The sequence below is a fragment of the Lactococcus hircilactis genome (genome assembly GCF_009601015.1).
Lineage (GTDB): Bacteria > Bacillota > Bacilli > Lactobacillales > Streptococcaceae > Lactococcus > Lactococcus hircilactis.
On the sequence record NZ_WITJ01000009.1, the window covers coordinates 56688 to 114030 of the forward strand.

Annotated in this window: 60 protein-coding genes, 2 pseudogenes and 1 riboswitch (1 of these 63 running past the window's edge); of the genes and pseudogenes, 50 read left to right on the forward strand and 12 right to left on the reverse strand. The window is 38.2% G+C overall.

The features are described from left to right. Positions 1–104 precede the first annotated feature (104 nt). On the forward strand, positions 105–560 hold the full coding sequence (locus GHI93_RS07455) for a hypothetical protein (RefSeq protein WP_153496426.1): 456 nt from the start codon (positions 105–107) through the stop codon (positions 558–560). A 39-nt stretch (positions 561–599) separates the two neighbouring features. Here the strand turns inward: GHI93_RS07455 and GHI93_RS07460 are convergent, their stop codons facing one another. Next, positions 600–869: a chorismate mutase gene (locus GHI93_RS07460; protein ID WP_153496427.1), complete on the reverse strand. Its 270-nt coding sequence runs from the start codon at positions 867–869 to the stop codon at positions 600–602. A gap of 59 nt (positions 870–928) precedes the next feature. Between GHI93_RS07460 and GHI93_RS07465 the strand changes: the two genes are divergently transcribed. From GHI93_RS07465 to dnaX, 6 genes are all read left to right on the forward strand, one after another. Next, a complete protein-coding gene (locus GHI93_RS07465; protein ID WP_153496428.1) occupies positions 929–1399 on the forward strand; it encodes a GNAT family N-acetyltransferase in 471 nt (156 codons plus the stop codon). A 99-nt stretch (positions 1400–1498) separates the two neighbouring features. Further along, positions 1499–1831, forward strand: a complete 333-nt coding sequence (locus tag GHI93_RS07470; RefSeq protein WP_415579459.1) for a PadR family transcriptional regulator — start codon at positions 1499–1501, stop codon at positions 1829–1831. 23 nt (positions 1832–1854) lie between these two features. Beyond that, a complete protein-coding gene (locus tag GHI93_RS07475) occupies positions 1855–2406 on the forward strand; it encodes a hypothetical protein (protein WP_153496429.1) in 552 nt (183 codons plus the stop codon). Positions 2407–2517: 111 nt separating this feature from the next. Next, entirely contained in the window at positions 2518–3021 is a 504-nt protein-coding gene (locus GHI93_RS07480) for a GAF domain-containing protein (RefSeq protein WP_153496430.1), read from the forward strand. Positions 3022–3033: 12 nt separating this feature from the next. Beyond that, positions 3034–3711 (forward strand): phosphotransferase, encoded by a 678-nt coding sequence (locus GHI93_RS07485; protein ID WP_153496431.1) that lies wholly within the window; start codon positions 3034–3036, stop codon positions 3709–3711. A 44-nt stretch (positions 3712–3755) separates the two neighbouring features. Next, entirely contained in the window at positions 3756–5405 is a 1650-nt protein-coding gene (gene dnaX / locus GHI93_RS07490) for a DNA polymerase III subunit gamma/tau (RefSeq protein WP_153496432.1), read from the forward strand. 22 nt (positions 5406–5427) lie between these two features. On the opposite strand, the gene GHI93_RS07495 is transcribed toward dnaX, so the two are convergent. Continuing rightward, positions 5428–6885: an amino acid permease gene (locus GHI93_RS07495; protein ID WP_153496433.1), complete on the reverse strand. Its 1458-nt coding sequence runs from the start codon at positions 6883–6885 to the stop codon at positions 5428–5430. A gap of 84 nt (positions 6886–6969) precedes the next feature. Further along, positions 6970–7142: riboswitch (Lysine riboswitch) on the reverse strand. A gap of 213 nt (positions 7143–7355) precedes the next feature. Here GHI93_RS07495 and GHI93_RS07500 point away from each other — a divergent pair. From GHI93_RS07500 to GHI93_RS07520, 5 genes are all read left to right on the forward strand, one after another. Beyond that, complete coding sequence (locus GHI93_RS07500; RefSeq protein WP_153496434.1) at positions 7356–8189, forward strand: undecaprenyl-diphosphate phosphatase; 834 nt, start codon at positions 7356–7358, stop codon at positions 8187–8189. Positions 8190–8538: 349 nt separating this feature from the next. Continuing rightward, entirely contained in the window at positions 8539–8832 is a 294-nt protein-coding gene (gene rpsF, locus GHI93_RS07505) for a 30S ribosomal protein S6 (protein ID WP_153496435.1), read from the forward strand. Positions 8833–8858: 26 nt separating this feature from the next. Next, entirely contained in the window at positions 8859–9344 is a 486-nt protein-coding gene (locus tag GHI93_RS07510) for a single-stranded DNA-binding protein (RefSeq protein ID WP_153496436.1), read from the forward strand. Between the two features lie 41 nt (positions 9345–9385). After that, positions 9386–9631 carry a 30S ribosomal protein S18 gene (gene rpsR / locus GHI93_RS07515; RefSeq protein ID WP_147779804.1) on the forward strand — a complete coding sequence of 82 codons (246 nt, stop codon included), beginning with the start codon at positions 9386–9388 and terminating at the stop codon, positions 9629–9631. Between the two features lie 159 nt (positions 9632–9790). After that, entirely contained in the window at positions 9791–10567 is a 777-nt protein-coding gene (locus GHI93_RS07520) for a metallophosphoesterase (RefSeq protein ID WP_153496437.1), read from the forward strand. Positions 10568–10594: 27 nt separating this feature from the next. Here GHI93_RS07520 and GHI93_RS07525 read toward each other — a convergent pair whose 3' ends face one another. Both GHI93_RS07525 and GHI93_RS07530 read right to left on the reverse strand, forming a co-directional pair. Continuing rightward, positions 10595–10900 (reverse strand): DUF960 domain-containing protein, encoded by a 306-nt coding sequence (locus GHI93_RS07525; RefSeq protein ID WP_153496438.1) that lies wholly within the window; start codon positions 10898–10900, stop codon positions 10595–10597. 32 nt (positions 10901–10932) lie between these two features. Next, the gene (locus GHI93_RS07530) at positions 10933–11781 is read right to left on the reverse strand and encodes a MurR/RpiR family transcriptional regulator (RefSeq protein ID WP_153496439.1); all 849 of its coding nucleotides are present in this window, start codon (positions 11779–11781) and stop codon (positions 10933–10935) included. A 161-nt stretch (positions 11782–11942) separates the two neighbouring features. On the opposite strand from GHI93_RS07530, the gene gnd reads away from it, so the two are divergent. The 3 genes from gnd to GHI93_RS07545 all read left to right on the forward strand — a co-directional run bounded on the left by gnd (position 11943) and on the right by GHI93_RS07545 (position 15917). Further along, positions 11943–12851, forward strand: coding sequence for a phosphogluconate dehydrogenase (NAD(+)-dependent, decarboxylating) (gene gnd / locus GHI93_RS07535; RefSeq protein WP_153496440.1), 909 nt, complete (start codon positions 11943–11945; stop codon positions 12849–12851). Positions 12852–12876: 25 nt separating this feature from the next. Next, positions 12877–14388, forward strand: coding sequence for a gluconokinase (gene gntK, locus GHI93_RS07540; protein WP_153496441.1), 1512 nt, complete (start codon positions 12877–12879; stop codon positions 14386–14388). Between the two features lie 113 nt (positions 14389–14501). Next, on the forward strand, positions 14502–15917 hold the full coding sequence (locus GHI93_RS07545; RefSeq protein WP_153496442.1) for a gluconate:H+ symporter: 1416 nt from the start codon (positions 14502–14504) through the stop codon (positions 15915–15917). A gap of 42 nt (positions 15918–15959) precedes the next feature. Here the strand turns inward: GHI93_RS07545 and recX are convergent, their stop codons facing one another. Then, positions 15960–16760, reverse strand: a complete 801-nt coding sequence (recX, locus tag GHI93_RS07550) for a recombination regulator RecX (protein ID WP_153496443.1) — start codon at positions 16758–16760, stop codon at positions 15960–15962. A gap of 94 nt (positions 16761–16854) precedes the next feature. Here recX and rlmD point away from each other — a divergent pair, with 94 nt between their 5' ends. The 9 genes from rlmD to GHI93_RS07600 all read left to right on the forward strand — a co-directional run bounded on the left by rlmD (position 16855) and on the right by GHI93_RS07600 (position 26288). Continuing rightward, positions 16855–18333 (forward strand): 23S rRNA (uracil(1939)-C(5))-methyltransferase RlmD, encoded by a 1479-nt coding sequence (gene rlmD / locus GHI93_RS07555; RefSeq protein ID WP_153496444.1) that lies wholly within the window; start codon positions 16855–16857, stop codon positions 18331–18333. 7 nt (positions 18334–18340) lie between these two features. Further along, positions 18341–18817, forward strand: a complete 477-nt coding sequence (locus GHI93_RS07560) for an NUDIX hydrolase (RefSeq protein ID WP_153496445.1) — start codon at positions 18341–18343, stop codon at positions 18815–18817. Between the two features lie 73 nt (positions 18818–18890). Next, the gene (locus tag GHI93_RS07565; protein ID WP_153496446.1) at positions 18891–19394 is read left to right on the forward strand and encodes a GNAT family N-acetyltransferase; all 504 of its coding nucleotides are present in this window, start codon (positions 18891–18893) and stop codon (positions 19392–19394) included. Positions 19395–19621: 227 nt separating this feature from the next. Next, entirely contained in the window at positions 19622–19864 is a 243-nt protein-coding gene (locus GHI93_RS07570) for a DUF1912 family protein (protein ID WP_153496447.1), read from the forward strand. Positions 19865–19923: 59 nt separating this feature from the next. Further along, positions 19924–21426 carry an alpha-amylase gene (locus GHI93_RS07575; RefSeq protein ID WP_153496448.1) on the forward strand — a complete coding sequence of 501 codons (1503 nt, stop codon included), beginning with the start codon at positions 19924–19926 and terminating at the stop codon, positions 21424–21426. A gap of 301 nt (positions 21427–21727) precedes the next feature. Continuing rightward, on the forward strand, positions 21728–22327 hold the full coding sequence (locus GHI93_RS07580; RefSeq protein ID WP_246177063.1) for a GDSL-type esterase/lipase family protein: 600 nt from the start codon (positions 21728–21730) through the stop codon (positions 22325–22327). A 152-nt stretch (positions 22328–22479) separates the two neighbouring features. Further along, complete coding sequence (locus GHI93_RS07590; protein WP_153496450.1) at positions 22480–23271, forward strand: J domain-containing protein; 792 nt, start codon at positions 22480–22482, stop codon at positions 23269–23271. Further along, positions 23252–23647: an HIRAN domain-containing protein gene (locus GHI93_RS07595; RefSeq protein ID WP_153496451.1), complete on the forward strand. Its 396-nt coding sequence runs from the start codon at positions 23252–23254 to the stop codon at positions 23645–23647. The genes GHI93_RS07590 and GHI93_RS07595 overlap by 20 nt, the downstream gene beginning before the upstream one ends. A 13-nt stretch (positions 23648–23660) precedes the next feature. Then, positions 23661–26288: a valine--tRNA ligase gene (locus GHI93_RS07600; RefSeq protein WP_153496452.1), complete on the forward strand. Its 2628-nt coding sequence runs from the start codon at positions 23661–23663 to the stop codon at positions 26286–26288. A gap of 66 nt (positions 26289–26354) precedes the next feature. Here GHI93_RS07600 and GHI93_RS07605 read toward each other — a convergent pair whose 3' ends face one another. Then, positions 26355–26984 (reverse strand): nitroreductase family protein, encoded by a 630-nt coding sequence (locus GHI93_RS07605; RefSeq protein ID WP_153496453.1) that lies wholly within the window; start codon positions 26982–26984, stop codon positions 26355–26357. A 55-nt stretch (positions 26985–27039) separates the two neighbouring features. Here GHI93_RS07605 and GHI93_RS07610 point away from each other — a divergent pair, with 55 nt between their 5' ends. The 7 genes and pseudogenes from GHI93_RS07610 to GHI93_RS13180 all read left to right on the forward strand — a co-directional run. Further along, a complete protein-coding gene (locus GHI93_RS07610) occupies positions 27040–27351 on the forward strand; it encodes a winged helix-turn-helix transcriptional regulator (RefSeq protein WP_153496454.1) in 312 nt (103 codons plus the stop codon). A gap of 34 nt (positions 27352–27385) precedes the next feature. Continuing rightward, a pseudogene (locus GHI93_RS07615) lies at positions 27386–27636 on the forward strand (hypothetical protein); the annotation flags it as partial. Positions 27637–27852: 216 nt separating this feature from the next. Beyond that, entirely contained in the window at positions 27853–29457 is a 1605-nt protein-coding gene (locus GHI93_RS07620) for a hypothetical protein (RefSeq protein WP_153496455.1), read from the forward strand. After that, positions 29457–32420: an ATP-binding protein gene (locus GHI93_RS07625; RefSeq protein ID WP_153496456.1), complete on the forward strand. Its 2964-nt coding sequence runs from the start codon at positions 29457–29459 to the stop codon at positions 32418–32420. Before GHI93_RS07620 ends, GHI93_RS07625 begins: the two co-directional genes overlap by 1 nt. Further along, on the forward strand, positions 32420–33262 hold the full coding sequence (locus GHI93_RS07630) for an HNH endonuclease (protein WP_153496457.1): 843 nt from the start codon (positions 32420–32422) through the stop codon (positions 33260–33262). The genes GHI93_RS07625 and GHI93_RS07630 overlap by 1 nt, the downstream gene beginning before the upstream one ends. A 1-nt stretch (position 33263) precedes the next feature. After that, positions 33264–33638: a hypothetical protein gene (locus GHI93_RS07635; protein ID WP_153496458.1), complete on the forward strand. Its 375-nt coding sequence runs from the start codon at positions 33264–33266 to the stop codon at positions 33636–33638. Positions 33639–33696: 58 nt separating this feature from the next. Next, a pseudogene (locus GHI93_RS13180) lies at positions 33697–33816 on the forward strand (hypothetical protein); the annotation flags it as partial. Between the two features lie 380 nt (positions 33817–34196). Here GHI93_RS13180 and GHI93_RS07645 read toward each other — a convergent pair. Together GHI93_RS07645 and GHI93_RS07650 are read right to left on the reverse strand one after the other, a co-directional pair. Beyond that, the gene (locus tag GHI93_RS07645) at positions 34197–34505 is read right to left on the reverse strand and encodes a DUF1129 domain-containing protein (protein WP_153496459.1); all 309 of its coding nucleotides are present in this window, start codon (positions 34503–34505) and stop codon (positions 34197–34199) included. Between the two features lie 68 nt (positions 34506–34573). Further along, entirely contained in the window at positions 34574–35161 is a 588-nt protein-coding gene (locus tag GHI93_RS07650; RefSeq protein WP_153496460.1) for a DUF1129 domain-containing protein, read from the reverse strand. Between the two features lie 418 nt (positions 35162–35579). Here GHI93_RS07650 and GHI93_RS07655 point away from each other — a divergent pair, with 418 nt between their 5' ends. From GHI93_RS07655 to GHI93_RS07665, 3 genes are all read left to right on the forward strand, one after another. Then, on the forward strand, positions 35580–36632 hold the full coding sequence (locus tag GHI93_RS07655) for an acyltransferase family protein (protein WP_153496461.1): 1053 nt from the start codon (positions 35580–35582) through the stop codon (positions 36630–36632). Between the two features lie 240 nt (positions 36633–36872). Further along, positions 36873–37175 (forward strand): ArsR/SmtB family transcription factor, encoded by a 303-nt coding sequence (locus tag GHI93_RS07660; protein WP_153496462.1) that lies wholly within the window; start codon positions 36873–36875, stop codon positions 37173–37175. A 73-nt stretch (positions 37176–37248) separates the two neighbouring features. Next, positions 37249–38409, forward strand: coding sequence for an MFS transporter (locus tag GHI93_RS07665; RefSeq protein ID WP_153496463.1), 1161 nt, complete (start codon positions 37249–37251; stop codon positions 38407–38409). Between the two features lie 32 nt (positions 38410–38441). On the opposite strand, the gene GHI93_RS07670 is transcribed toward GHI93_RS07665, so the two are convergent. Then, positions 38442–39080, reverse strand: a complete 639-nt coding sequence (locus tag GHI93_RS07670) for an NADPH-dependent F420 reductase (RefSeq protein ID WP_170272417.1) — start codon at positions 39078–39080, stop codon at positions 38442–38444. Between the two features lie 103 nt (positions 39081–39183). Between GHI93_RS07670 and GHI93_RS07675 the strand changes: the two genes are divergently transcribed. The 4 genes from GHI93_RS07675 (at position 39184) to GHI93_RS07690 (ending at position 42492) form a co-directional block, all read left to right on the forward strand. Next, complete coding sequence (locus GHI93_RS07675; protein WP_153496465.1) at positions 39184–39726, forward strand: TetR/AcrR family transcriptional regulator; 543 nt, start codon at positions 39184–39186, stop codon at positions 39724–39726. A 100-nt stretch (positions 39727–39826) separates the two neighbouring features. Further along, the gene (locus GHI93_RS07680) at positions 39827–40447 is read left to right on the forward strand and encodes an NAD(P)H-dependent oxidoreductase (RefSeq protein WP_425481760.1); all 621 of its coding nucleotides are present in this window, start codon (positions 39827–39829) and stop codon (positions 40445–40447) included. Continuing rightward, positions 40447–40920 carry a winged helix-turn-helix transcriptional regulator gene (locus GHI93_RS07685; protein ID WP_153496466.1) on the forward strand — a complete coding sequence of 158 codons (474 nt, stop codon included), beginning with the start codon at positions 40447–40449 and terminating at the stop codon, positions 40918–40920. Before GHI93_RS07680 ends, GHI93_RS07685 begins: the two co-directional genes overlap by 1 nt. Before the next feature lie 225 nt (positions 40921–41145). After that, the gene (locus GHI93_RS07690; RefSeq protein WP_153496467.1) at positions 41146–42492 is read left to right on the forward strand and encodes a glucose-6-phosphate isomerase; all 1347 of its coding nucleotides are present in this window, start codon (positions 41146–41148) and stop codon (positions 42490–42492) included. Between the two features lie 121 nt (positions 42493–42613). Here GHI93_RS07690 and GHI93_RS07695 read toward each other — a convergent pair whose 3' ends face one another. The 3 genes from GHI93_RS07695 to GHI93_RS07705 all read right to left on the reverse strand — a co-directional run bounded on the left by GHI93_RS07695 (position 42614) and on the right by GHI93_RS07705 (position 44980). Next, positions 42614–43060, reverse strand: a complete 447-nt coding sequence (locus tag GHI93_RS07695; protein WP_153496468.1) for an OsmC family protein — start codon at positions 43058–43060, stop codon at positions 42614–42616. Positions 43061–43381: 321 nt separating this feature from the next. Continuing rightward, positions 43382–44476, reverse strand: coding sequence for an anti sigma factor C-terminal domain-containing protein (locus tag GHI93_RS07700; protein ID WP_153496469.1), 1095 nt, complete (start codon positions 44474–44476; stop codon positions 43382–43384). A 24-nt stretch (positions 44477–44500) separates the two neighbouring features. Then, positions 44501–44980, reverse strand: coding sequence for an RNA polymerase sigma factor (locus tag GHI93_RS07705; protein WP_343030341.1), 480 nt, complete (start codon positions 44978–44980; stop codon positions 44501–44503). Between the two features lie 157 nt (positions 44981–45137). Between GHI93_RS07705 and GHI93_RS07710 the strand changes: the two genes are divergently transcribed. From GHI93_RS07710 to GHI93_RS07765, 12 genes are all read left to right on the forward strand, one after another. Then, positions 45138–46385, forward strand: coding sequence for an MDR family MFS transporter (locus tag GHI93_RS07710; protein ID WP_153496470.1), 1248 nt, complete (start codon positions 45138–45140; stop codon positions 46383–46385). 37 nt (positions 46386–46422) lie between these two features. Then, positions 46423–47643, forward strand: a complete 1221-nt coding sequence (locus tag GHI93_RS07715) for an MDR family MFS transporter (protein WP_153496471.1) — start codon at positions 46423–46425, stop codon at positions 47641–47643. A gap of 170 nt (positions 47644–47813) precedes the next feature. After that, positions 47814–48353 carry a 16S rRNA (guanine(966)-N(2))-methyltransferase RsmD gene (gene rsmD / locus GHI93_RS07720; RefSeq protein ID WP_170272418.1) on the forward strand — a complete coding sequence of 180 codons (540 nt, stop codon included), beginning with the start codon at positions 47814–47816 and terminating at the stop codon, positions 48351–48353. Positions 48354–48399: 46 nt separating this feature from the next. Continuing rightward, the gene (coaD, locus tag GHI93_RS07725; protein WP_153496473.1) at positions 48400–48918 is read left to right on the forward strand and encodes a pantetheine-phosphate adenylyltransferase; all 519 of its coding nucleotides are present in this window, start codon (positions 48400–48402) and stop codon (positions 48916–48918) included. Beyond that, complete coding sequence (locus tag GHI93_RS07730) at positions 48915–49958, forward strand: SepM family pheromone-processing serine protease (protein WP_153496474.1); 1044 nt, start codon at positions 48915–48917, stop codon at positions 49956–49958. The genes coaD and GHI93_RS07730 overlap by 4 nt, the downstream gene beginning before the upstream one ends. A gap of 116 nt (positions 49959–50074) precedes the next feature. Continuing rightward, positions 50075–50932 (forward strand): Rgg/GadR/MutR family transcriptional regulator, encoded by an 858-nt coding sequence (locus GHI93_RS07735; RefSeq protein WP_153496475.1) that lies wholly within the window; start codon positions 50075–50077, stop codon positions 50930–50932. A 128-nt stretch (positions 50933–51060) separates the two neighbouring features. Continuing rightward, positions 51061–52365 carry a radical SAM/SPASM domain-containing protein gene (locus GHI93_RS07740; protein ID WP_153496476.1) on the forward strand — a complete coding sequence of 435 codons (1305 nt, stop codon included), beginning with the start codon at positions 51061–51063 and terminating at the stop codon, positions 52363–52365. Beyond that, positions 52358–53329, forward strand: coding sequence for an ABC transporter transmembrane domain-containing protein (locus GHI93_RS07745; RefSeq protein ID WP_153496477.1), 972 nt, complete (start codon positions 52358–52360; stop codon positions 53327–53329). Before GHI93_RS07740 ends, GHI93_RS07745 begins: the two co-directional genes overlap by 8 nt. Positions 53330–53394: 65 nt before the next feature. Next, positions 53395–53970 (forward strand): ATP-binding cassette domain-containing protein, encoded by a 576-nt coding sequence (locus tag GHI93_RS07750; protein WP_343030344.1) that lies wholly within the window; start codon positions 53395–53397, stop codon positions 53968–53970. 807 nt (positions 53971–54777) lie between these two features. Continuing rightward, on the forward strand, positions 54778–55629 hold the full coding sequence (locus GHI93_RS07755; RefSeq protein ID WP_153496479.1) for an ABC transporter ATP-binding protein: 852 nt from the start codon (positions 54778–54780) through the stop codon (positions 55627–55629). 1 nt (position 55630) lies between these two features. Beyond that, positions 55631–56353, forward strand: a complete 723-nt coding sequence (locus GHI93_RS07760; protein WP_153496480.1) for an ABC transporter permease — start codon at positions 55631–55633, stop codon at positions 56351–56353. 48 nt (positions 56354–56401) lie between these two features. Further along, positions 56402–57343, forward strand: partial view of an MFS transporter gene (locus tag GHI93_RS07765; protein WP_153496481.1) — the 5' portion only. Its footprint extends 354 nt past the window's final position; the window shows 942 of its 1296 coding nt (coding positions 1–942); it begins with the start codon at positions 56402–56404; its stop codon lies off the right edge, out of view.

Consider the following 57343-nt stretch of genomic DNA (forward strand, 5'->3'; position numbering starts at 1 on the left):
GCACTGAAAAGTGTTTTTTTGTTTTTTGAGACAGTTTTTTTGAATTTTTGAGGGTTATTCGTTAAAATGAGAGAAAGAATGATTTTAGAAAGCGGATACGAAAAATGAGTGAGAAAGAACGTTTGAAAAATTCACTTTTGAATTTGGAATATGGGAAAGTGGCAGTTCTTGCCATGGTGGAACGCGGTGTTTATGCTGATTCTGAGGATCGTTTTGATTTTAAGGAAGAAGAATGTGCTTGGAAAATTCAAGCTAAAGTCGTGACAGATTTGGCTATGGAAGTGAAAAAGGCAGATGAAGACGTGTTGATTATTGGCCGTAAAGAGGAAGAAAAAGCGTTAGGACAGGCGGATTTTGAGTCTTTTATTGCGCAATTGAAGGGAGAAAAACACTTGGTTTTTATTGAGTGCCTTTCACTTGGAACGACTGAAATTAAAGGAATTCTGAATCAATTACTTGAAAAAAAGAAATTTGCGACGACGAAACTTGTGCTTTTGGATTTGCCGACGATTGAATATATGACTTTGCGGGATGCTTTTCATGACGTGATCGCATTTTAATCAAAAAAACGTGTACCGATTTTTCGGGAAACACGTTTTTTATTTTTTTAAAAAGTCATTTTGGAATTGGCGAGAGTGTGCCATGAGATCTTTGTAGGTGCTGACAATCGTTTGAGTATAGGTTTTATTTTTGACACGGTCAGCAACTTTGTCAAGGACGACTTGTTCGCGTGCTGGATCAAAAACAATGGCGTGGTGTTCTTTTTTGAATTCTGCTATTTTTAAAACAAGCGCCATCCGTTGTTCCAAAAGGGCTGTCAGTGCTTGGTCGGTTTCGTCGATTTGAGTTCTAATTTCTTCTAAGTTCATGGTTTTAATTATATCAGAATTAGTGAGAAAAGTGTATAATATTCTTGAAAGGAAATGCAATGAAAATTAGAAAAGCTCAAGAAAAAGACATTCCCCAACTTTTGTCATTACTGACAGAAATTGCGCGCTATCATTATGAGAGAAGACCAGATGTTTTTTTGGGGTCTGGCATAAAATATACAGCAGAATTACTCAAGGAAATGATTGTCAGTGCTGACAGCCCGATCTTTGTTGCGGTAAATGAAAAAGATGAGGTGTTGGGATATGCCATGGTTCAGATTAAAATACGCACGGATCACCCTGTTCTCGCACCGTATCGCATCCTTTATTTGGATGATTTGTGCGTGGATGAAAAAGCGAGAAAATTAGGAATCGGAAGCCAGCTGATGGCGTTTCTAAAAACGTTTGCAGTGTCTGAGCGGTGTAGTCGAATCGAATTGAATGTTTGGGAATTTCCAGATTCTGCTTTGCACTTTTATGAAGAAAATGGCTTCCAAACCCAACGGCGGGAACTGGAATTTTGGTTATGAAAACTTGAATCATTCAAGTTTTTTAGTATTTGACAATATTAAGTAGTGGTGGTATACTAAAAAGTGTAAGTTATAATAGAGAAAGTTAGGAAAATAAATGTGACAGAGATCAACCCACAATTATTGAAGGGAACACTTGATGGCGCATTGTTACTTGTCATCGGTCAAGGTGAAACATACGGGTATGAAATCACTGAAAAACTCGAAAAAATGGGATTTTTATCCATCGCGGCAGGGACGATTTATCCGATTTTACAAAAATTAGAACGCACAGCACTGATTTCTGGTGAAATGCGTGCATCAAGTGAAGGACCAAAGCGAAAATACTTCACGCTCACAACACAAGGAGAAGCGAAGGTGAACGTTTTTTTAAAGGATTGGGACGCACTTTCTAGTGCGATGACGCACCTCATCTCAGAAACGAGAGCATAAGCATAAGAGAGAAAGGGGAGAAAATGCTTACAAAACAGCAACGAAAAGATCGACAAGATGCACTGGATCGACTGAATGAAGAGAATTTGCGTTATTTTAACACATTTGTCATATCAGGTGATGATGTTCAGCTCAAAAAAGAGGACGCATACGATGAAATGATTGAAAATTTGATTTCAGATTTGTTACACGCGCAAGCGAATGAGGTGTCAGCGGCTACGTATTTTGGATTGCCCGAAGATCAACTGAAAATGAGTTGGGAAAAAGAGTTGCCTAAAGGAAATCGCAAAGATCTTTTAAAAAATAATTGGTTTTATTTTATGCTTCTTTTTTTAGCTGCTTTTTTTATCTTTTGGCTTATTCTTAGAACCAATCATTTTCTTGTGCACTTGCCTTTTGTGCTTGTGGGATCTGTGATTTATGCACTCTTAACCATGTTGGTTCCTTTAGCTGTGGCGCGTGTTTTTCCAAATCAAAATAAGAAAAATCAAAGTCGAATTAGCACAGGAATTTGTATTTTATTGATATTGTTGTGTTTTGAATTCATGAACTTATTTAATTTAATGCGTTTGTAGAGGAGTGATGCGAGGCATAAAAAACGTTTAAAAAATGGTATAATGAAGTCATTATCGTTTGGGATTTTTATTTTGAGAAATCTTAAATTTTCATGAGAAAAGTGAGAAAATATGGATAAAAATGAAAAAATTGAAGCTTATGAACTGCTTAATTTGCAGTTGAAGGGGCTGCTTAGTGCACAGAATTATACGATTTCTAATCTTTCAAATGCGGTGGCACTTCTCTGGGCGACATTGCCTCATCAAGTTTTTACTGGATTTTACTTATTTAATGGGAAAAAGCTGATTCTTGGTCCGTTTCAGGGTTCGGTTTCTTGTGTTGAGATTGCGCTTGGTAAAGGGGTTTGCGGAGAAGTCGCAAAAACGAGTATTCCAATGATTGTTGAAAATGTAAAAAATCACAAGAATTACATCTCTTGTGATAGTAAGGCGATGTCTGAGCTTGTCCTCCCACTACTCAAAGACGGAAAAATCGTTGGGGTACTTGATTTGGATAGCTCTGATATTGGATATTATGATGCGATTGATCAAAGCTATTTAACTGAGTTTGCACAGATTTTATGTGAAATGACGGATTTTGAATTTTTCAAGGTCGAAGCAAAAAACGAAGGATAGGTGGAGAAAAAAATGACTCAAAAATTGAATGAATGGCTTGAAAATCGATTTAAAAATGCAAGTGGAAAAGCGGTTAATCCTGGAAATATGAAGGATGCAAAGCGTTTTGCTCAGGAACTTGGAAGTTTTGTTTTTGCGCTCCAAAAGCAAAAAACAGCTCTTGGAGTAGAACCAAGCTTTGCTAATGATTTTATCGGGAGTGACTTGACGCTGTTTGAAGCAGAGCTTGATGCACTTTTGCTCAAAAATGAAAAACTTGTTCCAGCTGAATTTTTGCATCATCAAATTGATCTCGCGCTAAAAAAACCGTGGACAGGAGATAAGGTCTGGGTGCTTGGTGATTTTTTCCCTAAAAACGTGCTTGTCAGTGCTGACGGAGTGCTTTCAAATGTTGTCAGTACTGACAAAAATGCACTTGGCGATCCAGCATGGAATTTGGCGATTGCGTGGTTGATTTTTGATGATAAAGCACGAAAAATTTTCTTTTCAGCAGCAGGTGCTGATGCAGCGACGATTGATCGTGCTCGTATTTTAGCACTCCGCAATGGATTGACGCTTTATTTTTCAGAAGATATTGATGAATTGATTCAATCGCGCGACAGTTTAACGGAAATTTTAAAAGATTATCATTTTTCAGGAGGGATTGACGGGTATGATGTCGGTGGGATTTCTGAACCTGAATTCATTTAAAAAACGAATTATTGCTAAAAATAGAGGACAGATGGAACAAAAAGATGAGTTACCAAGCATTATATAGAAAATATCGCTCTCAGCGTTTTGATGAGATGGTCGGTCAAGAAGTGGTCGCAACGACCTTAAAAAATGCGATTGTGAATCATCAGATTTCGCATGCGTACTTGTTTAGTGGGCCTCGTGGGACAGGAAAAACTTCCGCTGCAAAAATTTTTGCAAAAGCGATTAATTGTCCCAATCAGGTGGATGGAGAACCGTGCAATCACTGCTTTATTTGCGATGCCATCACGAAAGGAGTGCTTGAAGATGTGATCGAACTTGACGCTGCGAGTAATAATGGAGTGGATGAAATTCGTGAAATTCGCGACAAATCTACCTACGCAGCAACGCAAGCGACGTATAAAGTTTATATTATAGATGAAGTCCACATGTTATCAACAGGTGCTTTTAATGCACTGCTCAAAACACTTGAAGAACCAACTGAAAATGTGGTCTTTGTCTTAGCAACGACGGAGCTTCAAAAAATTCCTGCAACAATTATTTCACGCCTGCAACGATTTGCTTTTAAAGCAATCACAACAGCGGACATCAAAAATCATTTGGCGACAATTTTGACGCAAGAAGCTATCGCATTTGAAGCGTCAGCACTGGATGTGATTGCAAAATCAGCTGAAGGTGGCATGCGCGATGCGCTCTCACTTTTGGATCAGGCCCTGTCGTTTTCTCAAGGAGAATTAAAAGAAAAAGACGCACTTTTAGTGACAGGATCTATTGCGAGTGCTGCCTTGACGACTTACGTCAAGGCTTTAGCTGAAAATGATGAATCGTCAGCACTGACAGCACTTGATCAGCTCTTTCTTGAAGGCAAAAATATGCTTCGCTTTACTGAAGACTTATTATCCTATTTTCGTGACATGCTCCTTAAGGCTGATGAAAACGAGCGCACGCAAATTTTTAGTTGGATTAATATTGCGATTGATGCACTGAAAAACATCAGATCATCAACGCAAACAAAAATTGCAGCGGATGTGATGACCATGCGTTTGGCAGAAGTTCCAAAAGGGGACAATTCATCAGAAAAAAGTGAAGATTATCAAGCGTTGAGCGCAGCATTTTCGGATTTGAATAAAAAATATTTAGCACTCAGCCAAGAGATGACACAGCTAAAAAAAGAAATCACACAAGCTCCCGCTTTGTCAGCACTGACAGAGGCGACACAGCAGCCTAAAGTGAGCCAACCGTCATTTTCCGTTAACCGCGAATTGATTTATAAAGCGTTGAGTGAAGCAACACGAGAAGAACTCAGTGCAGCGAGTGCAGCTTGGCCAGAACTTGTTGAGAGCATCACTGTTCCAGCAGAACGTGCCTTACTCAATAACACCAAACCAGCAGCCGCAGGACAACATTATTTAGTCGTGACTTTCCCGCATGTCAATCTTGCAAAACGCGTCATGGAAAATGAAGCATTACAGCTTACATGTGGAAATTTACTTAGCTCGATTGCAGGATTTTCACCAGAAATCATCGCACTTGCAGAATCGGATTGGCTCGAAATTAGAAAGGCTTATGCCGCAGAATATAAAGCAAAAAAGCAACAAGAAACTCAATTGACACCGGCCAAAACAGCCCCTGATGTCCTTTTACAGGCTAAGGCGCTATTTGGAGATAAAGTCGTTGAAGTGACAGATTAAAAAAAATCGCTTGAGCGATTTTTTATTTGAAATCACGATCCAAATTGACCTCTTCAAGCGCAATGAGTTTGCTGTGCTTGGTCCATTTGTACCCTAAATAAAGAATTAAGAATAGCGGGAGTGCGAGATAAGTCGTAATCACAGATTGCCAATTCATAGAAATCGTTGTGATTTGCCCGACCACGATAATGATAGACAAAATCAATGCCAATACAGGACCGATTGGGAACCATTTCGCGTGATATCCGAGTTCTGAGAGCGTGTGACCTTGTTTTATAAAAGCACGACGGAAACGATAATGACAAATTGCAATGCCAATCCAAGCTAAAAATCCAGATAATCCAGAAGCAGCGACGAGATAGATGTACATTTCATGACCAAAAATAGACGTGACAAAAGTTAAAAGTCCAATTGAAAGTGTCACCAGTACGGCAAAGATGGGAATGCCATTTTTTGCGTTGGTTTTAGCAAAAATTTTTGGAGCATGTCCTTCTTTGGCCATCCCAAAGAGCATCCGGGACGCAGCGTAAAGCCAAGAATTTGCTGCAGAAATCACAGATGTCAAGATGACTGCATTCATCACTGCCGCCGCCGCTGCAAAACCAGCATGCTCAAAAACTAAAGTAAATGGAGAAACGGTAATATCACTATCGTTGGCAGAACGAAGTAAATTAGGATCTTTATAATAAATCAAAGCACCTATGATGAAAATAGAAACAAAATAGAACAGCAGAATTCGCCAAAATGTCGTTTTGATTGCTGCAGGAACGGCTTTTTCAGGATTTTCAGATTCACCAGCAGCAATGCCTACGATTTCTGTGCCTTGAAAAGAGAATCCTGCTACCATAAAGACAGCCACCATTCCACCAAAACCACCAACAAAACCAGAATGCCCTCCAGCAGTGAGATTATGGACAACATTGATCTCATGGAAGTTGAATGTTAATGCACCAATGATAGAAAAAATACCAATGACAATAAATCCAATCACAGCAACGACTTTAACGATGGCCATCCAAAATTCAGCTTCACCATAAGCGCGCGCAGAAGTAAGATTAACCAATAAAATCAAGATTAAAACAGCCGCAGACCACACCCAAGAAGGGAAATGCGGGAACCAAAATTGCATGACCACACCTACTGTTGCTGCTTCAACAGCCACAGTGATGGCAGAATTAAACCAATAATTCCACCCCATCGCAAAGCCAAAAGCTTTATCGACATAACGATCCGCAAATGAAGCAAACGATCCTGAAATCGGAAGATAAGAAGCCATCTCACCTAACGAAGTCATTAAAAAGAAGACCATTAATCCAATCGCTGCATAAGCAACAAGTGCCCCAAGTGGACCAGCTTGTGAAATTGTAGCTCCAGAAGCGACGAACAAACCTGTCCCAATCGTTCCGCCAAGTGCAATCATTTCCAAGTGCCGTTTTTTCAAGCCTCGATTGACTTGAGTATTTTCATTTTTGTTTTCCATAAGGAAAACCCTCCATCTCTTTTTTCACACAAAAAAAGTAATCTACCGAGAGATTACTATACGTACGAAAAATTTCTTCTTCAAAATACGAATAGCACTCCGCGAATACTCGCGACAGTCCAACAGGTTTTTCCTATTGGCCCAAAATTAATGGTCAAGCAAGTCATTAATTTTTCGGCAACCGCTCCGGCTTACGATTCATCGCAGTGCTTTTTGCTCAGCGTAAGTTCATATTGGTTGCAACCTCTATCGATGTGTTCCTTATATCATAAAACTTTTTTATGTGATTGTCAAGTGAATATTTATACACGAAAACTTTTTTTATTGTCAGTACTGACAGGATTTTTTTATGGTATAATATGTAAGAATAAAATCTGTCAGTGACGAGATTTTGACACATCACTAAAAAACGAGTGCAATTCTTTTTTGTGCTCACAATCTAAACTGAAAGTGATAAAAGAGGAGAAAAAATGGACTTTATTCGTGCGATTATTTTAGGCATTATCGAAGGAGTTACAGAGTGGCTACCGATTTCATCGACAGGGCATTTGATTATTGCAGAAGAATTTATTAAGTTAAATCAATCCGCAGCCTTTAAAGAAATGTTTGATGTGGTGATCCAACTTGGGGCAATTTTGTCTGTCCTTGTTCTGTATTTTCACAAGTTAAATCCTTTTGAAAAAAGAAAAAGTGAGCGTGAAGTGAAATACACCTGGCGCTTGTGGCTCAAGATTATCATTGCCTGCATCCCTGCGGCACTCATCGGATTTGCGCTTGATAATTGGCTCAATGCACATTTTTACAACTTTGTTTTTGTTGCAATTATGTTGATTATTTACGGGATTGCATTTATTTATGTTGAAAAAAATTGGGTGCCACAGCATGAGTTTTCAGTCGTTGATATTGATAAACTTCCCTATCGGACGGCATTTTTGATTGGTGCATTTCAAGTCCTTTCATTATTACCAGGAACGTCAAGATCTGGGTCAACCATTATTGGAGGGTTGTTACTTGGGGTGAGTCGAGAAGTGGCCGCAGAATTTACCTTCTTTTTAGGAATTCCGATCATGTTTGGGGCTTCCCTTTTGAAAATATACAAATATTTTGGTCATCATAGTATCACATTCACCCAACTCGGAGTGTTACTCGTTGCTTGTTTGGTCGCTTTTGGAGTATCCATGCTTGCAATCCGGTGGTTGATGGGATATGTGAAAAAACATGATTTTACTTTCTTTGGAAAATATCGTATTGTTCTGGGGGTCATTTTATTGATCTATGCTGGCATTCGCGCAATAATTCATTAAAAAAGAAAAGCACATCATTTGATGTGCGTCATAAAAGTTAAATGTTTGAATGAGATCGCAAGAGCTCATTTTTTTATTTTCTTAAGTGTTGGTGTCTTTTGTCACATCTGAAAATGTGTCTTGTTGGAGTTGCTCAAGTGAAATGACGTTTTTCATAGTGAATCCTCCAAAAGATTTCATATTTAAACATTAATATAGCATAAAAATTAATTTTCTACAATAAGAGCGAAAAAATCAAGCAGGTCTTGCAAATGCAAGTCGATTTTGTTATAATTAATAGCTGTGGTAAAAAACCACAACTTACGTAGGCTCCAACCTACGTCATTAGTCCAAAAGGAGGAAAATTTCAATGACTAAATACGAAATTCTTTACATTATTCGTCCAAACATTGATGAAGAAGCTAAAAACGCTGTTGTTGCTCGTTTCGACGAAATCTTGACAAGCAATGGTGCCGTTAACGTTGAGTCTAAAGACTGGGAAAAACGCAAACTTGCTTACGAAATCAAAGATTTCCGCGAAGGTTTGTATCACATCGTAACTTTTGAAGCAGAAACAAGCTCAGAAGCAACGAGCGAATTTGACCGTCTTGCTAAAATCAACGACGATATTCTTCGTCACATGATTGTTAAAGTAGAAGCATAATGCTTGCTTACTGATTGGAGGATTATATGATTAATAATGTTGTTTTGGTGGGTCGCCTTGTGCGTGATCCTGAACTTCGATACACGCCTTCAAACGTTGCTGTTGCAACATTTACAGTGGCTGTCAATCGTCGGTTTAAAAATGCAAATGGCGAACGCGAAGCAGATTTCATTAACTGTGTCATTTGGCGTCAATCTGCTGAGAATTTGGCAAATTGGGCTAAAAAAGGGGCATTGATTGGTGTGACTGGATCGATTCAAGTGCGAAATTATGAGAACAAAGAAGGTCAACGTGTTTATGTGACTGAAGTGTTAGCGGATAATTTTCAAATGCTTGAAAGTCGTCAAGTGCGTGAGGGTGGAAATGCAGGTGCTTATAGTGCGCCACAACAAAATCGCCCAGCAAGCAGCCCAAATCATTCAGCAGAATCAACTCCAAATTTCTCTCGGGATGCCGATCCTTTTGCAGGTGGTTCACCCATGGAAATTTCGGATGATGATCTTCCATTCTAATTTAAAAATTAGAAAAAAGAATAATATAAGGAGAAAAAACTATGGCTTTCCAAAAACGTAATAATTTCAAACGTCGTAAAAAAGTGGACTTCATTGCAGCAAATAAAATTGAAGTTGTCGATTACAAAGACGTTGAAACTTTGAAACACTTCATTTCTGAAAGTGGTAAAATCTTGCCACGTCGTGTGACAGGAACCTCAGCTAAAAACCAACGTAAAGTGGTTACAGCAATCAAACGCGCACGCGTAATGGCTTTGCTTCCATTTGTTGCATCAAGTGAAAACTAAGACTTTAAAAAGCATTGATTTCAATGCTTTTTTTGTCGAAAAAAATGCTGTCAGTACTGACAAAAACGATTAGGACTCAAGAAGAGGTTAAGAATCATTTTCTTGCTTGAGTGGGTATATTTAAAGTTATTTCAAAGCATTTTATGATAAAATAGAGCAATGACATGGATGATAATTATTTTAATTGCACTTTTCATTTTGGGCTACGGAATTTTTCTTGAGCCTCATTTGATGCGCGTGCGCACAGTGAATTATCCGCATCAACAGGGCATCAAAATTGCTCATTTTGCAGACACTCACTTTACGTGGCATACTTCTGCCAAACGATTTAAAAAATTCGCAAAAAATATGGATGAAGAAAAGCCGGATCTGATCTTGTTTACAGGGGATTTATTTGACAAGGTAAGCTGGGCTAGAGAAAATAAAAGTGCAACACAAGCGGTCATCAAGACTCTGTCAGCACTGACAGCGCCATTAGGGAAATATGCCGTTTTTGGAAATCATGATTTTGAAGAAAATCAATCGCATTTTGTTCGAGAAATTCTTGAGAAATCAGGCTTCACGATTCTTAATAATCGCTCAGTACTGACAGAAAAAATTTCGATTTCTGGCATTGATGACATGCGTGAGGGCGTACCTGATTTTGCCATTTGTCCAGATCATGCGGCGTTTTCTGTGCTGATGATTCACGAACCTGATGCGCTTTTACAATTGGATCAAATGAAGCAATTTGATTTGATTGTAGCTGGTCACAGTCACGGAGGACAGGTCCGACTTGGAAAGCTCCGTTTGCACAATAAAGGTTCAAAATATTTTGATAGTGGAAAATATAAAATCAACGAAAAAACCGTTTTGTATGTCAATAACGGAATCGGACTCACATTTTTACCCCTTAGAATTGGCGTCGTCCCAGAAATTGTCTATTATGAGCTCTAAAAAATTCTGTCAGTACTGACAGAATTTTTATTCATGATCTGTGATGATTGTTTCGCGTCCCGATTGATCAATTGCATGAAAAATAGTGGGCCATTCATGATCAAAGGGATAATCAAAATCGACTGTAATCGTTGTTGGACTTTCTTTTTGACTGAAACGGATGGAGAGAAAACCACTGGAATTGATCAACTGAAAATCAATCTTTGGTCCCATTGTAATCACACCTTTAAGCTGGTAATCAATAATAAACCAAAACGCATCAATCACTTCTCCTGGGATAGAAGCTACGGTTTTAAAACTTGCATAACGGCCTTGCGCCTGAGTAAATGCCATAATTTTTCCTTTCTTTTTCGATGATCAATCAATCAAAGCCGCGATGCTTTAATCGTCTCACGAATATCTTTGATGGTGGATTCTGTTTTATCTTGCTGTTTCATGCCATACATCATGAAAATAGCATCCAGTAAACTGATTTGAGAGACCGTGGATGCGACAGCTTCGGGGCGAAAAGAAATTTCCTCTGAAACAGAAACTAACGCTACATCCGCCTGATTGGCGAGCGGAGAATTCGCAAAAGAAGTAATCGCAATGACAGGGACGTGATGCTTTTTCAAAATTTCAACGAGCCGTAACGTATCTTTATTTCTCCCTGTGTGAGAGATGACAAAAGCACAATCTTTTTTTGATAATTTAGTCGCTAACATCTGCTGATAATGAAAATCTTGATGATACACGGTTTTGAGTGGCATTCGGATGAATTTATGAAAAGCAAGACTCGCAATTGTATTGGAGCCGCCCAAACCAAAGAATCCAATCGTCTGTGCTTTCAACAATACTGTCATCGTCTTTTTCAAATCAGCCTCAGAAATAAGATGAAGTGTGGCATCAAGCGATGAGATATTACTATTAAAACTTTTACTGAGAATTTCTTTGTAGCTATCTTTGATTGAAAGTTCACTAAAAAAATCATCACTTTGCTTTTGATCCGTGTCTGTCGCATGAATGGCAAGTTTTAACTCTTGAAACGAATCAAATCCAATTTTTTTAGCATATCTTGAAATCGTAGCAGTGGAAACGCTTGTCGCTAAAGCAAAATCTTGGATGGATAATCGCGCTGCAGTGTCAATATTTTCGATAAGAAAATCTGATATTTTTTGATCTGCCTTACTCAGACCATCGTAATAGCTGTTTATTCTTGAGACTAAAGATGTCATAGATGAATGCTCCTTTAATTAATATTATTATATCACACAAAAGAAAGGGAGAAGTGCTCTTTAGAATTAAGTAAAATATTTACATCATTTTATTTGACAAATGAAAATAATTTACGTATAATGAATCTAAAGTAATAAAAAGAAAGAAGAGGACAAAAATAATGAAATTTGCAATGATCGGTCTAGGAAAAATGGGATTAAATCTTGTAAAAAATGCCATAGATCATGAGATTGAAGTAGTAGCATACGACGTAAATCAAGCAGCAGTCAATGAAGCGAAGCGTTATTCAGAGCGTGTAGCGGGTGCTGCGTCAATTGATGAGATGTTAGATCAACTCCCCACGCCGAAAATTGTTTGGGTGATGGTTCCAGCTGGAGCAGCTACCAATGCAACAATTCAACTTCTCGCTCAAAAATTACATCCTGGAGATATTTTGTTAGATGGTGGGAATTCCAACTATAAAGACAACTTAGAGCAAAATCGCGACTTGACAGAAAAAGGGATCAAATTCTTTGATGTAGGGACTTCTGGAGGAATGGCTGGCGCACGTTTTGGTGGAAATTTTATGATTGGAGGAGATGATCAAGATGCGTGGCAACAAATTGAGCCTCTCTTTGAAGCGCTCGCTGAGCCACAAGGGTATCTCTATACGGGTAGACTTGGCAGTGGACATTACCTAAAAATGATCCATAATGGGATCGAATATGGGATGATGCAGGCGATTGCTGAAGGATTTGAGATTCTTGAAGCTTCAGATTTTGAGTATGATTATGAAGCAGTCGCAAAACTCTGGAATCATGGTTCAGTGATTCGGAGTTGGTTGATGGAGTTGGCCCAAGAACAGTTTGCTAAAGATCCAAAACTAGACAGCATTAAAGGGCAAGTTCAAGCTTCTGGAGAAGGAAAATGGACCGTAGAGGAAAGTTTAAATCTCGCTGTTCCAGCGCCCGTGATTGCACTGTCACTAATGATGCGCAATCGAAGCTTACAAGAAGATACGATGACTGGAAAAGTGGTCGCCGCACTTCGTAATGGCTTTGGTGGGCATTCACTCACTCAAAATAAATGAAGAACGACAAAACTAAGGAGAAACGATGCAATATCTTATTGGTGTTGATTTAGGAACAACGGCTACAAAAGCAGTGTTATTTAAAACAAACGGTGAAATTGTCGCACGCAGTAGTCAGGACTACCCTCTTTATCGGGATTTATCTGGAATGGCAGAAGAGCGTTTTGAAGACATCTTTGAGGCAGTCCTTTCGACAATACGAAAAGTGTCCATTCATTTGAATGAAAATGATGACTTATTGGCCGTGTCGTTTAGCACACAAATGCACGCATTGATTGCTTATGATAAGGACTGGTCAGCATTGACACGTGTGATCACATGGGCAGATACACGTGCGGTTGCCTATACTGAGCAGCTCAAAGCGGGCACAAAAGGATTTGAAATTTATCAAAAAACTGGAACCCCGATTCATCCAATGGCACCACTTTCCAAGTTACTTTGGCTCAAAAATGAGCGAAAAAGCATTTATGATACGGCAGCGCATTATTTAGAGTTAAAAGGTGCGATTTTCCATAAGTTGTTTGGTGTAAACAAAATAGATCTCTCAAGTGCGACTGGAACGGGATTGTTTAATATTTTTGATTTAGAATGGGAAAAATCAGCGTTGGATTTGACAGGACTCTCGCGTGATCAATTGCCCCAAATGGTGGATCCGTATGAGATAGAATGTGGGATGTCACACGAGTTTGCAATGAAAATGGGAATTCCGAAAGAAACAAAATTTGTTTGGGGTGCAGCAGATGGTCCGCTTTCAAATCTTGGGGTAAATGCGATAGAAAAAGGTGTTGCGGCGATTACGATTGGGACATCAGGAGCGATCCGGGTTGTGACGGATCAACCAAAAACGGATAGCAAGGCACGAACGTTTACTTATGCGCTGGACCGAACACACTGGGTTGTAGGGGGACCAGTTAATTCAGGAGGGGACGTTTATCGGTGGTTACGAGATCAGGTTTTTGATGGGAAATCAAGTTTTGATGAGCTTACTGAATTAGCGAAAACCATCAATGCTGGCAGTGATGGACTCCTTTTTCATCCTTATCTTGGTGGAGAGCGTGCTCCATTATGGGATGCAAACGCACGTGGTTCATTTTTTGGATTGAATTATCGGCACACGCGCGCACACATGACGCGCAGCACACTTGAAGGAATCATTTTAAATCTCTATATGGTGGCGCTCAGTCTGATCGAAGTGACGGGTGAGTTAACCCAGATTCAAGCGACGGGCGGATTTACAAGCTCAGAACTTTGGATCCAGATATTAGCAGATATTTTTGAATCCCCAATTGCAGTACCAGATCGTCGGGAAGCAGGATGTTTGGGGGCTATTGTAATGGCTGAAAAAGCACTTGGCTTAGTGGATGATTTGTCTGCGGTATCTAAAATGGGAGGGACAGCGCGGACTTATCAACCAAATGAAGAAAATTTTCCGATTTATCGTGCTTTATCCCCTATTTTTATCCGACTCTCACGAAACCTGACGGATGAATATCGTCAAATTTCTGATTTTCAACGGCAATTTGATCCAAACAAATAAATGAAATCCCACTGTGATGGGATTAAGTTTATCCGAGAATTGTAAGCGCATTATTAAAGTTATAACTATTTTTTAGAAGAATAGACGATTTTATAAAATTGGAGGAAGTTTGAATGCTTGATTTACTTGTACTTTTATTAGGAGTTTTAATTCTCCTTGTAATGATTATTAAATTTAAAATAAATACCTTTATTTCACTGATTGTGGTAGCGGTACTTGTTGGACTTGGCCTTAGAATGCCATTGGGACAAATTCCTGTCTCCATCCAAAATGGAATTGGTGGATCATTGGGTGAACTTGCAATTGTTTTTGGATTTGGTGCAATGTTAGGACGTTTAATTGCAGATGCGGGTGGTGCGTATCGTATTGCAAAAACATTGATTAATAGTTTTGGGAAAAAACGAATTCAATGGGCGATTATGTTGGCAAGTTTTATTATTGGGATTGCACTTTTCTTTGAAGTGGGCATGGTTTTATTGATTCCTATTGTTTTTGCAGTAGCTTTAGAAGCCTCTGTTCCGTTGATTTATCTCGGCATTCCTATGGCTGCTGGACTTTCTGTCACACATGGCTTTTTGCCACCACATCCTGCACCAATTGCCATTTCAGGTGCGCTTGGTGCAAATCCAGGAACTGTGTTGATGTTTGGGATTATTGCAGCAATTCCGACTGTGATTGTTGCAGGACCTATTTTTACAAAAATTGCGCGAAAATGGGTGCCAGAAGCCTTTGTCGTTAAGACAAAATTATCTGCTTTTGGTGAGATTAAACAATGGGAACTTAAAGATACTCCTTCATTTGGAATTTCAATCTTAACTGCATTGATGCCTGTGATTTTAATGGCCATCAGCACGATTTACTCGATTGTCTTTAATAATGGAAAACCATTTGCTGCAGCAACAACAAGTATCCTAAAAGCTGGAAAAGTAGTCACAACGACAACATATCCAACAAGTGTGATTGAAAATATCATGATGTTTCTTGGAAATCCAGTCTCAGCAATGGTAATTTCTCTTTTGTTTGCCTTGTGGACGATGGGATGGAAACAACATAAAAAAACAGCAGAAATGATGACGACGGTAGTGGATTCTGTAAAATCAATCGCCATGTTGTTGCTTGTCATTGGCGGTGGAGCAGCACTTAAACAAATTTTAATTGATGGTGGAATTTCAAGTCAGATTTCTGAAATGTTTAAAGGATCGAATTTATCTCCTTTGATCTTAGCGTGGATCATTACAGTTATTTTGCGTGTGGCACTTGGAAGTGCGACTGTAGCTGCTTTAACAGCGGCAGGTTTGGTTCAACCGATGATGGCAAATATGTCACCAAATATGGCTGCACTGATGGTTCTTGCAATTGGCGCAGGATCAATTGCTGCGAGCCATGTTAATGATGCTGGATTTTGGATGTTCAAAGAATATTTTGATTTAGATGTGAAACAAACCTTAAAGACGTGGACTGTTCTTGAAACCATTATTGCAGTTGTTGGACTTGGGATGGTCATGCTCTTAAGTATATTTGTTCATTAATGCAATCAAAACTGTTTTGTCAGTACTGACAGAACAGTTTTTTTAAAACCGATAATCACGCAGTGCGCTTGAAATTGATTGATAATCAAATCCTTTTCTTGCGAGTGCCTGAGTTACACGGTTTTTCAAATCATATCCGTCATAATTTCTGGCATATTTTTGATAGGCTTTATCAAGTGCAGCATTGAGCAATTCGCGTTCGTTTTCTTCATCACTTGACAGCTCAAGTGAATCCATCGAAATTTGGGCAATCGCGTAAGAAAAACCTTTACTCATCATCTGTTGTAACACTTTTTGTTGGAGCTGATGGCGTGTGAATTGCCCTGCTTTGGCACGTACCCATTTTTGAGCGAGCTTTGTTGCTACTTCGATTTGAATGGCTTCATCGAAAAATTCATTGAGTACCTCATCAATCATCTCTCTTGGAATTCCTTTTTCCATCAACTTTTGCTTGATTTGAAAGGGGCCAAAAGATCCCATCGTCACTTTTGCGTGAACGAATTGCTCTGCATAAGCGTAATCATTGAGCAGTCCATTTTCTGTCAGTGCTGACAGCACGGCATCAATCTGGTTTTCGTCAATTTCATGCGCCAATAAATAGCGTCGCGTCTCTTTTTTCGTGCGTGCTTTGAAAGAAATGTAATAAATGGCAAGCGCTTTTCCCTGTGCAAACGAATCATAAGCTGTCAGTGCTGACAACTCTTCTGAGGTCAAAATTTTATCTTTAGTGAGGAAAAAATGAACAATGGTGTCCTCACAAACATAGATTTTATCCAGATCTGCACCATCTAAACTGATTTTGTAAAGCCGTTTTAATTTTTTTATTTCTGTTATTTTTATCATCTCTTTATTATACGAAAAAAATTGACTTTTGTAACGAAAAATTTTTTATAAAATAAACGCCCAAAATCTGTTATATTATGGTAAAATAAGCAATATGATAACTCTTAAAATTGGACAAAAAATCTCACTCAAAATCGAGCGTATGGGGATCAATGGCGAAGGAATTGGTACGATTTCAGGTCGTCTGATTTTCGTTCCTTACGCATTACCAGGCGAAGAAATCGTCGCTGAAATTACCGAAAACGCGAGAAATTTTTCACGTGCTCAGCTTGTGAAAATTAATAAAAAATCAAGGTTTCGCGTGAAACCTGAGGATCCTGTTTATGCTGATCTGTCAAGCTCTCACATCATGCACTTGGCTTATCCACAGCAGTTGGCGTTCAAAAAGGATTTGCTCCTTCAGGCGCTTGAAAAATACAAACCTGCAGGATTTAGAAATTATGAATTGCGTGAGACGATAGGAATGGAAAATCCGCTTCATTATCGGAACAAATTACAATACCAAATTCGCAGATTGAATTCTGGAGATGTGATTGCAGGACTTTATCGTGAAAATTCACACCATTTAGTTAATCTCGAAAACTGTGTCGTTCAAGAAGAAATGACGCAAGACATTGCGAATTTTGTTTGTCGTTTGATTGAAAAATACAAATTGCCAGTAGATGATGAGCGAAAAACACGAGGGATTAGAACAGTGATGGTTCGCCGCAGTCAAAAAACTGGCGAAGTTCAGATGATCCTTGTAAGTAGCGCACGCATTACGCTTGATGGACAAATTTGGCCTGCACCCTACGCAGATCAAGAACTCACAAAGCGTGAAAAAATGGGCTTTGTCAAACTGGATAAATTTCTGTCAGAGCTGACAGAAAAATTCACAGACATTGTCACCATCGCAGCCAATTATCACCCTAAAAAAACCAGTGAAATCTACGGAGACCGCACTCAAATTCTCTTTAATGAAAAGGAAACCATCACAGAAGGAGTGCTGGATTATGAGTTTGAACTTTCTCCTCGTGCATTTTATCAACTCAATCCCACACAAGCTAATGTTTTATATGCTGAAGCAATCAAAGCCCTGCATCCAAAGAAAACAGACACTGTGATTGATGCGTACTGTGGTGTTGGAACTATTGGTTTTGCACTTGCAAATAAAGTAAAATCAGTCCACGGCATGGATACAACACCAGAAGCCATTGTTGACGCACGCGCCAATGCGAAACGACTGGGATTCAAAAACTGTCACTACGAGACAGGACGTGCAGAAAAAATTATTCCAAATTGGTACAAAACAGGACAAAGACCAACAGCACTACTTGTTGATCCCCCACGCACAGGGCTTGATTCGGAGCTGCTTGAAACCATCGCCCACTATCAACCCGAAAAAATGGTTTACGTCTCATGTAATGTCTCAACGCTTGCCAAAGATCTCATCGTTCTTTCACAATTTTATCATGTGGATTATATTCAATCTGTTGATATGTTCCCACACACCGCGCGCACAGAAGCTGTCGTTAAGTTGACAAAACGAGAAAAACCAATGCGTTTAGAGCGGAAATTTAACACACGTAAATAAGAAAATCATGAGAGAATATATTGACATCATCCGAGAAAAAATCGGGCACGATTTGTTGATTGTGACAGGCTCAAACGTCATCATTCAAGACGACAAAGGAAACTACCTGCTCCAGCAACGAAAAAATGGGAATTGGGGATTACTCGGAGGATTAAATGAGGTGGGCGAATCCTTAGAAGAAACAGCCATTCGAGAAGTATATGAAGAATCTGGACTCCACATTACCCAACTCCAGCAAATCCACACTTTTTCAGGGAAAAATTTTATCTTCAAATTAGAAAATCAAGATCAAATTCAAGCCGTTTCCACCCTTTTTTTGGCAGAAAAAAGTTCTGGACAAACCAATTTAAAGAGTGATGAAACCCTTGATTTGAAGTATTTTTCTTACGCATCCCTTCCTAAAAATATCGAAGCAGAATACATGAATTATCTTTCCTATTTTGAAAAAAATAAAAATAATTTTCAAAATCATCGGATTAAATAAAACAAATAAAAAATGAGGAGCTTACGCTCCTTTTTGTGATAAAATAAAAGAGCATCAAAGGACGGAGGGAAAAATGACTTATCTGAGAAAAGCAAAAAAATCAGATCTTCCTGCCATAATGGAAATTATTACGCAAGCAAAACGCTTTCTAGCTGCCTCAGGAAGTGATCAGTGGCAAGGGGATTATCCAGCACTCAAAAATATCGAAGCAGATCTATTAAATCAAGTCGGCTATGTTCTTGTCAGTGCTGACAAAATCGCAGGCTACAGCGCTGTGATCACTGGAGAAGAGCCCAATTACACCAAAATTACTGACGGAAGATGGTCGAATACGAGCAAAGATTATGTCACCATTCACCGCATTGCGCTGTCTCAACAGTTTCGAGGACAAGCACTCACAAAAGTACTATTTTCGAATATTTACAGTCTGATGTACGAAAAAGGGTATTCGGACTTTAGAGTGGACACCCATGAAATGAACCAGATCATGCAGCACGTTTTTGAGAGGGAAGGTTTTGTTTATCGCGGTCAAGTGATTGTTGAAGGAGCGCGCAAAGCTTATCAAAAAGAACTATGACACTAGCACAATAGTAAGATTTTTGTGAGCAAAGAGCGCAGCTTTTTCATCAACACCAGTTGTAAAAATGCAAAAATCTGTCGGACAGCAGATGAAAAATCAGAAATTTTAAAGACATTTTCCTGTCTGGCACACGAATAAAACACACTGGAAACATCCAGATGGATGAGCCCCCTGGTCATCTCATCAAACCCAAACGGAAATAAACCACATAAAGTGAGGAAAAAATGACATACGAACAAGAATTTCTTAAAGATTTCTCAGAATGGATTGAACAACAAATCCAAATCTCAACCTTAGCAATGACATCCGCTGAGCGCTTAAAAAACGAAGATCCAGCAGCAAAAGATGCCGCAATTCGATATGAAAGTCGCCTAGAAGCGTATGATTTTATTAAAGGAAAATTTGAAAATTATAAAAATGGCAAATCTTTTCATGAAATGCCAGATTTTGGAACAATTAATTACTAATCTATTTTTCATCTTTCGCTCATTTTCAAAAATAAAACAGCACAAAAGGAGCACAGCTTATGAAAACAATCCTCCAAGCTTTCGAGTGGTATTTACCAGCAAACGGTTCTCACTGGAGAACCCTCACGCAACTCACCCCTGAATTAAAAAAATTGGGATTTACTGGACTTTGGCTTCCTCCTGCTTCAAAAGGCGCCGCGGGAATAAATGATGTTGGATATGGCATTTACGATTTATTTGACCTTGGCGAATTCGATCAAAAAGGGACAGTCTCGACAAAATATGGGACAAAAGAAGACTATTTGAGCGTAATCAAAACCCTTCATGCTTATGGCATTGAAGCATATGCAGATATCGTTTTTGATCACATGATGGGCGCAGACGAGACAGAAGTTATCGAAGCAGATGTTAAAGCGTGGGATGACCGACTTTACGAGCTTGTGGATGATAAAACTGTTGAAGTTTGGACAAAATTTACGTTTCCAGGACGAAAAAAACACTACGATGACTACATCTGGACATGGAATAATTTTAATGGTGTCGATTATGATGAACGCACCAAAAGTCATGAAATTTTAGAGTTCAAAGGGCATCAGTGGGATACACACGTCGATTCAGAACATCACAATTACGATTATTTGATGGGCGATGATCTTGATTTTGACGTTCCAGAAACAGTCCAACAGCTTGAAAAATGGGGCAAGTGGTTTGTTGAAACGACAGCTATTGATGGTTTTCGATTAGATGCCGTCAAACACATTGATTTTGAGTATTTTTCAGGTTGGCTTTTGCAGCGCAAAAAACAGATGGGTAAAACTCCCTTTGTAGTCGGTGAATATTGGTCAAATGAATTACAAAAATTAGAATATTATCTTGAAAAATCAGGGGATGCAATGCAACTTTTTGATGTTCCTCTGCATTTCAACCTCTATCAAGCTTCCTCAAGCGATGGTGCATTTGATATGCGTGAAATCTATGCCCATACGCTAGTTTCGACACATCCAGATCTTGCGGTTACATTTGTGGATAATCATGACACTCAAGAAGGACAAGCCCTACAATCTTGGATCCAACCTTGGTTTAAAGAGCAAGCTTATAGCTTGATTTTACTGCGGATGAAAGGAACCCCGACCGTTTTTTGGGGAGATTTATGTGGTGTTTTAGACCGTCAGGTAAATCCTGTAGGAGAAAATCTCCAAAAACTCCTGATTTTACGTCATCATGCTGAATTTTTGAGCGAATATGATTATTTTGATCATCCTGATCTGATTGGTTGGAGCAGCACACTTAATTTTGAGGACCAAAGAATTGGTTTAGCAACACTATTAACCAACGGATCAGGTGGATCAAAATACATGATCATTGACCCCTCACAAGCAAAGAAAACATACGTTGATCTCTTTGGACGGCACACCCTTCCTGTCCAGTTGGATGAAAACGGAGGCGCAACATTTTATGTGAATGATGGCGCGTGTAGCGTATGGATCAGCCAAGAATATGCAGAAAAAATAAACCAGCGCAGTACCGCTGTTTCATTGCGTTTACCTATTTTGGATAAATGAACATCAAACTAAAGATTTGAGCTTGTTTTTTCCCATCAAATCTGATAAAATAAGGATAAATTGGAGGAGTAATCAAACACATCCCTTAGAGAAAAGTCGGTCGCTGCAAGACTTTGAGATAACTTTGATGAAGGTAGCCAAAAATCAGTAAACAACAATAAAAAAGAATCTCAATGGTTTGAGCTTCAATAAAAGTTAAAAATAAAGGTGGTACCGTGCATCTGCACCCTTTCAAGGGAGATTGTACGGTATTTTTTTGTAGGAAATGCGCGTGACATTTGGGATGTGAAAAGGAGAAAAAATGACTGAAAAAGAACAGCAATACCGTCATCCGACCATGAAGATCACCATTTTTGGAGACTCCATCACCAATGGTTTTGGCATGCACCCCAGAAACAAGATCCTAAAAGAACGGATAGAAGAAAAACGCCCAACCCTTGACGTCAAACTCCACGGCATCAACGGCGACGACACCTACGGCGCACTCTACCGCATCAAGTACGTCGCGGCTGAAAATGCCGACCTAAACTTCGTTTTTTTCGGTGCAAATGACGCTTCGCCCTACCATCTCATCCGACCAGATGAATTTAAAACCAATCTTCTCAAAATCGCCACACAGCTTGGAAAAGACAAAACCATTCTTCTCACACCACCCTACTACAATGAACTCGAGCCCACACATTACAGCAAACTCTCAGAAGTCGAACTTTTCAGAAAAGCCGTGCTTGAACTCGGACAAACGCAGAAAATTCCAGTACTTGATATTTTTCAGGCAATGACCGAAACAGAAAATCCAAACGAACTTTTGAGACCTGATGGTTTGCATTTTACTGAAAAGGGTTATGAGGTTTTGAGTGATGAAATTATAAAAATTATTGAAAAGAGCGTCAATAATGGTTAGAAACATTTTTATTACAAATGACAATCGGGATAATATTTCAATATATGAAAAAGAACCTGTTTATGTCGTAAACTTTGAATGCCAAATGTCGAAAACTGATGAGCGGGAGAATATGACCTTGTTGATTGAGAATTTTTTGGAAAGAGAAAAAAATGGTAAATATTGAAAAAGTATTTTCAGAACTAGAACGGTTAAGAGAAAGCTATCAACAACTTATTTTTGAACATGACAATATCCGATTTCACGTCAATAAACGCTTGTTCTCAGTCTATATGTTGAAAATTGGTTATTTAGAATATCAAGTTTTTGATTTAGACATCTCAATTCGACGTGCTAGGCGCGAAATACAGTTGATTCAAATCGATTTGAACCAGCAAAAAATCCCCAATTTATCGGAGATCGCCAAGAAAATTGCGATTGAGTTAAAAGATTTTTATGAAAAATTAGCGAAGGAAGCAGAAAAAATCGAAGCTGCCAAGACGTTTGAAGCAGCACCCAAATTGTCAGGAGAAGAGTCCAAAAGTCTGAAAATACTCTATCGTGTACTCGTCAAACAGCTTCATCCCGATTTACATCCCGATGCAACGCCTGCCGAAATTGTCCTTTATCAAAAAGTTGTAGAAGCCTATGAGATGGGAAATTCAAGGTTGTTACAAGAACTTGCTTTGCAAGTTGAGATTGGGGATGTTAAAGAAATACAAGATCCAGAAAAAGAAATAAGACGTTTGAAAGCATTAATCCAGCAAGTAGAAAAAGAACTTGAAGTTTTAAAAAGTAGTTTTCCCTATAATATGAAAGATTTCCTCTCAGATGAAGAAAAATTGCAAATTAAACAAGAAGAGTTAAGAAATCAAATTCAACAATTTGAAGAAATTGTGGCGAAATACGAGCTGAAAATTAAAAATATGCTAGGAGACACAAACAATGGATTTAATGAAAACTGATGATTATGACTTGGCAAATATACTTCATGCAAAACCCGGAGAAATTGACATTCACAAACCTTTTGAGCAAGAAATATTTCTTTTTGAAACGCATATTGCTGGAACGAGCTATATTAAAAAAATTGATGAACTCAAAGAACAACTGGAAATAGACAAGAAACTCACGTTTTTCCGAGAGCCAGAGAATCAATTCGATAAAAAAGCTATTAAAATTGTGCTACCAGATGGTACAAAGATTGGCTATGTTCCTAAAAATGATAATGTTGTTTTTTCAAGATTGATGGACGCTGGAAAGCTTTTGTTTGGCAAGATTGAAGAAGTTGATGAGTTAGGAACTTGGCTCAAAATAAAAATCAATATTTTTTTACAAGAATGACGAAGGAGAACAAATGACAACAGAACTAACCCCAAAATACAACCCAACCCAAACGGAACAAGGCCGCTACGCCAAATGGCTCGAACAAGGTGTTTTCAAGCCGTCAGGTGACAAAAAAGCGCACCCTTACAGCATCGTCATTCCGCCACCAAACGTGACAGGCAAGCTCCACCTCGGACATGCTTGGGACACGACGCTGCAGGACATTATCATTCGTCAGAAGCGGATGCAGGGCTTTGACACGCTTTGGCTGCCTGGCATGGACCATGCGGGGATTGCGACGCAGGCGAAAGTGGCAGCACGATTGGCTGAACAAGGCATTTTGCCACAAGACCTTGGACGTGAGAAATTCCTCGAAAAAGCTTGGGAGTGGAAGGACGAGTACGCCGAGACGATTCACCAGCAGTGGGCGAAGATGGGTATTTCGGTCGATTATGACCGTGAGCGTTTTACGCTGGACGAGGGGCTGAATAAGGCGGTGCGCACCGTTTTCGTGAAGCTTTATGAAAAAGGCTGGATTTATCAGGGCGAGAAAATCATCAACTGGGACCCTAAGGCGATGACGGCGCTCAGCGACATTGAGGTCATTCACAAGGACGTGGAGGGCGCCTTTTACCATGTCAACTATGCCTCTGCTGACGGCGAGATTGTGCTGGAGGTGGCAACGACGCGGCCTGAGACTTTCTTTGGCGATACGGCGGTGGCGGTCAATCCGCTAGATGCGCGTTATGCGAAGTACATCGGAAAAACCGTTGTGCTGCCGATTTTGGGCAAGGAAATTCCGATTATTGGCGATGAGCATGCGGATATGGAAAAAGGTACGGGTGTCGTGAAAATCACGCCGGCGCATGACCCGAATGACTTTTTGGTCGGGCAACGGCATAATCTGCCCATGCCAAGTGTGATGAATCCTGATGGTACGATGAATGCACTATGTGGCACGGATTATGACGGATTAGACCGTTTTGAAGCACGTAAAAAAGTTGTGGCGGAGTTTGAAAAACTTGGCATTTTGGTAAAAGTGGAGCCAATTCATCACGAAGTGGGACACTCTGAGCGGACGGGTGTGATTGTTGAACCACGTCTTTCTAAGCAGTGGTTTGTCAAGATGTCAGGTCTTGCGAAAAATGCGATTGCGCATCAACGAAAAGAGGATGGAACAGATGATGCGGTCACTTTCTATCCACCACGTTTTGGTGATGCTTATCTGCAATGGATGGAAAATGTCCACGATTGGGTTATTTCCCGTCAGCTTTGGTGGGGACATCAAATTCCTGCTTGGTATCGTGGCGAAGAGGTCTATGTTGGTATGGAGCAGCCTCGCGGCGAAGGTTGGACACAAGAGGAAGATGTTCTTGATACCTGGTTTAGCTCGGCTTTGTGGCCTTTCAGCACGATGGGCTGGCCTGATGAAAATGCGGAAGATTTCAAACGTTACTATCCAACTTCTACGCTTGTAACAGGTTATGACATCATTCCATTTTGGGTGGCACGCATGATTTTCCAAGGATTAGAATTTACTGGAAAATCACCGTTTGAGCGCGCACTCATTCACGGCTTAATTCGAGATGAAGAAGGGCGTAAGATGTCGAAATCGCTCGGTAACGGGATTGATCCGATGGACGTGATTGAGAAATACGGGACGGATGCGCTGCGTTGGTTCCTGTCAAATGGTTCTGCACCTGGTCAGGACGTGCGTTTCAGCTATGACAAGATGGATGCCGCTTGGAATTTCATTAACAAGATTTGGAATGTCAGCCGCTATATCCTCATGAATAGTGAAGGGGTGTCAAGCGACATTGACTATGCAAAGACTAATGTCACCGACCGCTGGATTTTGACACGGCTGAATGACACGATTGTGCGCGTGACCGAGCAAATGGACAAGTTCGAGTTCGGTGTCGCGGGGCATATTCTCTACAATTTCATCTGGGACGAGTTTGCCAACTGGTATTTGGAACTGACGAAAGAAGTCATGTTTGGCGACGATGAGGATGAGAAAAATGTGACGCGTTCCGTCTTGCTCTATGTTTTGGACAATGTGCTGCGCCTCCTCCACCCTATCATGCCCTTCTTTACTGAAGAAATTTTCGAGAAGCTACCGAATACGACAGGCTCGATTGTCGTGGCGGACTATCCGACCGTACATCCAGAATTTGACGATGAAAAGGCGAACGAGGGTGTGCAACTTTTGATTGACATTATCACGAGCGTGCGCAATGCTCGTAGCGAAGTGAATACACCGCTGTCTAAAAAGATTCCGGTTTTCATCAAGAGCGAGAACACTGAGTTTTTGAACTCTGTCAAAAATTACATCACTCGTTTTACCAATCCGTCAGAGCTGACGATCGCACAAGACGTGAGCTTGACGGAAGAAGCGATGTCAGCCGTCATCACGGGGGCTGAAATTTATTTGCCACTCGCTGGACTGATTAACATTGACGAGGAAATCGAGCGTTTGACGAAAGAACTTGCCAAATGGCAAAAAGAGCTTGATTTGGTCAATCGTAAGCTCGGTAATGAGAAGTTTGTGGCGAATGCCAAGCCTGAAGTTGTGCAAAAAGAAAAGGATAAGCTGGCGGATTATCAGGAGAAGTTTGATACTGTGAAAGCTCGTATTGCAGAATTGAAAAATGCTTAAAAACGAATGAAAAAGCTTTTGACAAACCTGTCAGAAGTTTTTTACAGAATTTTAGTAAATTCATTTTCAGATGATTTTCACGATTTCATCAAGTGGACGGCGAGATTTCTCATGTTTCGCTTCATTGAGGCGGTAGCCAAACGCAACAGCAACGGCCAGTTTCTCTTTTGCTGGGTCAAGCACGCCTGCTTTTGACAAAATTTTAGTAACTTTTTTATAGAAAAATCCCTCCATGGGGCAGCAGTCAATATCTAAAAGTCCAGCTGCAAGCAAAATTTGTCCGAGCGGAATAGCGGCTTGACGTTCTAACCAAGCTTCATAGCTTATGTCAAGCAGTGCAGTGTATAGCAATTTAAATGATCCAGAAAAAGTTAAATAATCAGAAACACTATAACCGTGGATATCACGCATGATGTGCCTGTTGTGCGCCTTGTCGGTAGTCATTGTGAAAATAATGAATTTATCAGCACCCTCCAGCTGTTTTACCATACCTGGCGCGGCTTTTGAAATTTTTTTACGGAGTTCTGGATTGTCAATTTGTAAGATGTTCCAAGGTTCAAGTCCGTTAGAAGTTGGTGCATTTTGTGCGACTTTGAGTAATGTTTGCCAATCATCATCAGAAATTTGGCGTGATTTGTCAAAAGTAACGGTGCGGCGTGCATGCTTGATTTTTTTTAGAAGTTCTTTGTTGTTCATGCTATAATGATAACAAAGATTTTCACGGCTGAAAAGAAGGGAAATAAAAGTAACTATGAGCGAAATTTTTTATGATTGTCCCGCAAAGGCAATGATAACGCTGTTCAAAGGCAAATTTTCTTTAGATATTTTAACACAGATATTCAACGGTACGACGCATTATAATCAACTTTTGCGCACGATTCCTGAAATCAATTCACGGATTTTAGCAAAAAGATTGCGTGATTTTGAGGAAATTGGTATTTTGAAACGCACGATTTTGGTTGCAGAACCGCCGATGAGCATTCGCTATGATTTGACGGAAAAAGGCAGAGCACTCAACGAAGTTGTGCAGTCCATGGTGAATTGGATGAAAACTTACGAATGATGAAAACATGACACTTGATGGGTAAATCAGGTTCGCCGTCATCACAGGCACTGAGATTTATCTGCCGCTTGCTGACTCATCAATATTTACGAGGAAATTTAGTGCTTGACGAAAGAGCTTGTAAAATGTGAAAAAGAAGTGGCGCTTGTCAATGAAAAACTGTCAAATGAGCGCTTTGTGCAAAATGCGCAGCCAGAAGTGGTTGAGAAAGAACGCGCAAAACTTGCCGCTTACCAGGAAAAATTGAATGCGACGCAAAAACGGATTGCGGAGCTTTCAGCATAGTAAAAACTGAACTGACAGCTTTGTTAGTTCAGTTTTTTGTTTATTGACAGGTTTATCATCGGATTATTTTAGTCGGTCAAACATTTATATTTATTATTATTTGGAATATAATTTTGCTATAATTAAAATTAAGAGAAAAAGAAAGTTCAAAGGATGGCGTTGTGTATTGGACTATAGAACATGCTCCTTGTCGTCCAATTGAGATAGGTTCTTTGCATGGTTCATGCTGAATTAAAATATAATCCTTATTTACAAAAGACAGAAATTCGTTTTAATGGGAAAGTTCCTAAAATCAACTCCGAAGTTGAAAAATTTCAAACGAAAAAATTACAGACATGGCTTGATAACTTGCCAGAAATCTTTGCTTCCGAGCTAAATGGCTATGATTTTGATCTGGATTTTTCTGGTAACGAAGCGGATTTCATTCAACTCAATGAAGTATTTTCAGGAAAAACAGTGAAATTAAAGCATAAAAATACTCTGGAATCGACTGCTGAAAAGCTGTCCGAGCTGGATGAATTATATCACTGGCTAAAAACTCAACCCAATGACTATTTTTTATTTGACAAATCTATCGAAAATCCTCAACCTGAAATTTCTGTCAAATTCATTGCGGAAGAAGCAGACCAATTCCTGCCAAATTTGGTGGAATTAGACGTTGAACAACTAACAAATGCATCAAAATTAATAGAAATTGATCTAGAAGATACGCCTATTGTGCTTGCGCTGATGAGCAGCAAAGAATTTATTCGTCAAAACTTACAAGTGCTTCAAAAGTTTATAGATAATCATCAAATTTCGCAAGCTCAGCTTTTTTTCTGGAATAATACAGAGCAAAATCAGACAAGAGAGCTGCAAGATTTGGGAATTCGGAACCCTCAAATTATTAACAGTTTTTCAAACAAAACCTTCCAGTGCTTTCTGGATGTTTTCCCAAAGACCAATTTCTTGGTCAGGCAACTGGAGGAATTTCGTCAGAAATATGATAAGAGCTTATTGACTTTGTCAGAAAATGAGGTTGAATTTGATAAAACGAATGCGACAGTTTTAGCAGATATTAAGCTGCTATCTGAGCAAATCGAGAAACTTAAAATTGCTAAAGAAGCCATCATTCAACACAACAATTTGCTTCCAGATTTTGATAGTCTGTTAGAAAATTTCAATCGTCAAATTGCAAGCTGGCAGAGACGCAAAACTCAAATTAAGAGTGATGAAGAAGCTCAAAAAAAATCAGAAGATTTTGAAACGCTCCTCTATGAATCTTTTTGGACGTTTGAAAATGATTTAAATATAGAAATGACAGATCAGCTTGATAAATTTGCCCTTGAATTGCAAGAACGCTATAAAGAAAGTCAATACCCAATTGTATTTTTGGTCGAAACATCACAAACTCATGTTAAAACGAAGAATAATTTTCCTGATTTGAAATCTGATCTTCTCAAGCTCAAAAAAGAATCATATGTTGAGCCACAGTCAGAAATGTTTACAGATTTTAAAAATAAACTTTTTAAACAGCCAAAAGCTCCTATGGAAATGATCAAGAAGGTAAATTACCCTCTGGAAAATTGGCGCAATAAAGCCAAAGAATGCTATGAACCATTACTTAATGATTTAAAAAAACAAGCTTCTCAGGCTCTTTATAAATCTGTGAATCAGCTTGTAGAAACATATGTTGACTTCTTAACAGGACAGATTAGTCAGCAAGAAGCAAAAAAATCTGAAAAAATTTCCTTACTTACAAGCGATCAGCAAAAGCTACAAGCAGACAAAGACTGGTTTAGCACGCTAGACGATAAATTGACAGAAATCGAGAATAACTAATGTCAGATGAAAACCTTCTGCAGCCAAAAGAAGCATCAGAATTCCAAATCCTTTCTGATGCCGAAAAATATCAAAATCTTCTCCAAATTATAGACGAGAATATTCGTCATGATTATCTCACACGACTTTCAGAGATGGAAATTGTTCCTCTTTCAGAAGAACTTCAAACTCTTGAGGACGATATCATCGAAAATATTCGTCTCTACAAGATTACGGAGATGGTCTATCAAAAGGGCGAGCCCGTAACGGATAAGTTTACAACGATTTTTAACACCTTATCAACCTATAAAAGTAGTGTTTTTATACTTTTAGACTCCAATGGTGAAAAGACAGATTTCTATCTCGGGGTTCGCTCTAATGGGGATAAACGCTCAATAGTTACGCTGGGAAATACGCTGAAAAGTACGCTTATTGGTCATTTTCCTGGAGCTAAAATCAAAGGTGAGAATCGTAAGAGTGTAATGAAACTTTCTCAAAGTATTCAAAATCGGCATAACGTTGCTTCTGTAAGTGTTGTAGGAAACAGCAAACTTGCTCAGCAAACCAACGAAAACTTCGTCCAAGGACTTGAAAAACTTGCTCTGGCCATGCAAGGCAAAACTTACACTGGTGTTATTATTGCCCAGAATACGCAAGAAGTAATTCCGCAAATGCGTCAAGAGTTCCAAAATCTTTATACAAACCTTAGCTCTCTCCAAAAAGTCCAAATCACAGACAACACTTCGGTTTCTGAGTCGAAACAACAATCCTTCACTGAAATGAACGGGAAGCAAAAAGCAGCGATGATTTCTAGCGCTGTTTTATCTCTTGCCGGTGGAATTGGTGGTGCCTTTCTTGGGGCAAGTGGAGGAGTATCCAAACTATTTGCTTCAGGAAGTCAAGCTGGACTTGGTGCGATGCTTGGCGGACAAGTGTTCGGTCAACTCGGCGGATTTCTAAATTCCCTTGCTCCTAATAGCACTAAAACGACCACCGACTCTAAATCCCAAACGACCACTACTGAAAATAAAGCAGTTACCGATATGCTCCAACTCATTGACAGTAATCTAAAGCGGATTAATGAGTTTGATAGTTATGGTATGTGGAATGTTGCAGGCTATTTTATCTCTGACGATATGTCTGCCGCTGAAATCGCTGCGAGTAATTATCGTTCCCTTATGAATGGTGAAAATTCAGGTCGTGATGTCTCCGCAATTAATTCATGGCGAAGCGATACCACAAATTTCCAAAATCTTACGACTTATCTTGCGCATTTTAATCATCCTGGCTTTATCTATGGTGGAAATATAGTAACAACGGCATCTACTGCAGTGAGTGGAAAAGAACTTGGATTACACCTTGGACTACCACGCAAAGCTGTTCCTGGACTTCCGGTGATTGAGCACGCTGAGTTTGGCAAAGAAGTTTATATTTATGACCTGAATCGAACTCAGGAAGAAAACATTGCGCCAGAAAATCGACTTACTTTGGGAAAGATTTTTGACTTAGGTCAAACTACTGATAAGGTTGTTGAATTACATAACCAAAGTCTTACGATGCATACGTTTATCACGGGTTCAACAGGATCTGGTAAGTCAAATACAGTTTATCAGATGGTTAATGAACTTCATCAGGATAATATTCCTTTTCTCATCATAGAGCCTGCTAAAGGCGAATATAAAGATGTTTTTGGTCATTTTTCAGATGTCCATGTTTTTTCTACCAATCCTAAAATCTCAGAGCTTATTCGTATTAATCCATTCAAATTCCCAGAGAACGTTCACGTCTTAGAACATATTGACGGTCTTGTTGAGATTTTTTCAGCCTGTTGGCCGATGTATGATGCCATGCCTGCTTTTTTTAAAAATGCTATGACTAATGCCTATCAGACAGTAGGTTGGGATTTAGGCACCTCAACTTTTGAAGGAGAGATACCAGAATATCCTGATTTTTCGCTTTTGGAAGAAGAACTGGAAATGTTGGTTCAACAATCAGCTTATTCTGATGAGGTAAAGGGAAATTATACAGGTGCCCTTATTACGCGAGTTCATTCTCTCGCGACAGGACTCAACAAATATATTTTTACTACTGAACAAACGCCATATGAAATGCTTTTTGATGAAAATTGTATTCTTGATTTAAGTCATGTAAAATCAGGAGAAGCAAAAGCGCTTATTATGGGGCTCATGGTCTATCAACTCAATGAGTATCGCAGCTCTCAAAAAAAGAACGCTAATACGTATTTAAGACATGTTACTGTTCTCGAAGAGGCACATAATCTTTTGAAAAATCAAAGTGGTGGAGAATCCTCAGCGCTTCAAAGTAAATCCATCGAAATGATTACTAACACAATAGCTGAAATCCGAACATTTGGAGAAGGGGTTATCATAGTGGATCAATCTCCATCGTCAGTTGATGTCGCAGCAATTAAAAATACCAATACGAAAATCGTGCTTCGTACTCCAGAGTCCAATGATCGAGACGCTGTCGGTCGATCTATGGGACTTACAGAAAATCAGGTTAATGAAATCGCAAAACTTCCAAGTGGTGTCGCTGTTGTTTATCAAAATGACTGGATGAGTCCTGTGCTCACACGGATTAATAAAGCAGATATTGTTGAGAAAGTTTATCAATACGAGCAAACAAAACCAATCAAGACAATCAAAGATGCGCGTGAAGATATTCTTGCTGTTCTTCTCATGCCATGGGTAAAAGGGAATAAAATCTCAAAAAGTTCATTTGATGAAGCTATTGAAAGCCTTGAAATTTCACGTCGAACAAAACTTGATTTGCGAGAAGTCTTTGCAATTTATGAAGCGCACCAAGGCAAGCTCATCTGGCGAGGATACAAAATCCCAGCACTTCAAGAATTGATTCGGGGAATCATTGGGATTGAAAACTTTGACAATATTAATGAAAAACCTTTCTCAGAAGAAATACGTCAAGCAATAGAAATGGTACTAAATTTGGAGGTAGTAGATTAATGAATATTGAAAGCACTAAGAAATCTGTTGAAGAAGGTATCAAGAACGTTGGAGAAGGATTTCATAAAGGCGCTGACGAGATAGGAAAGACAGCAACTAATATCTCAAAAAATAAGACTTTTGGCGATGTTGCAGAGTTTGGTGCAAGCCTAGTGCCAGGAGTCTCTGAATATAAAGATATTAAGGCAGCTAAATGGGGAATGCTTGCTGTAGATACTGCAATTGATACAAGTATGTTTATCCCTGGTGTTGGTATTGGTTCAAAAGTCGCTGAAAAAGGCATTGAAAAAGCTGGGGAAAAGGTTGGTGAAAAAGGGTTAGAGAAAGGGATTGAAAAAGCTACTACTAAATCTGTAATCTCTGAAACAGAAAAAATTACTGAAAAATTTGGAGGACGAGAGCTAAATTTGCCAAAAGATGGGATTAATGGTGCTTTTGAGAAAAATAGAGGGAATAGTAAATTTTTAGTCAATGAAAAAACAATTCCTAAAGTGTTTAATCTTGAAAATAAAACATGGGGAGAAATTCTAAAGCCGTACGGTGTAGATGGTATTATTTATAGAAATGGATTTCCTGATTTCTCCAAATTTAGTCAATTTACGACCGAAATCAAAAATTTTTCGATAGATAGGTCAAAAAACTTTGTTCAGGCAGATAAGTTTTTAGCAGGATTAAAAGGATGGACTAAATCTGAGGCAACGGAATATAGAAAAGCAAATAATCTGGTTTGGCATGAGCATGAAGACATGAAAACTATGGAGCTTTTACCTCGTGAAATTCATAATAATATGCCACATACTGGTGGTGTTTCGCTAATGAAACAAGAAATGTTAGGAGAATAAAATGGATACAATATTTGGCAAAATGAAATTTGATTATGGATGGGAATCACCGTATGACTTTGAGCTTTTTGGGAAGAAATATAAAATTCTTTTGCGTGCTGAGGCAGATAATGAAACTGATGGGATTTCAGATAAGCAAGAGCAATCATTTGAAATATATCAGACCAAGAAGGCTACTTATTCAAAATTAACTCAAATATTGTTAGAAACAAGTATTGATGATTTTGAAGCAGCTAATTATAAACCGACAACTTTATTATTTCAACAAAATGGAGAATTCACAATATTATTGGATGATAGGCAAAACGAAGATGATGGAATTGCAGTAGTATTATTTCCGAATGCTTATGTAACTACTCAAGATTATTATTTATAAAAAGCAACTAAAAAAACTTTACTATTAGATTTGAGAGTGACTTTCTAAAGTAAATGAAAATGAACGCTTTGTTGCCAACGCGAAGCCAGAAGTCGTTGAGAAAGAACGCGCAAAACTTGCCGCTTACCAGGAAAAATTGAATCCGATGCAAAAACGGATTGAAGAATTGAAAAAATAATGGAAAAAGCAGGTTAAAGACTTGTGAGATACGATAGTAGCAGTTATCGTGATGATCGGAATTTGAATTTAAATTGCCAACGTGGAGGTCGTCTGTCTTGTCCATAAATAAAAGGATTCTGCCAAATTTGGTAGAATCTTTATATTTTTCTGTAACTTTGAGGACCTTTCAGCGTGGATAGAAGTTCCGTCAAAATTGACGGTGGACATTTAGCGCTGCAAAAGGATTATGATGACAGCGATAAGTATCATAAATGCTGTCCTTAGGCCATAAGATAAACGCTTGCAAAATTTTTCGGGCTTGTCAATGAACTGCCGTTGAATTAAAATATTTAGCGCAGCATTGATGAGAACAGACGCGACCAGCGCCAGTAAAAATAGCTAAAAAGAGGGCCAGTTGCCCCCAAATGCGGAGATGAGCGCACCAGCTATCAGAAAGATGACAAAATTTGCTAGGGCTTCGCCAAGAATCAGCGGAAGAGGATTGGCATTTGGCAGCTCCCGAACCATCTGCCAGGCGAGTTCTTCAGCGGATAAACCAAAATATTCCCGTGCGGAAATCCCGTGTTTCTGTGCGTCGGCAATGTCAGATAGAATGTCAAGCCCACTTTCGTTCTTGCCCAAGTTGTGTGCTTGTTCTTGACTCGCAATGATAAAATCCGTCAAAAATTTCTGATTTTCACGCGTCAAAAATTGGCTTGTTATCCGTGGCTTCTGCCAAATCAGCTTTAAATTTTTTAAACATAAGATTCCTCCTTTTAGAAATGAATGACCCAGATCTGCTGTGTCAACCAGAAAATCAGGACATAGCCTGCAATAACAAGGCTAAATGGAATAATAAAACGAAGCCAGCCCCAGAAAAAAGACTTATGGATAAATTTTAGTATCCAGCGGTTGGCAGACAAAGTTTTTAGAAGCCATCCAATGAGAAATGCCGTATAGATACTGCTGAGGAGTAGCGCTGCGATGGAGAGTTCGACATGGTGTGGCGGAAATATCAAATCAGACAAAATCGACACGGAGCTTGCTGACAGGAGATAAATTCCCCAGCCAATAAGAATGAATTTCATGATTCGGCTTCCCTTTTCGATAGGGGTTTCAGCGACAATTTCATTTGCTAGCGTCTCAATGTCTCGTCCCAAATAACTTTCTGCGGATTTTCCAACCTTTTGTGCGTCAAGCAAGTCTTGCAGGATTGAAAGCAAGGTCTCTTCATAGATTTCCTCTCGGCGAAAGAGGGATTTCGTTCGCACGAGGATCAGTAAATCTTCATAGAAAGTTTTGTTTTCAGGTGTCAGCTGATCGCGCAGTTGATTATTCTCTTGAATGAGTTGTGATGGTTTCATAAAATCGTCTCCTTTATTAGAGCTGACAGCGATTCTGTCAAATTTTCCCAGTTCGGCAAAAGTCTTGCAGTTTCTTTTAGCAACTGTGCATTGACTTTCTTTCTTGCTATTTTATAATATCAATTAGTTGATAAAGCTATTATATATTATCTACTAGCGTTTGTCAACGGAAAATGACTTTACATAATATTCCAAATGCAATGAGTGATTCGCTCTCTTTTTGCCTTGCTAAGCTGAGTACATAAGAAATTGAATGCGACGCAGAAACGGATTGAAGAATTGAAAAAATAAAAAATGAATCATTTTACGAACGCTATACTGTACGTGTAGCGTTTTCTTTTGACTTCGTCAAAAGAAAAAAACTATAAAGATAGCTGTTCTGATAAGCTATCAATTTAGAGATTAAAGAGGTATCAGCATGATGGAGAAAAATAATTCTCTCAATTTATTTCGATTGTTATTTGCGACGTTTGTCATTATCATTCATTTTGGAATTTACAATTACAACTATGGCAATTTGTTTCCAAAACCGCTCGTTATTTTTATTGGATTAGCGGTTCCGATGTTCTTTGTTGTCTCTGGGTATCTTATCACCCCGAGTGCCTTAAAGTACAACCTTAAAGGCTACCTTGCACGCCGATTTGGGAGAATCTACCCTGCTTATTTCTTTGCGCTAATTGCTGTCCCTGTTATTTTTGCGCCGATAACCTATTTACTCCAACATAAAGGAAGTTTAAGCGGCTATCTTGCACAAACGCCAAGTCCATTGCATTATTTTATTTTTGGCTTGCCATTGGATGTTTTGAGTCCGCGGATCGGCACGATGAAGGATATTTTACTCCCTGAGGGCTGGAATGGTTCTATTTGGACCATAATTTTTGAGTTTGGCTGTTATCTCGCGATTTTTGCTGTTATTGCGCTATTTCGACGGACTCGTCTCAAAGAAATAAATTATAAATGGGCGATTTTATTGCTTTGGGGAGTTGTGTTATTGCTTTCTATAATCTTCCCCACACAAGATAAACCAGCCAGTTTTGTTTCATATTTGGTGACCTATAGCTTTTATTTAGCTGGCATTTGGCTGGGCGGAGCGCTCTATTACTTCTTTCAAGATAAATTTTCACTCACTTGGGTCAATGCACTCCTTTCTTTTGTGGTTTGTGCGCTAGCTATTCCACTCTTTCCACATCATTTTGGGATTCAATTAACCAGTCCATTTTTAACTTATGTTCTTATTTTTCTTTCAAAAAAAATCCCTTCTCCCAAGTGGATCAAGGAAAATGACTTGTCATACGGTGTTTATCTTTATGCGTGGCCGACTGGTGTGGTGGTGTCAATGATTTTTAGAAGTTCCTTACATTTAGATAATATTCTCCTTTATTTTATGACGACACTTCTTGTAAGTCTGATATTCGCTTGGGTTTCATGGGCTGTGATAGAAAAGCGCGTTTTGACGATGGTCAGGCGATAATTTCTGAGTACAAAGCTTTTGATAAAACAAATTTTTAGCGCTGTCAGTACTGACAGCGCAGGTTTTGTTGCTCTACCATGACACAAAAATGTTGTCAGTACTGACAAAGTGACACTATTGACTAGAAAATTGTGATGTAAAAACGGATGGAAGAAATAAGGATGTGAAATAATATTTTTGACGGAAGATTTCGTAAAACTTTTTTCTTGACATTTTTCTATCCTGTGATAAAATAGTTTCATGACTATCGAACAACAAAATCAAGATGACGATATTCGCATCAAAATGTTTAAAGCATTGGCTGACCCAACTCGAATGGATATGATAAGGATGGTACGGGACAAATCCGATGAAAATGGGGAACTTCCCTGCTCTGTAGTGTTTGAAACCCTCCCTTTTAGTAAATCGACCGTATCTTTTCACTTTAAAACCTTGCGTGAGGCAGGGTTGACGTTTACCCGAAAAGAGGCACGACAAACCTATTTCCGTCTCAACCGTGTGGCGTTTGATCGGTATCTCCCAGGTTTGTTGGACACGTTTTAAGGGATTAAAAAATTTTAGATTTATGGTTCGATAATTCACGTACTAACGAACTATTAATGGAAAGTGTTTTTTTATGAAAAAGTACTCAATTCTTTTTTTTCTCATCATGTTTCTAATTGGCACGGATAGTTTTTTGATTAGTCCGCTTTTGCCCATTCTCGCACGAAATTTCAATGTTAGCGCAGCGAATTCGGCATGGATGACGGCTACTTATGCGATTGGTTTTGCGCTCTTTGCATTGGTGGCTGGACCTTTGTCGGACAGTCGTGATCGTAAAAACGTGATGCTCGTTGGGTTGATAGGTTTTGGACTCGCAACTTTGCTTTGTGGATTAGCATCGAATTTCACACTCATGCTGATTTTTCGCTTTTTAGCGGGGGTTTCGGCAAGCTTCATCACGCCGCAAGTTTGGGCATCTGTGCCACGTGTCACAAGGGATAATTCCTCGCGCATGAAGTTGATGGGCGTTGTCATGGCGGGCTTAGCTGGTGCGCAAGTACTTGGTGTTCCAATTGGGAGTTTTCTTGCACTGCACAGTTGGCACATGCCCTTTTTTGTGGTCGCCGCAAGCACTTTGCTCCTCATTTTTGCACTTTGGCGGCTTTTGCCAGGACTTCCTCCTGTTTTAGGAAGTGAAAAACAAAAAGTAAGTAAGATATACGCAAAACTCCTCAAAAACCGCTCTGGAATGGGATTTGTTACAGGATTTGGTGTGATTTTTGTCGGAAGTATTGCTGTTATGAGCTTTCTTGGTACTTGGTTCAATCAGGACTTTCATCTTGATCTTGCGCAAGTTGGGACAGCACTGTTGTTTGTTGGGTTAGGACAATTTTTAGGTGGATTGTTCGGCAGTCATATCACGCAACATTTTGGAAATCAGCGGTGGCTTCGCATTGCGTTTATCAGTTGGGCGTTGCTCTACCTTATTTTGCCATTCATGCCAAATTTGCCACTTGCTGTAGTTGTTTTGGCTCTTATTTTTGGAATTAACGGCATGACCATTCCTGTTTTAGTATTGACCAATCAAAACACAGCGCCTGAAGTCAGAGGGACGATGTCTGCGTTGTCCAACTTTTCGATGTACACGGGACAAGCCGTTGGTGGCGCATTTGCAGGGGTATTCTACAGTCATTTTCCGGGTTATTTTGGTATTTCTTATTTTGCGCTCGTGATTTTTTTAAGTGCAGCACTGATTTATTGGAGGTCTGGATTTTGGAAAGTTTACAAGAGTTGAGAATAAAAAATTGATGCTATGACATCAATTTTTTATTCGCTTTCTTTGACCTGTAACTCCCAACTCCCATCGTTAGCTTTGACAAGAACTTGTGTTAGCGTTTTGTCGTTGGGGACGGTGAAATGCTGAGCGGAGAGGACAGCGCCGAATTCCATGGTTTCATTACCAAGCGCTAAGGTGCCGATATCATAGGGATAATAACCCATCGCACTGAAAATGGCTTTGACCGTACTTTTTGCGTCATCATCATCTCCCGCAAAGGCGAGAAATCGTCTGGCACCTGTCGTGTTGCCGTCAAGATATCGCGCGTAGAGCGTATTGAAGGCTTTGACGATTTTTGTGTCGGGAAAGTGGCTTTGAAGGAGGAGTGAGCCACGATTTTCAGGCAGATCACCCTTTTCCATCTGATTGGTCACATCAATCAGGATTTTTCCAGTCAGGTCAAGGTCTGAAAGCGCAGCAGCTCGATTTTCCCAGCGCACGGCAAGGACAATAATGTCGGCTTTTGCTGCATCAAAGCGTGTACCAGCAGTCAATCCAGTGGATTTGGCAAAGTCTTGCAAGCTTTCTGGACCGCGCGAATTGGCAAGAATCACATCATGCCCTGCTGCTGCAAATTGTGCTGCGATGGGCTTTCCCATTGCTCCTGCACCGATTACTCCAATGTTCATTTGAAGCCCTCGTTTCATATTCTATTTATGAAACCAAGTATAAAACTTTTTAGTTTCATTGTCAAGAATTGAAACCCGTGGATTTTTAAGCTATAATAGAAAGATGAAAAAAAATTTGACAGACGAAGAAATTTTGAAGACAGCGGATGCGCTGAACTGGGAAAAAGGATTTGATAAGATGCGAATTATTGACATCGCTCGGGCGCTAAGGGTCAGTCATACCGCGATTTACAAACATTTTGAAAATAAAGAAGTGATTTTTGAAAAATTATTAAGAGAACGCTACGATGTACCTTTACGAATGAAACGATTGAAGGGAAATGCAAGTCAAAAGAGTTGTGATTTCGTGCTGCAGCTGCATGCGGTAAATGTGCAAGCTTACGAAAAAAATCCAGAGCATTTTGAAAGTTGTGCGCGTTATTTTCGGAGTAATCTTGCGATGCACACACGTTATTTGCACATCGTGGCAGAGCTGATGGAGCGAGAAATCGGGATTTCTGAGCAGATTGCGTTTGATTTGCTGTCGCTTTTACAACAGTTTCACAGTCCGCTTTTTCTTGAGCTTTGGGTAGAACCGACTTTTGAGACAGATTTTAAGCGCACTTGGAAATTGCTGAAAAAAGGGATAAAAGAAAGTTTGAAGTAAAAATTTTTTTTGATTGACAGCAGGATTTTTTTGAGATAAAATGTTTACAGTAAACAAAATTTGATTTAAGAAAAGAGAATAAATTACGACATTACTTGCGATTCTTGCACATCCACATACGGATGATTTCAGTTGGTCTTTAGCGACTTTTGAGGTGTTTTTAAAAAGCTATAAACAGGCGCATCCAGAGGATAAAATCGTGATCCGTGATCTTTTTGATGAAAAAGTACCTGCACTTGACAATGAAACATTTGCGGCGTGGAAGCGCAATAAATATGCACCAGAAACGCTTAGTGACGCGGATAAATCGCTTTTAGCAAGGCATGAGAGTTATCTTGCAGAGTTTTTATCTGCGGACAAATATGTTTTTGTCAATCCGATGTACAATGGCTTCACAACAGCGCAACTCAAAGAATACATTGACGTCATTGCAGTACCGCGCAAGCTTTTTCGCTATACTGAAACAGGACCTGTGGGACTGCTCAAAGGGAAAAAATCGCTCCACATTCAATCTGCTGGCGGATTTTATCATAATGAAGAAGATCCAGGACACATGGCCAATGATTTGGGCGCGCCTTATGTGGCGCAAACAATGGCGATGATTGGAATTGACGCACACAGCCAACTTTTTGCGGAGGGCTATGCGCATTATCCTGAACGCGCAGAAGCCATCAAAGAAGAAGTATTTAAAAAAGCACAAGAGCTTGGAGTGGAGTTTTAATGACAGATGTAGAGGCAATCAATCAAGCCCTTAGACGACTTGCCACACAACGCGAAAGTCTAAAAATGGAACGTCAAACAATCATCGACGCATTGCCCACAAAAGCATTGAAAGCGGAGGTTTTGAAGCTGTCAGTGGTCAGTTTGCACGTTTTGTCAGCACTGACAAAAAAAGAGTTGACCGGTATTGAACTCGCAGAAATTCTCGCGGTAACGCGTGGCGGAATTACGCAAGCTGCAAAAATATTGTTGCGTGTGGGAATGATTGTTTCTTATCAGTCACAAAATGATCGAAAAAAAATTTTTTATCAGCTGACAGAAAAAGGGCGTCAGATTGCAAAAGTTCACGACGAGATGCACGAAAAAATGGATCAAAAACTCAAAGTCTCACTTTTTGATCAGTATGATGCTCAGCAAAAAGCGTTAATTTTGCAGTTTTTGACGGATTTCATTCGTGTGAAAAACGATCTCTAAAATTTTCTGTCAGTACTGACAGAAAAATCGTCACGTCACATTTGTCCTTATAATGATAAAAAGTGCTCTGAATTGTTGTCAGTGCTGACAAAAAATAGAAGTGTGTGTGATGGACTGAAATTGTTTTCATGCTTGATTGACGTGATTGTAAGTATTTTCCTATTGAGAAAATGAAAAGAAAGTGATAAAATAGACAAAGAAAAACTAATAAAGGAAATAAACAAAATGGCTCACATTAAATTTGATTACTCAAAATTGGCTCCATTTGTAGCTGACAATGAATTGGACGAAATCCAATGGCAAATTGACGGCGCAGATAAGTTACTCCGCGAAGGTAAGGGCGCTGGCTCAGACTTCCTCGGATGGATTGACCTTCCGCAAGATTATGATAAAGAAGAATTCGCACGGATTCAAGCTGCGGCTAAAAAAATCCAAAGTGATTCTGAAGTACTTGTTGTACTTGGTATTGGAGGATCATATCTCGGTGCGCGTGCAGCAAATGACTTTTTGAACGCTACATTTGCAAATTATCAAACACCTGAACAAAGAAAAGCACCCCTTGTGATGTATGCAGGTAATTCGATTTCATCCAACTACTTGGCTGATTTGGTTGATTTTGTTGAAGATAAAGATTTCTCAGTGAATGTAATCTCAAAATCAGGCACAACAACTGAACCTGCAATTGCTTTTCGTGTTTTTGAAGAATTGCTTGTGAAAAAATATGGTCGTGAGGGCGCAAACGCTCGCATTTACGCAACGACGGATAAAGCCAAAGGTGCCGTTAAAGTCAATGCGGATGCGAATGGTTGGGAAACTTTCGTTGTCCCAGATTCAGTGGGCGGACGTTTCTCTGTTTTGACGCCAGTTGGACTTCTTCCTATCGCAGCAGCAGGACACGACATCAAAGCATTGATGGACGGTGCGAATGCGGCACGCAAAGAATATACAGACACAGATGTTCGTAAAAATGATGCATATGCTTATGCAGCACTTCGCAATATTCTCTACCGCAAAGGAAAATTCTCTGAAATTCTTGTCAATTACGAACCAACGCTTCAATATTTTGGCGAATGGTGGAAACAATTAGCTGGAGAATCAGAAGGAAAAGACCAAAAAGGAATTTATCCAAATTCTGCTAATTTCTCAACTGACTTGCACTCAATCGGACAATCCATTCAAGATGGTTCACGGAACCTTTTTGAAACAGCTGTTCGTGTGACAAAACCACGCAAGAACATTGATATCCCTGTCTTTGAAGAAAATTTGGATGGACTTCGTTATATTGAAGGAAAAGATGTAGATTTCGTCAATAAAAAAGCGGCAGACGGTGTTTTGCTTGCGCACACAGACGGAAATGTCCCTAACATGATTGTTGAATTACCAGCACAAGACGAATTCACACTCGGCTATGCCATTTACTTCTTTGAGCTGGCGATTGGTATTTCTGGCTACTTGAACGGCATCAATCCATTTAATCAACCCGGTGTTGAAAGCTACAAACGCAATATGTTTGGACTTTTGGGTAAACCTGGATATGAAGAATTGACGGATGAGTTGAACGCACGTTTGTAATTCTTGTAAAAACTGAAAAAATGAGCTCTGTCAAATTTGACAGGGCTTTTTATTTTTTTGACAGTTCTGTCAAAAAAATAATCATCAAAAAAGCTTTTGATAAAACTGTCAAAAAGCTTTTTTAATCTTCCCAGTCATGCACGAGCGTAAACGTGACATTTTCATTGCTTCCGACGAGTTTTGCGACAGGACAGCGACTTTCGGCGAGGGCAAACATCGCGCGGGCTTTTCGCGCATCAACATCAGCGCTGAGCGGGATAAAGACGGTTACGTCCACAAGAAACACCAGACCGCGCTTTTTTTCGTCGGGCGCTTGATAAACGGCGACCTTGACCTTGCTAGTGTGCGCCAGCTGATTGCGCTTTTCAACAGCTTCGAGCGTGGCGTTGAGGCAGGTCGCAAGAGCAAGCCCGAGAAATTTCTCAGGATTGCCGACAGCTTCGGCGTTACTGGGCGAGCTGATGGGGTACGTTTCCTCGTTTTTGATGTAGGACACGCCATTGACGCCAGTTTCGTTGATGGCAATGGTTTTGTAGGTTGCCGTAGGGTGTAAAATTTCTTCTGACATGAGAACCTCCTGAATCTTTGATAGTTCTATTTTACGCCATTTTTGGGAAATTTTGCTGAAATCTGTTTTGACAGAGTTGTCAAACGGACGGAATAGAAAAAATTTTTTGACAAAACTGTCAAAAAATTTTCATAACATTTACTTCAAAAATCCCTCGTTTTTGCTTTCTTTAATTGCATCTTTCACAGCAGTTTTGATGACAAAATAAAGCGCGAAGCAAATCACTAGGAAAATGTTAAGATAAACCAATAATCCAATCATGGAGCCCATTTTGAACTCTCTTTTTGTAAGATGTTTTATTGATTACATTATAGTACTTTCTTATTTAAGTGGTTTCACATAAGGCACAATCGGCGTTGTCAATCCGACATTTGTCGCAAAAACCCAAGGTTCATCATCAAGTGTTCCGAAATTTTTCGTCTGTCCTGTCAAAATGACACCAGAGAATTTTGCGCTTGCAAGCGTTGGATACTTTTTGATTTGTTTACGTGCATCTTTGAGTGGATTAAATTCACCTGTGGATGAGGTTTGCTCCGTTGGCCAGTTGTTGACATCTTTGACAAAAGTCTTGTAAGAAGATGCAGATAATTTTCCCGTTGGTTGGTTGGCATTTCCATTATCAAACGTTTTCGAGTCTGAATTTAAGCCGAAATAATCCAGATTATATGCAGCGTCCAGATTTTTAGAATCAGACAATCCTATCCAGTACCAGTTAATCAGCAGATTTTTCGGAACAAGCGCTTGGATTTGTGCATAAGTCAGCGGTTCTTTGAAAGTCACAGCGATTTCTGCCAGCTCATTGGGCTGATTTTTAAAGGTTGAAGCTTCGTGCGTCGGCTGCAGTCCATAGTAATCTTTGCTCTTAAAATTAACCTTTGTCTGGAAAAACGTGGCGATTTTTTGATTATCTTTTTGCGTATAATAGCCGTTACTCGTGATTTGCGGTGAGGCGTACATATCATAATTTTCATGGCTCATATACATCGAAAGCGTGCCAAAAGGAAAATCGAGAGGCTTCCACGTTACATGATAACCATCAATATTTTTGTATGTATCGAGATGTAGATTGGAGGTAAAAACGCCATAATCATTGATATAAGCGCTGTTATATCCCACATTTGGTGCTTGAATATCCACAAAATCTACCGCCAAATCATATGTCTTGAAATATAATTTTTCCATCTGCGCACTGTTAATCTGCATGACAATCCCAAAAACGACCACGAGCGCTGTCAGTGTCAGATAAACAGGCAAAAAGATGCGTTTCATCCGAGCTTTTCTAGCCACTTGTTTAAAATTTTTCTCCAAATCTGCTGATTCGCGCGTTTTTCTAAAACGTTTCACAATTTTTTTAATCAGCCAATAAATCCCAAAAATCAGGGCTGATAGGATTAAGTAGGGAATAATAATTTTCATTTTAACACCTTTTTCTCTTTGTTTTTAAATTTTCCAATCATCAACATCTTCCTCTTCCAAAATTTTCTTTAATTTTTTGCGTGCGCGGTAGAGAGAAACCTTGATTTTACTGACGGAAAAGCCAGTTTTCTGCGCAATTTCTTTGACGGACAGATTTTCATAATAATAAGCCGTCAAAAGTGTCTCATCATTTTTTGACAATTTTGTCAAAAGTTCTGACAGATCAATCGTGCGTTTTTTCTCGGCAAATTCTGACAAACCACGTCCCATTTCCTCAATAATCTGCGCATATTTGCCCGCACGCCGATAATGATTGATATAATTTCGGATAGCCACACGATACATGAACGCACGTAATTTTCGTGGCTCTATCAGCACGTCCAAATCCAGCAGTGTCACAATCGTATCCTCGGCATCAAAAGGCGATGCTCCACGTGAAACGAGGTACTTCGTGACTTCTACAGCATAGTGAGTGACGTCTTGCTCATAATCTTTGATGTTCACTTTTTCCTCCTTTCACTTATATAACAAATAAGTCCCAACTTTGGTTACACCTTATTTTAACAAAAGAATTTTTTTTAGTACAGCGCATCTCGTTTTTGTACATCATTTGTGATACAATGAAAGGTAAATAAAGAGAATAGAAGAGTTTAAGGTAAAAATGAAAGCGTTTTGGAGTTTAAAGCGGAACATTCAGATTAGGATTTTGATTGTATTTTTGGCCTCATTTAGTTATGGGACCGTTTTTTCTTCAATGACGATTTACTATAATCAGCATCTCGGCGCAACAATCACAGGTATTTTTCTTGCAATCTCTAGTGTGGCGACGTTCGTTTCAGGCCTTCTTGCAGGATTTTGGGCGGACAAGTTTGGAAGAAAACCCGTGATGATTTGGGGAACGAGCATTCAAGTGCTGGGAAGTGTGGGTGCGCTTTTGGCAAATGTTCCAGGTCATGCCAATCCGTGGTTGACGTTTCTCGGGTTTCTCTTGATTTCATTTGGTTTTAATTTTGATGTCACTGCAGGATCGGCGATGATTATTGACGATTCTACGCCAGAAAATCGGAAAACTGTTTTTATGCTTAATTATTGGGCACAAAATCTTTCGGTCATTATTGGCGCAGCACTCGGAGCTTGGCTTTTTAAACCAGCTTTCTTTGTTTTATTGCTCATTTTAGTTTTCACGATGGTTGTGACACTTTTGATCGTTTTTTTCATGCTGACAGAAAGTTTTTATCCCCAAAAGATCAAATCTTCTCTTTTTGTCAGTACTGACAAAAAGAAAGAAAGTGTCTTTGAAAGTTATAAAATGGTACTTTCTGATAAAACATACGTTATTTTTATCCTTGCAAATATTTTGACAACGATGATTATCATGCAATTTGACAGCTTTTTACCTGTTCATTTATCAAATAGTTTTAAAACCATCACTTTTTTTGGTTTTGAAATCTATGGGCAACGGATGCTTACGATTTATTTAATTTTAGCCTGTGTTTTAGTGGTCTTATTAATGACCACCCTCAATCGATTGACCAAAGACTGGTCTCACAAAAAAGGGTTTATTTTGGGAAGTCTATTTATGGCAATGGGGATGATTTTTTCTTTTTTGACAACGACATTCACCCCGATTTTCATTGCAGGGATCATCTATACTTTAGGAGAAATTGTTTATACACCAAGTGTTCAAACTTTAGGGGCAGATTTGATGAATCCAGAAAAGATTGGTGCTTATAATGGTTTGGGGGCAATCAGAATGCCAATCGCCTCGATTCTTGCAGGTTTACTTGTTTCGATTTCACCGATCATCAAAGCGACGGGAGTGTCTCTGGTGTTAGCATTGACAGAAATTTTGGCAATTATTTTAGTGATTATTGCTGTAAATAGACATCAAGAAACCTTCCTTCACTAACAACTAACCAACAAAGATAAAAACAGAAAGAAATAAAATGAAAGATTTTTTTGGATTACATCCAACACTTAAAATTCGTTTAATCATGAATTTTTTTGGGACACTTTGCTTTAGTACAGTGGGTGGCTCAATGACTATCTACTACAATAAATATATGGGAGCAGGAATCACGGGATTACTTTTAATCATTAGTTCCGTTATGGTTTTTTTGGTTGGGCTTTATGCTGGTCATTTGTCTGACGTTCAGGGACGAAGACCTGTGATGATCTTTTCAACTGCCATTACTGGCCTTGGTGGAGCTTTAGCAACCTTTGCAAACTCCTCTTTTTTCTTCAATCCTTGGGTCACTTTTTTAGGATTTCTTATTATCAATTTTGGTTTTGGCTTTTTTAACACCGCAAGCCAAGCGATGATTGTAGATTTGACAACCAGCGAAAATCGGCGAGTCGTTTATAGTATTCAATACTGGATTATCAACTTTGGAATCATGATTGGTTCAGGACTTTCAGGCTGGTTTTTCCGAGATTATTTGGTCTGGTTACTTTTAGCCATCACAATTGAAGAAATCATGAGTTGTTTGGTTGTGATTTTTTGGATTGATGAATCTTTCAATCCAGATACTCAGCAGCATAAGCAAGAATCAAACATTATTAAAGCCTATTTCACCGTCGCTAAGGACCGTATTTTCATGTATTATTTGTTTGCTTCGATTTTCATTGCGATGATTTTCAATCAAATGGATTATTATCTTCCAGTCCATTTGAGTGACAGTTTTAGAACAGCAAGGATTTTGGGCGTTGAAGTTTATGGACAACGGATGCTGACAATTTTCCTAATGGTCAATACCTTGGTCATCGTACTGTTTATGGGGAGAGTCAATAAATTAACCAAAAATTGGTCACGAAGCAGTGGAATTGCGATTGGAATTATTTTGCAAGGGCTGGGTTTTATGATTGCTTTTCTTGGGCGTGATTTGACTTGGGAGATTTTTGCAGCACTTGTGAATACAGTTGGGGAGATGATTCTAGTTCCATTTTCTCAAGCCCTTCGTGCGGATTTGATGGATGGCGAGCAAGTCGGGACTTATACAGGCGCTTTTTCAGTGACTCAGCCTATCGCTTCGGTCTTGTCAGGAATCCTTGTGTCCCTCTCAAGTCTTTATGGAAATATTGGAATGACCCTGTTCATGTTTTTCATTATTGTATTAGGTGTGCTTCCTTCACTCCGAGCGATTCGGATGTATGAAAGTCATTCATGAGTTAAATAGAGGTAAAAATAAGATTCAAAGGTTAGAATGAAATTCTGATTTGAGAAACTTATTTTTTTGTCAGTAAAATAATAAGAAAATTTTCACTGACAGAACGATTAGACCAAGGATTACAGGGAGATTAGGCTCTCCATTTGAAATTTTGTGATATAATTATTTTCATGAGAGTAGTTTCAGGAAATTATGGCGGAAGACCGCTGAAAACATTGGCAGGAAAAACAACAAGACCAACCACCGATAAAGTTAAGGGCGCCATTTTTAATATGATTGGTCCTTATTTTGAAGGGGGGCGAGTTCTTGATTTATTTGCAGGGTCAGGCAGTTTGGCGATTGAAGCCATTTCAAGGGGAATGGATCATGCCCTTCTTGTTGAAAAAGACAGAGCAGCTCAACAAGTCATTTTGGAAAATATCAAGATGACCAAAGAACCTGAAAAATTTCAACTCTTAAAAATGTCAGCAGAACGAGTCTTATCAAACGTATCAGAGACTTTTGATTTAGTCCTCTTAGATCCACCTTATGCTAAAGAACAAATTGTTGAAAACTTAGAACTTTTGCAAGATAAAAAACGATTGACAGAAAATGTAGTTGTCGTCTGTGAAACAGACAAGGGAGTTGAACTTCCTGACCACATTGGGAAATTAGAGCTGACCAGACAAAAGACTTACGGAATTTCTAAAATTTCAATATATGAATTTTGATTTTTACTGACAGAAATTCTGTCAGTAAATTAAGAAAGAAAAAGTAATGACAGAAAAAATAGGACTTTACACGGGAACTTTTGATCCATTAACAAATGGACATTTGGATATTATTAGACGCGCAGCAGCACAATTTGATACACTTTATGTAGGGATTTTTAAAAATGATCAAAAAAATCCTCTTTTTTCGACAGAACATCGTGTCAAAATGATTCGAGAAACCTTGTCAGTACTGACAGAATTAAAAAATGTCACTGTCATTACTCACGATGCTGATTTGACTGTCCATATCGCTCAAAAACTGGGTGTGACAGCACTGGTTCGCGCCATCAGAAACGCGACAGATTTAGAATATGAGAAAAACATGTGGTATTTCAACTTTGAAATGACTGGAATCGAAACCGTCATTTTCTTGGCAAAACCAGAGTTAGAACCAATTAACTCAACACGAATGCGAGAGTTGACCGCATACAAACAAGACGTGAGTCAATGGGTTCCTGAAAATGTTGCCCGCGAAATCGCACTGCTCTCTGAAAAAAATAAATTTAATGTGAGAAAAAAATGAAAAAAGAAAAAACTGAAATTCCACAAAAGAAAAATAAATTCCTCAAACGCCTGCTTTTGATTGGACTTCCGATTATTGCTGTGATTGCTTTGATCGTCCCAACTAATCATTATATCGAAGTTCCTGGAACGACAGAATCGGTCAATGCGATGGTTCATATCGACGGAAAAAAAGATACGCATAAAGGAAATTTCTTTTTAACGACCGTTGAGATTGCGCGTGCGAACTTGGCGATGATGATTTATGCTCATTTTAATCCATTTGCGACAGTTTACAGTGCACAAGATTTGATGGGAAATATGAGTAGTAAACAATACGATTTAGTCAATCAATTTTACATGCAAACCGCACAAAACACTGCGATTTATCAAGCATTTAAGCAGGCAAAAATGCCGTATGAGCTAAAATATGATGGTGTTTATGTCCTTGAAATTGCAAAAAATTCGACGTTTAATGGCAAACTTCAAATCGCGGATACCGTCAATGAAGTCAATGGAAAAACGTTTCAATCTAGCGAAGAAATGATGAAGTTTATTCAAAGTCAAAAAGTCGGAGATCCTGTGACGATTAAGGTTCAGCGAATCGATGGAAAGCCCCATCGTTTTGAAGGAAAATATGTAAAGCTTGCGACAGGAAAAACAGGAATTGGGATTAGTCTAGTGGATCACACAGAAGTCGTGACTGACCCGAAAGTTACGATTAACGCAGGTGCAATCGGTGGTCCAAGTGCGGGGATGATGTTTACACTAGAGATTTACAGTCAAATTACAGGGAAAAATTTGAGAGCGGGACGTGAAATTGCAGGGACAGGAACAATCAACTCAGATGGGACCATCGGACAAATCGGCGGTGTTGATAAAAAAGTAGCTACAGCGAGTAAAGAAGGCGCAAAAGTTTTCTTAGTGCCTGATTCAGGCACTAAAAAAGAAAGCAGCAACAACTATTTAGGTGCCAAAGCCGCAGCTAAAAAACTCAATACAAAGATGAAAATTATCCCCGTCAAAACCATTACTGACGCCTTGGATTATTTAGAAAAATAAGAGCGACTGACCACGTGTCAGTCCTTTTTTCATCTAGTTTACAAGATTCTGTCAAAGTTGTATAATAATATCAAATAATTTAAAAGATTTGGAATATATGGCAAAGGAAAACTAAAATGGAAAAAAATTTAAAAACTGGAAAAATTATTGCTTTCATAAGAAAAACAAAACATCTAAAATTAAAAGAAATGACAGGAGGCTCTTTTTCAGAATCTCAACTTGCAAAATTTGAAAAAGGCGAAACAGAGATTACTGTGGGTAAATTATTTACCGTCTTAGAAAACTCAAATGTCTATTTTGACGAATTTCAAAACCTTTATAACGACTATGAACAATCTAACGAATACAGCTATCGTCACAAGTTGGCCATTGCTTATGCGCAAAAAAATGTTGAAGAAATAAAGGAAATTCAAGATTTTTGGAAAGAAAAATGCCAACAGAAACCTGATAATAAATTTTATCAGATTAATCAAATAGTGGTTAAAATCAACTTAGCAATGGTCCAAAATTCCAAACCTTATAAAAAAGACATTACTTTCTTGATGAACTACCTTGATTCTGTCGATGAATGGGGACGCTATGAGTTATGGATTTTTGGAAATTGTCTTCGACATTTTGATGATAATGCTCTAGAGTATTACGGAATTCAAATTTTAGGAAAAGCAAATTATTATCACTCAATTCATCTCAATCAACAAATCGTAATAAGAATATTTTTAAACCTTATTGATACTTGGTTACGTCGAGAAAATTTGATACAAGCTTTTAAATATATCAATCACTTAAATGAAATAGGAATAAGTATCAATTTTTTCTATGAAAAAATCTTGTTTGAATATCATAAAGCCCATTATAAAGTATTACAAAAACAAAAAGGTGCTATCGAAGAAATGAAAAAACACGCGCAAATCCTAGAAGATCATGGATATTCACTAGAAGCAAAAGTCCTTTTTGAAGAGATTGAAAAATTATAGGGCTTTGGCATATATTCCAAAAGAAATTTATAGGATAATTAAAAATGATATGATATAGCCATAAAATAATGGCTATATTTTTTTAGCTGAAAATAAGAAAGTATACATGAAATCAGGAGGGAAATTCGATGAAAAAACTGTCAAATTATGTTGTAACGAGAAAATATGATGATGGAAAAGTGATGCTTAACACGAAAAATAATTTCTCTATTAAAGTAACAAATGCACTTTTAGATAAAATTTCTAATGATGAGAAAATTGCCTGTGAATTTGAGGATTATCTGACACAAAATAGATTTTATGAAGAAGAAAATGAATATACAAATATGATGAAGCAGATTTTTTCAGAAGAAGATGAACTTTTAAGACTTACAATTTTGACACATGGAGATTGTAACTTTCGATGTTTATATTGCTATGAACAGTTTGAAAATGTACTTATGTCCCAACAAACAATGGATAACATTGTGAAATTTACAAAAGAAAAACTAAAAAATGGAAATTATAAAATATTACGTGCTTCATGGTTTGGAGGAGAACCCCTTTTGGGTTATAAGACAATTCTCTACCTCTCCGATAAATTTCAAGAACTAGCCATACAATATGAAGTTGAATTTATAGCCGACATGACAACCAATGGTTATCTTTTAGATAAACGGAAATTTCAAGTATTAGTGGAGAAATGTAATTGTACAACATACCAAATTACCGTAGATGGGACAAAGGAAAGTCACGACCAGCAGAGAGTTATGAAAAATGGGAAAGGTACATTTGAACGAATTTATAATAATCTTTTGGAAGCAAAAGCCAGTCTACTTGATTTTGTAATTATTTTACGTTTCAATATTTCAAAAGTGAATTTCAACCAAGTTCAAGGATTTATGGACTTAGAAGGAATTCCTTTCAAAACGGACGCACGGTTTTATTTTATGTATAGAAATGTAGAAAATTGGGGACAAGGACAACGAACAGAAAAATATTCAATAGAAATGCTAAAGAGTGATGTCGGTTATCAATTTTCTAACGAAGCAATAGAAAAAGGGTATAAAATATATGAAGTCCTCCCCTTTCTAAAAAATTCTAATGCCTGTTACGCTACTAATCCTAACAATTATACATTTGATGTTAGAGGAAAGATTATGGCGTGTACAGTCTTGCTCTATAATTCCATGAATATTTTTGGAAATGTCAATATAGATACATTAGATGAACAAAAAAGAAGAAAACTTTGGATACATAGTATCGAAAAAATACCAAAAGATTGTATAAATTGTGAAATTGTTGCAATATGTAAAGGTGGATATTGTCCTAAGATAACTTTGTATGACCATGCAACTCAGAAAAGAGTTTGTCAAAGAGCAAAGGAAAGTTTTGAAAAAAGTCTGAATCTATTTGTTCATCAAGATTGGGTAGAGGTAACTTTAGATGTTTAAAGAAATAAAAACAATTATTCACTATGCTCCTAAAGTAAAAATGGCACTGTTTGTACTGTCGATTATAGCTAATTCTGTCTTAAATCTTGCAACAGCTCTGATTGTGCAAAGTGCAACAAATATACAAGGAAAAACAAATAACCATAATATCTTCTTATTTGGTATTGTAAGTATGCTCTTATATGCTTATGTATCGTTCGCTTATTTTTTCGCAAACTACATGGAAGATACAATTATTTATAGTGTGATAACTAATATGAAGCAAAAGTTATTGAAAGTATTAGTACTAAAAAAAACAAAGTATTCAAATTCAGAAAAAATCTCTATCTTTACCAATGATATGCAGCTCTTTTCTGATCGTTATCTAATGCAATTGTTGGATATTCCAAGTTACCTTCTCATTTTTTTCATTCCATTAATATATATGGTTTCGCAAAATAGACTAATGGGACTATTATTTGTAATCGGTTCAATACTATTGCCGATTCCCCAATCACTTTTAAATCACAAATTGAATGATTTGGGAAAAAAACTATCAGAAAAAAGAGCGCAACTTTTGTCAGCAGCGAGTGATGAGATTAACGGTCGTACAACACTTATTAATAATGAAAGTGTTGATTCTGCATTAGTGTTAGAAAATAAAAAGATAATAGAATCTGAAAAAGTACTTTTTTATTCAAATATTTTTCTTTTTATAGCTCTTTCCTTAAGTATGTTGTTAAAGGGAGTGATTCAAGTGATTCCATTTGCGATAGGCCTTTTCTTAATTGCAAATGGAGACGGTCTATCCTTTTCAATTTTACTTGCACTTTACCTAACGAGTCAACAAATGGGGCAGCCCATACAACAAGTTCTAATGTCATTAACACAAGTTCAAGAAATGAAAAATATTAGAAAAAAATATTTGATTTATTATGTATTAAAATTGGTACTGCTGATAATTCAAGTTGGAAAGGGAATTTAAAAGAAAATAAGACATTTGACTATCTAGATATCTCGAACTTATCGAAAAATTTTGAAGATAAAACGATATTTAAAAATTTCAATAAAAAAATACCATTTGGGAGTAAAGTTTTAGTAACAGGAGAAAGTGGTAGTGGCAAAAGCACCCTACTTAAAATGATAAGTCAAGAAATTTCCATGGATTATGGAGAGATTTCTATTGTTAAAAATGGGAAAAAAATAGAGATTCCAATGAGATATATAGGTTTCGTAAGCCAAGAACCATTTGTTTTTAATGGCAGCATAATGTACAATCTTACCCTAGGTCGAGACTATGAAGAAAAAATTCTCAAAGATATGTTAAAAAAAGTTAATTTAGAAGAGCTGAATCTAGATTACCTGATTCAAAATAATGGAGAAAATTTATCAGGTGGACAAAAAATTAGATTAGAACTAGCTCGTGTTTTGTTAAGAAGTAAAAGCATAATCTTAGTTGATGAAGTAACCGCATCGTTGGATAAGAAAAATTCTAAAAAAATTCGTGACTTGATTTATAGTTTAAATGGAGTCACAATCATTGAAGTTGCTCACCATATTGACGACGAAAGTCGTTATGATGATATCATTACTATCGGAAAGGAGGACTGGTATGAAAATCATTAAAAATAAAAAAGCCGATACTTTAAAATCGAGTTTGCACACAATTGGGAACAATTGTCAAGTTAGTAATGTATGTTAAAACTATCTCGAAGTTAATGAGTTAAAAAAACTTTATATTTTGAAAGGTTAACTAATTCATCAACTCACTAAAGATTCAAAACCAAAGAATACTCTGACAAATTTATCGGAGTATTTTTTAACAAGGTCAGCGAATTTATTAGGTTTATGTTCAAGATACGCTTTATCTACACCATTTCCTGAAAGTGATGTTCTGATCAAGGCTATAAGTCGATTTTTTAAGGTCAGTAACTAACTCCTAAGGATTTTTTCATCAGTAGCGTCTTTACCAGTAAATCGCATAAAATAGGAAATTTTATTGTGAAGTTAAATTTTATAAGGTAGATAAAATGTGTGTTTTAAATTCTCTAACACGGTATTGAATTTGAGTTGTTATGGATAAATGTATTTTGCTTTTGGATTGAAGTCATTTTCCAAAAATTCCTTAATATATTCGTTGATGTATTTGATGTAGCAATATTTATCTGTAGGTAGGTATTTTTTTCTCCCCCTGAAAGATATCTTTGGACTAGTTTAAGTTTAAACTCAAAGGAGTATTTTGTCATAAGAAAAAATCTTTCATTTTTGAAAAGTCTATATTCTTGGGTTCACATCAGTGTCAGTCCTTTTTATTTTTTACAAAGTAGAGAAAAAAGCGTATAATGAATACATGAAAAGATTTGTAATTGTTGGAATATTCGATGAAGAATACAAATGCTTTGAGGAACATAAAGAAATTTTTGAGGATAAATCATGAAAGAAATCATAAAAGTTAGTCATCTCTCAAAATCATTTGAAGATAATCCGATTATCAAAGACATCTCTTTTTCTGTCAATGAAGGAGAAATTTTTATTATCTTAGGAAAAAATGGTGCAGGAAAAACGACATTGATTAAGATGTTGCTTCATATTCTTGCACAGGATTCCGGAGAAATTGACTACTACGGGCAAGCTATCGCCACTTACGGTCAGAAACTCTATGAAATGACCTCAGCAGTCCTAGAAAATGCGGAAAATACTTATGGTTATCTAACAGCGATTGAAAATATCGAATATTTCGCAGCACTTTACCAACGAAAAATCAAAAAGCAAGAAATCTTACAGCTTTTAGAACAATTTGACTTGGCGGAAGCAGCGAACAAACGCGTTTTCAACTTTTCACGAGGAATGAAACAAAAATTATCTATTATTTGTAGCTTGCTTAATGATGCAAAAATTTTGTTCTTAGATGAGCCGACTTTAGGACTGGATTTTAAAGCCAATCGTGACTTACTGGATATGGTCAAGAAAATGTCAAAAGAACATAATAAAACAATTATCCTAACCACACATCAAACCGATGTTATCAAATCCCTTGCCGATAGAGTTCTCTTATTGAACAAAGGGGAAATTTCATTTTTAGGAAAATATGAATCTTTTATTCAAGAAAATTCTCTTGTTTATTATCTTATTAATACGAATACTGACAGTTATCAACTTACAGATGAAAATTTGGCAGACGAAAAATTAAAAAAATTGATAGAAGAGGGCGAAAAAATTATCTCTTACGAAAAACATGACCGATCAATAGAAGAAATTTTAATTGATTATTATAAAGGAGGGTAAAATGTTCAGAGCAGAATTTAAACGAGAACTAAGAGAAACTTTAGTCTTTTATCCAGATTTCATTTCAAGTTTAGTGATGATGGTTATTCTTTTATCTGTTTTTATGATTCTCGGACAACATTTTACAAGTTCGAGCTATATTGGCTATGCTTTTTGGTTTTTACTTAGTGGTGTTTTGACTGTTGCTTCAGAATCGATTTCTTATGAAAAACAGGTAGGAACTTTTGAGCAGTTGATTTTAAAACCGATTAGTTTGATTCATATCTTGTTTATTAAATCAATTGTCTGGGGGATTTTTAATTTTATTAGAATAATGATTGCGACGGTCATTGTCTGTTTTTTCTATCAGATTCATATAAATTTGAGTTGGGTTTCTTTAGCCGCTTTAGTCATTAATTTTTTTGCAATTGTCGGGTTTTCAATGATATTCTCAGGACTAACATTGAAATTCACTAAAATTGCTTCCTTTGTTGGAATCATACAATACCTCTTACTTTTTGCGTCAGGCACTTTAATCTCTTTGGACAAAATGCCAGCAGTTTTGGTTGTTTTAACCAAAGTTTTACCCATTAATCTTGGCTTAAAAGTAAGCCAAAATCCCTTTGAATTGACTACTTTTCTACTCCTTATTCTACAAATGATTATCTATATGATTATAGGAACGGCTAGTTTTAGTTATATCTATAATCGAGCAAAAAAGAATGGAATCAATTCACGATATTAAATGAGAATGATCTGATATGCGCGTGAAACTGGAGGATCAGGAGAAAGAATGCCAAAACGACTTAAATTTTTATTCAGCTCGCGGATGTTTTCAGAATTTCCAGCGACGATGTTTCCGATAGTTTTACCCTTGTATATCCTGCATTTACGCGGATCTCTTGCGATTTCAGGGGTGTTTTTCACGCTGACGATGTTGCCTACTTTATGTTTAACTCCTTTGATTGGTGTTTGGGTCGAACAGCGCTCAAAGCGAAAAGTCATTTTAGCAGTTCTCCTGAGTTTAGCGGTGATTGATCTGCTGTTGTCTGGTTTCATTTTGTCTTTTGATCCCTTGTCATTACTGACCATTGGTATTTTTGCTGCCTTGATTAGCATCGCGATTAAGATTTCTGAAATCTCATCAAAAGTGCTTTTTACAGAATTGGTCAATAAAATTGAATTACAAAAATATAATGGGATACAAAGTGTGCTGGACAATGTGGCAACATTTTCTGCACCAATTATTGGAACAGTCATTTATGGGTTTTTTGGATTTCAAACCGTGCTTATTATTGGAGCGTGTTGTTATTTGGTGGCATTTTTTCTGATGCGCCAGCTCAAGATGAGTGCGACACCACGCTTAGAAGCAGAAGTTATTTCTGTCAGTACTGACAGAAATAATCTCAGCAGCGACAAAGACGCTGTCAGCAGTGACAAAGTGCGGGGGAGTACCACATTCATCCAGCAAATGAAAGAAGGTCTGATTCCCATTCGTGAGAATCCTCAACTGCTCAAACTCATCATCATGTCTGCAAGTTTGAATTTTTTCGTTGCCAACTGCGGTGAAATTATTAATCCTGGCATTTTAATTCAAAAATATCATCTTTCAAGTTCACTTTTTGGATTTGTTGAAGTTGCTTTTATGCTTGGCGTTATTTTTTCTGGCTTATGGATTTCAAGAAAAAAAGGGTTAGATCTGATGCGACATTTAGCACGCTCTCTTCAGATGACC

What these genes read in the sequence shown, in the direction of transcription:
- GHI93_RS07455 (WP_153496426.1), top strand. Translation starts at nt 105, where the DNA reads ATGAGTGAGAAAGAACGTTTGAAAAATTCACTTTTGAATTTGGAATAT.
- GHI93_RS07460 (WP_153496427.1), bottom strand. Translation starts at nt 869, where the DNA reads ATGAACTTAGAAGAAATTAGAACTCAAATCGACGAAACCGACCAAGCA.
- GHI93_RS07465 (WP_153496428.1), top strand. Translation starts at nt 929, where the DNA reads ATGAAAATTAGAAAAGCTCAAGAAAAAGACATTCCCCAACTTTTGTCA.
- GHI93_RS07475 (WP_153496429.1), top strand. Translation starts at nt 1,855, where the DNA reads ATGCTTACAAAACAGCAACGAAAAGATCGACAAGATGCACTGGATCGA.
- GHI93_RS07480 (WP_153496430.1), top strand. Translation starts at nt 2,518, where the DNA reads ATGGATAAAAATGAAAAAATTGAAGCTTATGAACTGCTTAATTTGCAG.
- GHI93_RS07485 (WP_153496431.1), top strand. Translation starts at nt 3,034, where the DNA reads ATGACTCAAAAATTGAATGAATGGCTTGAAAATCGATTTAAAAATGCA.
- dnaX (WP_153496432.1), top strand. Translation starts at nt 3,756, where the DNA reads ATGAGTTACCAAGCATTATATAGAAAATATCGCTCTCAGCGTTTTGAT.
- GHI93_RS07495 (WP_153496433.1), bottom strand. Translation starts at nt 6,885, where the DNA reads ATGGAAAACAAAAATGAAAATACTCAAGTCAATCGAGGCTTGAAAAAA.
- GHI93_RS07500 (WP_153496434.1), top strand. Translation starts at nt 7,356, where the DNA reads ATGGACTTTATTCGTGCGATTATTTTAGGCATTATCGAAGGAGTTACA.
- rpsF (WP_153496435.1), top strand. Translation starts at nt 8,539, where the DNA reads ATGACTAAATACGAAATTCTTTACATTATTCGTCCAAACATTGATGAA.
- GHI93_RS07510 (WP_153496436.1), top strand. Translation starts at nt 8,859, where the DNA reads ATGATTAATAATGTTGTTTTGGTGGGTCGCCTTGTGCGTGATCCTGAA.
- rpsR (WP_147779804.1), top strand. Translation starts at nt 9,386, where the DNA reads ATGGCTTTCCAAAAACGTAATAATTTCAAACGTCGTAAAAAAGTGGAC.
- GHI93_RS07520 (WP_153496437.1), top strand. Translation starts at nt 9,791, where the DNA reads ATGACATGGATGATAATTATTTTAATTGCACTTTTCATTTTGGGCTAC.
- GHI93_RS07525 (WP_153496438.1), bottom strand. Translation starts at nt 10,900, where the DNA reads ATGGCATTTACTCAGGCGCAAGGCCGTTATGCAAGTTTTAAAACCGTA.
- GHI93_RS07530 (WP_153496439.1), bottom strand. Translation starts at nt 11,781, where the DNA reads ATGACATCTTTAGTCTCAAGAATAAACAGCTATTACGATGGTCTGAGT.
- gnd (WP_153496440.1), top strand. Translation starts at nt 11,943, where the DNA reads ATGAAATTTGCAATGATCGGTCTAGGAAAAATGGGATTAAATCTTGTA.
- gntK (WP_153496441.1), top strand. Translation starts at nt 12,877, where the DNA reads ATGCAATATCTTATTGGTGTTGATTTAGGAACAACGGCTACAAAAGCA.
- GHI93_RS07545 (WP_153496442.1), top strand. Translation starts at nt 14,502, where the DNA reads ATGCTTGATTTACTTGTACTTTTATTAGGAGTTTTAATTCTCCTTGTA.
- recX (WP_153496443.1), bottom strand. Translation starts at nt 16,760, where the DNA reads ATGATAAAAATAACAGAAATAAAAAAATTAAAACGGCTTTACAAAATC.
- rlmD (WP_153496444.1), top strand. Translation starts at nt 16,855, where the DNA reads ATGATAACTCTTAAAATTGGACAAAAAATCTCACTCAAAATCGAGCGT.
- GHI93_RS07560 (WP_153496445.1), top strand. Translation starts at nt 18,341, where the DNA reads ATGAGAGAATATATTGACATCATCCGAGAAAAAATCGGGCACGATTTG.
- GHI93_RS07565 (WP_153496446.1), top strand. Translation starts at nt 18,891, where the DNA reads ATGACTTATCTGAGAAAAGCAAAAAAATCAGATCTTCCTGCCATAATG.
- GHI93_RS07570 (WP_153496447.1), top strand. Translation starts at nt 19,622, where the DNA reads ATGACATACGAACAAGAATTTCTTAAAGATTTCTCAGAATGGATTGAA.
- GHI93_RS07575 (WP_153496448.1), top strand. Translation starts at nt 19,924, where the DNA reads ATGAAAACAATCCTCCAAGCTTTCGAGTGGTATTTACCAGCAAACGGT.
- GHI93_RS07580 (WP_246177063.1), top strand. Translation starts at nt 21,728, where the DNA reads ATGACTGAAAAAGAACAGCAATACCGTCATCCGACCATGAAGATCACC.
- GHI93_RS07590 (WP_153496450.1), top strand. Translation starts at nt 22,480, where the DNA reads ATGGTAAATATTGAAAAAGTATTTTCAGAACTAGAACGGTTAAGAGAA.
- GHI93_RS07595 (WP_153496451.1), top strand. Translation starts at nt 23,252, where the DNA reads ATGGATTTAATGAAAACTGATGATTATGACTTGGCAAATATACTTCAT.
- GHI93_RS07600 (WP_153496452.1), top strand. Translation starts at nt 23,661, where the DNA reads ATGACAACAGAACTAACCCCAAAATACAACCCAACCCAAACGGAACAA.
- GHI93_RS07605 (WP_153496453.1), bottom strand. Translation starts at nt 26,984, where the DNA reads ATGAACAACAAAGAACTTCTAAAAAAAATCAAGCATGCACGCCGCACC.
- GHI93_RS07610 (WP_153496454.1), top strand. Translation starts at nt 27,040, where the DNA reads ATGAGCGAAATTTTTTATGATTGTCCCGCAAAGGCAATGATAACGCTG.
- GHI93_RS07620 (WP_153496455.1), top strand. Translation starts at nt 27,853, where the DNA reads ATGGTTCATGCTGAATTAAAATATAATCCTTATTTACAAAAGACAGAA.
- GHI93_RS07625 (WP_153496456.1), top strand. Translation starts at nt 29,457, where the DNA reads ATGTCAGATGAAAACCTTCTGCAGCCAAAAGAAGCATCAGAATTCCAA.
- GHI93_RS07630 (WP_153496457.1), top strand. Translation starts at nt 32,420, where the DNA reads ATGAATATTGAAAGCACTAAGAAATCTGTTGAAGAAGGTATCAAGAAC.
- GHI93_RS07635 (WP_153496458.1), top strand. Translation starts at nt 33,264, where the DNA reads ATGGATACAATATTTGGCAAAATGAAATTTGATTATGGATGGGAATCA.
- GHI93_RS07650 (WP_153496460.1), bottom strand. Translation starts at nt 35,161, where the DNA reads ATGAAACCATCACAACTCATTCAAGAGAATAATCAACTGCGCGATCAG.
- GHI93_RS07655 (WP_153496461.1), top strand. Translation starts at nt 35,580, where the DNA reads ATGATGGAGAAAAATAATTCTCTCAATTTATTTCGATTGTTATTTGCG.
- GHI93_RS07660 (WP_153496462.1), top strand. Translation starts at nt 36,873, where the DNA reads ATGACTATCGAACAACAAAATCAAGATGACGATATTCGCATCAAAATG.
- GHI93_RS07665 (WP_153496463.1), top strand. Translation starts at nt 37,249, where the DNA reads ATGAAAAAGTACTCAATTCTTTTTTTTCTCATCATGTTTCTAATTGGC.
- GHI93_RS07670 (WP_170272417.1), bottom strand. Translation starts at nt 39,080, where the DNA reads ATGAACATTGGAGTAATCGGTGCAGGAGCAATGGGAAAGCCCATCGCA.
- GHI93_RS07675 (WP_153496465.1), top strand. Translation starts at nt 39,184, where the DNA reads ATGAAAAAAAATTTGACAGACGAAGAAATTTTGAAGACAGCGGATGCG.
- GHI93_RS07685 (WP_153496466.1), top strand. Translation starts at nt 40,447, where the DNA reads ATGACAGATGTAGAGGCAATCAATCAAGCCCTTAGACGACTTGCCACA.
- GHI93_RS07690 (WP_153496467.1), top strand. Translation starts at nt 41,146, where the DNA reads ATGGCTCACATTAAATTTGATTACTCAAAATTGGCTCCATTTGTAGCT.
- GHI93_RS07695 (WP_153496468.1), bottom strand. Translation starts at nt 43,060, where the DNA reads ATGTCAGAAGAAATTTTACACCCTACGGCAACCTACAAAACCATTGCC.
- GHI93_RS07700 (WP_153496469.1), bottom strand. Translation starts at nt 44,476, where the DNA reads ATGAAAATTATTATTCCCTACTTAATCCTATCAGCCCTGATTTTTGGG.
- GHI93_RS07710 (WP_153496470.1), top strand. Translation starts at nt 45,138, where the DNA reads ATGAAAGCGTTTTGGAGTTTAAAGCGGAACATTCAGATTAGGATTTTG.
- GHI93_RS07715 (WP_153496471.1), top strand. Translation starts at nt 46,423, where the DNA reads ATGAAAGATTTTTTTGGATTACATCCAACACTTAAAATTCGTTTAATC.
- rsmD (WP_170272418.1), top strand. Translation starts at nt 47,814, where the DNA reads ATGAGAGTAGTTTCAGGAAATTATGGCGGAAGACCGCTGAAAACATTG.
- coaD (WP_153496473.1), top strand. Translation starts at nt 48,400, where the DNA reads ATGACAGAAAAAATAGGACTTTACACGGGAACTTTTGATCCATTAACA.
- GHI93_RS07730 (WP_153496474.1), top strand. Translation starts at nt 48,915, where the DNA reads ATGAAAAAAGAAAAAACTGAAATTCCACAAAAGAAAAATAAATTCCTC.
- GHI93_RS07735 (WP_153496475.1), top strand. Translation starts at nt 50,075, where the DNA reads ATGGAAAAAAATTTAAAAACTGGAAAAATTATTGCTTTCATAAGAAAA.
- GHI93_RS07740 (WP_153496476.1), top strand. Translation starts at nt 51,061, where the DNA reads ATGAAAAAACTGTCAAATTATGTTGTAACGAGAAAATATGATGATGGA.
- GHI93_RS07745 (WP_153496477.1), top strand. Translation starts at nt 52,358, where the DNA reads ATGTTTAAAGAAATAAAAACAATTATTCACTATGCTCCTAAAGTAAAA.
- GHI93_RS07755 (WP_153496479.1), top strand. Translation starts at nt 54,778, where the DNA reads ATGAAAGAAATCATAAAAGTTAGTCATCTCTCAAAATCATTTGAAGAT.
- GHI93_RS07760 (WP_153496480.1), top strand. Translation starts at nt 55,631, where the DNA reads ATGTTCAGAGCAGAATTTAAACGAGAACTAAGAGAAACTTTAGTCTTT.